General features: G+C 63.7%; 55 protein-coding genes (2 of these 55 cut by a window edge). 34 read left to right on the top strand and 21 right to left on the bottom strand.

Features of this window, described 5'->3' with window-relative positions; genetic code table 11:
- Positions 1–190: the 3' end of a copper chaperone gene (locus tag HX851_RS43080; protein WP_177061603.1), read on the top strand. 566 nt of this gene lie to the left of the window's left edge; only the last 190 of its 756 coding nucleotides appear in the window; the start codon falls outside the window, past its left edge; it ends in the stop codon at positions 188–190.
- An 89-nt stretch (positions 191–279) separates the two neighbouring features.
- On the top strand, positions 280–588 hold the full coding sequence (locus tag HX851_RS43075; protein ID WP_177064101.1) for a YdcA family protein: 309 nt from the start codon (positions 280–282) through the stop codon (positions 586–588).
- Here the strand turns inward: HX851_RS43075 and HX851_RS43070 are convergent, their stop codons facing one another.
- The 4 genes from HX851_RS43070 to HX851_RS43055 form a co-directional block, all read right to left on the bottom strand.
- Positions 589–2,607 carry a hypothetical protein gene (locus tag HX851_RS43070; RefSeq protein ID WP_177064062.1) on the bottom strand — a complete coding sequence of 673 codons (2,019 nt, stop codon included), beginning with the start codon at positions 2,605–2,607 and terminating at the stop codon, positions 589–591. It lies immediately after the preceding gene.
- A gap of 171 nt (positions 2,608–2,778) precedes the next feature.
- A complete protein-coding gene (locus HX851_RS43065; protein ID WP_177064061.1) occupies positions 2,779–4,461 on the bottom strand; it encodes an alpha-keto acid decarboxylase family protein in 1,683 nt (560 codons plus the stop codon).
- Positions 4,448–6,205, bottom strand: a complete 1,758-nt coding sequence (locus tag HX851_RS43060; protein WP_177064060.1) for a flavin monoamine oxidase family protein — start codon at positions 6,203–6,205, stop codon at positions 4,448–4,450. Before HX851_RS43060 ends, HX851_RS43065 begins: the two co-directional genes overlap by 14 nt.
- 193 nt (positions 6,206–6,398) lie before the next feature.
- Complete coding sequence (locus tag HX851_RS43055; RefSeq protein ID WP_177061610.1) at positions 6,399–7,091, bottom strand: YoaK family protein; 693 nt, start codon at positions 7,089–7,091, stop codon at positions 6,399–6,401.
- 130 nt (positions 7,092–7,221) lie between these two features.
- Between HX851_RS43055 and HX851_RS43050 the strand changes: the two genes are divergently transcribed.
- Together HX851_RS43050 and HX851_RS43045 are read left to right on the top strand one after the other, a co-directional pair.
- Entirely contained in the window at positions 7,222–7,872 is a 651-nt protein-coding gene (locus tag HX851_RS43050) for an HD domain-containing protein (RefSeq protein ID WP_177064059.1), read from the top strand.
- 66 nt (positions 7,873–7,938) lie between these two features.
- A complete protein-coding gene (locus HX851_RS43045) occupies positions 7,939–9,585 on the top strand; it encodes a phospholipase D-like domain-containing protein (protein WP_177064058.1) in 1,647 nt (548 codons plus the stop codon).
- A 203-nt stretch (positions 9,586–9,788) separates the two neighbouring features.
- On the opposite strand, the gene HX851_RS43040 is transcribed toward HX851_RS43045, so the two are convergent.
- Positions 9,789–11,027 (bottom strand): NADH:flavin oxidoreductase/NADH oxidase family protein, encoded by a 1,239-nt coding sequence (locus tag HX851_RS43040; RefSeq protein WP_177064057.1) that lies wholly within the window; start codon positions 11,025–11,027, stop codon positions 9,789–9,791.
- Between the two features lie 78 nt (positions 11,028–11,105).
- Here HX851_RS43040 and HX851_RS43035 point away from each other — a divergent pair, with 78 nt between their 5' ends.
- Positions 11,106–11,546 carry a MerR family transcriptional regulator gene (locus HX851_RS43035; protein ID WP_177061614.1) on the top strand — a complete coding sequence of 147 codons (441 nt, stop codon included), beginning with the start codon at positions 11,106–11,108 and terminating at the stop codon, positions 11,544–11,546.
- 48 nt (positions 11,547–11,594) lie between these two features.
- On the opposite strand, the gene HX851_RS43030 is transcribed toward HX851_RS43035, so the two are convergent.
- A complete protein-coding gene (locus HX851_RS43030) occupies positions 11,595–13,133 on the bottom strand; it encodes an MFS transporter (RefSeq protein WP_177064056.1) in 1,539 nt (512 codons plus the stop codon).
- A 225-nt stretch (positions 13,134–13,358) separates the two neighbouring features.
- Here HX851_RS43030 and HX851_RS43025 point away from each other — a divergent pair, with 225 nt between their 5' ends.
- The 3 genes from HX851_RS43025 to HX851_RS43015 all read left to right on the top strand — a co-directional run bounded on the left by HX851_RS43025 (position 13,359) and on the right by HX851_RS43015 (position 15,556).
- The gene (locus HX851_RS43025) at positions 13,359–14,246 is read left to right on the top strand and encodes a LysR family transcriptional regulator (RefSeq protein ID WP_177064055.1); all 888 of its coding nucleotides are present in this window, start codon (positions 13,359–13,361) and stop codon (positions 14,244–14,246) included.
- Complete coding sequence (locus HX851_RS43020) at positions 14,246–14,914, top strand: LysR substrate-binding domain-containing protein (RefSeq protein ID WP_177061710.1); 669 nt, start codon at positions 14,246–14,248, stop codon at positions 14,912–14,914. Before HX851_RS43025 ends, HX851_RS43020 begins: the two co-directional genes overlap by 1 nt.
- 252 nt (positions 14,915–15,166) lie before the next feature.
- Positions 15,167–15,556, top strand: coding sequence for a VOC family protein (locus HX851_RS43015; RefSeq protein ID WP_177061619.1), 390 nt, complete (start codon positions 15,167–15,169; stop codon positions 15,554–15,556).
- Positions 15,557–15,589: 33 nt separating this feature from the next.
- Here HX851_RS43015 and dhaL read toward each other — a convergent pair whose 3' ends face one another.
- The 3 genes from dhaL to HX851_RS43000 all read right to left on the bottom strand — a co-directional run bounded on the left by dhaL (position 15,590) and on the right by HX851_RS43000 (position 18,505).
- A complete protein-coding gene (gene dhaL, locus HX851_RS43010) occupies positions 15,590–16,234 on the bottom strand; it encodes a dihydroxyacetone kinase subunit DhaL (protein ID WP_177061621.1) in 645 nt (214 codons plus the stop codon).
- Complete coding sequence (locus HX851_RS43005) at positions 16,231–17,346, bottom strand: MDR/zinc-dependent alcohol dehydrogenase-like family protein (protein ID WP_177061623.1); 1,116 nt, start codon at positions 17,344–17,346, stop codon at positions 16,231–16,233. The genes dhaL and HX851_RS43005 overlap by 4 nt, the downstream gene beginning before the upstream one ends.
- A gap of 148 nt (positions 17,347–17,494) precedes the next feature.
- Positions 17,495–18,505, bottom strand: a complete 1,011-nt coding sequence (locus tag HX851_RS43000; RefSeq protein ID WP_177064054.1) for a substrate-binding domain-containing protein — start codon at positions 18,503–18,505, stop codon at positions 17,495–17,497.
- 336 nt (positions 18,506–18,841) lie between these two features.
- Between HX851_RS43000 and rpiB the strand changes: the two genes are divergently transcribed.
- Positions 18,842–19,303, top strand: coding sequence for a ribose 5-phosphate isomerase B (gene rpiB / locus HX851_RS42995; RefSeq protein WP_177064053.1), 462 nt, complete (start codon positions 18,842–18,844; stop codon positions 19,301–19,303).
- 147 nt (positions 19,304–19,450) lie between these two features.
- Positions 19,451–21,535 carry a putative bifunctional diguanylate cyclase/phosphodiesterase gene (locus HX851_RS42990; RefSeq protein ID WP_177064052.1) on the top strand — a complete coding sequence of 695 codons (2,085 nt, stop codon included), beginning with the start codon at positions 19,451–19,453 and terminating at the stop codon, positions 21,533–21,535.
- A gap of 170 nt (positions 21,536–21,705) precedes the next feature.
- On the opposite strand, the gene HX851_RS42985 is transcribed toward HX851_RS42990, so the two are convergent.
- The 4 genes from HX851_RS42985 to HX851_RS42970 all read right to left on the bottom strand — a co-directional run bounded on the left by HX851_RS42985 (position 21,706) and on the right by HX851_RS42970 (position 26,526).
- Positions 21,706–23,166, bottom strand: a complete 1,461-nt coding sequence (locus tag HX851_RS42985) for a DHA2 family efflux MFS transporter permease subunit (RefSeq protein WP_177061631.1) — start codon at positions 23,164–23,166, stop codon at positions 21,706–21,708.
- Positions 23,167–23,392: 226 nt separating this feature from the next.
- Positions 23,393–24,325 (bottom strand): TIGR03571 family LLM class oxidoreductase, encoded by a 933-nt coding sequence (locus HX851_RS42980; protein WP_177064051.1) that lies wholly within the window; start codon positions 24,323–24,325, stop codon positions 23,393–23,395.
- 255 nt (positions 24,326–24,580) lie between these two features.
- Entirely contained in the window at positions 24,581–25,501 is a 921-nt protein-coding gene (gene tal / locus HX851_RS42975; RefSeq protein ID WP_177061635.1) for a transaldolase, read from the bottom strand.
- Between the two features lie 131 nt (positions 25,502–25,632).
- Positions 25,633–26,526 carry a LysR family transcriptional regulator gene (locus HX851_RS42970; protein ID WP_177061637.1) on the bottom strand — a complete coding sequence of 298 codons (894 nt, stop codon included), beginning with the start codon at positions 26,524–26,526 and terminating at the stop codon, positions 25,633–25,635.
- Positions 26,527–26,655: 129 nt separating this feature from the next.
- Here HX851_RS42970 and HX851_RS42965 point away from each other — a divergent pair, with 129 nt between their 5' ends.
- The 8 genes from HX851_RS42965 (at position 26,656) to dctM (ending at position 35,411) form a co-directional block, all read left to right on the top strand.
- Entirely contained in the window at positions 26,656–27,483 is an 828-nt protein-coding gene (locus HX851_RS42965) for an HTD2 family dehydratase (RefSeq protein WP_177064050.1), read from the top strand.
- A 21-nt stretch (positions 27,484–27,504) separates the two neighbouring features.
- Positions 27,505–28,668, top strand: a complete 1,164-nt coding sequence (locus HX851_RS42960) for an acyl-CoA dehydrogenase family protein (RefSeq protein WP_177061641.1) — start codon at positions 27,505–27,507, stop codon at positions 28,666–28,668.
- A 10-nt stretch (positions 28,669–28,678) separates the two neighbouring features.
- On the top strand, positions 28,679–30,028 hold the full coding sequence (locus tag HX851_RS42955; protein WP_177064049.1) for an MmgE/PrpD family protein: 1,350 nt from the start codon (positions 28,679–28,681) through the stop codon (positions 30,026–30,028).
- Positions 30,028–31,242 carry a CaiB/BaiF CoA transferase family protein gene (locus HX851_RS42950; RefSeq protein ID WP_177061645.1) on the top strand — a complete coding sequence of 405 codons (1,215 nt, stop codon included), beginning with the start codon at positions 30,028–30,030 and terminating at the stop codon, positions 31,240–31,242. Before HX851_RS42955 ends, HX851_RS42950 begins: the two co-directional genes overlap by 1 nt.
- 180 nt (positions 31,243–31,422) lie before the next feature.
- On the top strand, positions 31,423–32,235 hold the full coding sequence (locus HX851_RS42945) for an HpcH/HpaI aldolase/citrate lyase family protein (RefSeq protein WP_177064048.1): 813 nt from the start codon (positions 31,423–31,425) through the stop codon (positions 32,233–32,235).
- Between the two features lie 90 nt (positions 32,236–32,325).
- Entirely contained in the window at positions 32,326–33,312 is a 987-nt protein-coding gene (locus HX851_RS42940) for a TRAP transporter substrate-binding protein (protein ID WP_177061648.1), read from the top strand.
- A gap of 177 nt (positions 33,313–33,489) precedes the next feature.
- Entirely contained in the window at positions 33,490–34,128 is a 639-nt protein-coding gene (locus HX851_RS42935; protein WP_177064047.1) for a TRAP transporter small permease, read from the top strand.
- Positions 34,128–35,411: a C4-dicarboxylate TRAP transporter large permease protein DctM gene (gene dctM, locus HX851_RS42930; RefSeq protein ID WP_017126026.1), complete on the top strand. Its 1,284-nt coding sequence runs from the start codon at positions 34,128–34,130 to the stop codon at positions 35,409–35,411. Before HX851_RS42935 ends, dctM begins: the two co-directional genes overlap by 1 nt.
- A gap of 78 nt (positions 35,412–35,489) precedes the next feature.
- Here dctM and HX851_RS42925 read toward each other — a convergent pair whose 3' ends face one another.
- The gene (locus HX851_RS42925; RefSeq protein ID WP_177064046.1) at positions 35,490–36,029 is read right to left on the bottom strand and encodes a winged helix-turn-helix transcriptional regulator; all 540 of its coding nucleotides are present in this window, start codon (positions 36,027–36,029) and stop codon (positions 35,490–35,492) included.
- 246 nt (positions 36,030–36,275) lie between these two features.
- Here HX851_RS42925 and HX851_RS42920 point away from each other — a divergent pair, with 246 nt between their 5' ends.
- The 3 genes from HX851_RS42920 (at position 36,276) to HX851_RS42910 (ending at position 38,961) form a co-directional block, all read left to right on the top strand.
- The gene (locus HX851_RS42920) at positions 36,276–37,370 is read left to right on the top strand and encodes an NmrA family NAD(P)-binding protein (protein ID WP_177064045.1); all 1,095 of its coding nucleotides are present in this window, start codon (positions 36,276–36,278) and stop codon (positions 37,368–37,370) included.
- A gap of 191 nt (positions 37,371–37,561) precedes the next feature.
- Entirely contained in the window at positions 37,562–37,813 is a 252-nt protein-coding gene (locus tag HX851_RS42915; protein ID WP_177064044.1) for a transmembrane sensor/regulator PpyR, read from the top strand.
- Positions 37,810–38,961 (top strand): NnrS family protein, encoded by a 1,152-nt coding sequence (locus HX851_RS42910; RefSeq protein WP_177064043.1) that lies wholly within the window; start codon positions 37,810–37,812, stop codon positions 38,959–38,961. The genes HX851_RS42915 and HX851_RS42910 overlap by 4 nt, the downstream gene beginning before the upstream one ends.
- 70 nt (positions 38,962–39,031) lie before the next feature.
- On the opposite strand, the gene HX851_RS42905 is transcribed toward HX851_RS42910, so the two are convergent.
- From HX851_RS42905 to HX851_RS42895, 3 genes are all read right to left on the bottom strand, one after another.
- On the bottom strand, positions 39,032–39,712 hold the full coding sequence (locus HX851_RS42905) for a transglycosylase SLT domain-containing protein (protein WP_218170714.1): 681 nt from the start codon (positions 39,710–39,712) through the stop codon (positions 39,032–39,034).
- 395 nt (positions 39,713–40,107) lie between these two features.
- Positions 40,108–40,527 (bottom strand): cupin domain-containing protein, encoded by a 420-nt coding sequence (locus HX851_RS42900; RefSeq protein ID WP_177061670.1) that lies wholly within the window; start codon positions 40,525–40,527, stop codon positions 40,108–40,110.
- 50 nt (positions 40,528–40,577) lie between these two features.
- On the bottom strand, positions 40,578–40,853 hold the full coding sequence (locus HX851_RS42895; RefSeq protein ID WP_177061672.1) for a putative quinol monooxygenase: 276 nt from the start codon (positions 40,851–40,853) through the stop codon (positions 40,578–40,580).
- A 257-nt stretch (positions 40,854–41,110) separates the two neighbouring features.
- Here HX851_RS42895 and HX851_RS42890 point away from each other — a divergent pair, with 257 nt between their 5' ends.
- Together HX851_RS42890 and HX851_RS42885 are read left to right on the top strand one after the other, a co-directional pair.
- Positions 41,111–41,551, top strand: a complete 441-nt coding sequence (locus tag HX851_RS42890; protein WP_177061674.1) for a carboxymuconolactone decarboxylase family protein — start codon at positions 41,111–41,113, stop codon at positions 41,549–41,551.
- A 44-nt stretch (positions 41,552–41,595) separates the two neighbouring features.
- Entirely contained in the window at positions 41,596–42,231 is a 636-nt protein-coding gene (locus HX851_RS42885; RefSeq protein ID WP_177064042.1) for an FMN-dependent NADH-azoreductase, read from the top strand.
- Positions 42,232–42,245: 14 nt separating this feature from the next.
- Here the strand turns inward: HX851_RS42885 and HX851_RS42880 are convergent, their stop codons facing one another.
- On the bottom strand, positions 42,246–42,572 hold the full coding sequence (locus HX851_RS42880) for a hypothetical protein (protein ID WP_177064041.1): 327 nt from the start codon (positions 42,570–42,572) through the stop codon (positions 42,246–42,248).
- 319 nt (positions 42,573–42,891) lie between these two features.
- Between HX851_RS42880 and HX851_RS42875 the strand changes: the two genes are divergently transcribed.
- The 4 genes from HX851_RS42875 (at position 42,892) to HX851_RS42860 (ending at position 45,776) form a co-directional block, all read left to right on the top strand.
- On the top strand, positions 42,892–43,362 hold the full coding sequence (locus HX851_RS42875) for a hypothetical protein (protein WP_177064040.1): 471 nt from the start codon (positions 42,892–42,894) through the stop codon (positions 43,360–43,362).
- Between the two features lie 173 nt (positions 43,363–43,535).
- Entirely contained in the window at positions 43,536–44,246 is a 711-nt protein-coding gene (locus HX851_RS42870) for a TonB-dependent outer membrane receptor (protein ID WP_256262749.1), read from the top strand.
- Positions 44,243–44,788, top strand: coding sequence for a sigma-70 family RNA polymerase sigma factor (locus tag HX851_RS42865; protein WP_103032684.1), 546 nt, complete (start codon positions 44,243–44,245; stop codon positions 44,786–44,788). Before HX851_RS42870 ends, HX851_RS42865 begins: the two co-directional genes overlap by 4 nt.
- A 37-nt stretch (positions 44,789–44,825) precedes the next feature.
- Positions 44,826–45,776, top strand: a complete 951-nt coding sequence (locus HX851_RS42860) for a FecR family protein (RefSeq protein ID WP_177061682.1) — start codon at positions 44,826–44,828, stop codon at positions 45,774–45,776.
- A gap of 186 nt (positions 45,777–45,962) precedes the next feature.
- Here the strand turns inward: HX851_RS42860 and HX851_RS42855 are convergent, their stop codons facing one another.
- The gene (locus HX851_RS42855; RefSeq protein ID WP_177064039.1) at positions 45,963–46,571 is read right to left on the bottom strand and encodes a type II secretion system protein GspJ; all 609 of its coding nucleotides are present in this window, start codon (positions 46,569–46,571) and stop codon (positions 45,963–45,965) included.
- The gene (gene gspH / locus HX851_RS42850) at positions 46,568–47,023 is read right to left on the bottom strand and encodes a type II secretion system minor pseudopilin GspH (RefSeq protein WP_177064038.1); all 456 of its coding nucleotides are present in this window, start codon (positions 47,021–47,023) and stop codon (positions 46,568–46,570) included. Before gspH ends, HX851_RS42855 begins: the two co-directional genes overlap by 4 nt.
- 127 nt (positions 47,024–47,150) lie before the next feature.
- Here gspH and HX851_RS42845 point away from each other — a divergent pair, with 127 nt between their 5' ends.
- Positions 47,151–47,582 (top strand): general secretion pathway protein GspC, encoded by a 432-nt coding sequence (locus HX851_RS42845; protein ID WP_177064037.1) that lies wholly within the window; start codon positions 47,151–47,153, stop codon positions 47,580–47,582.
- On the opposite strand, the gene gspI is transcribed toward HX851_RS42845, so the two are convergent.
- Complete coding sequence (gene gspI / locus HX851_RS42840; protein ID WP_177064036.1) at positions 47,542–47,967, bottom strand: type II secretion system minor pseudopilin GspI; 426 nt, start codon at positions 47,965–47,967, stop codon at positions 47,542–47,544. The two genes, HX851_RS42845 and gspI, sit on opposite strands and share 41 nt — an antisense overlap.
- Positions 47,968–48,321: 354 nt before the next feature.
- Between gspI and gspG the strand changes: the two genes are divergently transcribed.
- The 6 genes from gspG to gspE all read left to right on the top strand — a co-directional run.
- Complete coding sequence (gspG, locus tag HX851_RS42835) at positions 48,322–48,771, top strand: type II secretion system major pseudopilin GspG (RefSeq protein ID WP_177064035.1); 450 nt, start codon at positions 48,322–48,324, stop codon at positions 48,769–48,771.
- 8 nt (positions 48,772–48,779) lie between these two features.
- Entirely contained in the window at positions 48,780–49,766 is a 987-nt protein-coding gene (gspK, locus tag HX851_RS42830; protein WP_177064034.1) for a type II secretion system minor pseudopilin GspK, read from the top strand.
- On the top strand, positions 49,763–50,923 hold the full coding sequence (gene gspL / locus HX851_RS42825; protein ID WP_177064033.1) for a type II secretion system protein GspL: 1,161 nt from the start codon (positions 49,763–49,765) through the stop codon (positions 50,921–50,923). The genes gspK and gspL overlap by 4 nt, the downstream gene beginning before the upstream one ends.
- Positions 50,916–51,458: a type II secretion system protein M gene (locus tag HX851_RS42820; RefSeq protein WP_177064032.1), complete on the top strand. Its 543-nt coding sequence runs from the start codon at positions 50,916–50,918 to the stop codon at positions 51,456–51,458. The genes gspL and HX851_RS42820 overlap by 8 nt, the downstream gene beginning before the upstream one ends.
- Positions 51,455–53,863 carry a type II secretion system secretin GspD gene (gene gspD / locus HX851_RS42815; RefSeq protein WP_177064031.1) on the top strand — a complete coding sequence of 803 codons (2,409 nt, stop codon included), beginning with the start codon at positions 51,455–51,457 and terminating at the stop codon, positions 53,861–53,863. Before HX851_RS42820 ends, gspD begins: the two co-directional genes overlap by 4 nt.
- A gap of 112 nt (positions 53,864–53,975) precedes the next feature.
- Positions 53,976–55,350: the 5' portion of a type II secretion system ATPase GspE gene (gspE, locus tag HX851_RS42810; RefSeq protein ID WP_177064030.1), read on the top strand. The gene runs 32 nt beyond the window's last position; only the first 1,375 of its 1,407 coding nucleotides appear in the window; its start codon is at positions 53,976–53,978; its stop codon lies beyond the right edge, outside the window.

Below are 55,350 nucleotides of genomic sequence, written 5' to 3'. Positions count from 1 at the left end.
CTCCTGGTGTGTGGGCTCGTGCTGGGCATTGATGCTGTTGCCCATGTTGATGGAGCAAGGGCACCTGCTCTTGATGGCATTGGTCATGGTCTGGATGCTGCTGGAACGTTTCCTGAAAAACCGACCTCCACACTGGCGCTGGCCTTTTTTGGCCGAGATCGGGGCGTTGAAGGCGCGCGCCTTGATGTAGAGGTGATATCGTAAGGCCATCTATTGCAAGGATGCGTCCCTATGAATGGTGCCTCGCGCTCCCCGGTATTTTCCCGTTTGCGTCATCTCATGCTGGTCGTGCTGCTGCTGGGCAGCGGCACCTTGCTGGCCGCCAATACGCCCTGTTCCGGCAGTAAGGGAGGCATCGCCGGATGTGATGGCGAGACCTTCCTATGCAATGACGGCTCGATCAGTGGCTCGAAGAAAAACTGCTCGGCAGTGCTGGGCATCCGGGAGGACGCCCGCCCGGTGCGCCCACAGGGCTTGCTGCAAAGTGCCGAGGGTTGTCAGTGTGGCAGCGGCAGTTACTGCACCGGGCCCCGGGGCGGGGTCTATTGCCTGACGCCCGGCGGCAGTAAAAGCTACAAGCGCAAATAGTCAGTAGGGCGCGGCACTGATGGTCGCGTTGCGCCAGGCGGTCTGCAACTGTTCATTGAGCAGTGACGGAACGCTTTTCCCTGGCTGTTTCTCCAGGCTGAGTTTCAAGCCGTTGAGCGAGCGACCACTGAGGCGATTGCCCGCCAGGTCCTCGCGGAACACCCGCTCCGCGTCGGCAGACTGACCCTGGTCGAGCAGTGCATAGCCCAGGGACTCGCGCAGGGTGTAGTACCAGTCCGGCGGCTCGTTGTAGCTCAGTTTGTCCTGAATATTGACGGCCTTGCGCCACGCATCGAGCACCTGGGCCTTATTGTCCCCCTGCAGGGCCTTGAGATCGGTGAGCAGCGCCTGCGGTGAATCCTTGGCGAGCACCTGTGCGGCCGCTTCCTTGAGCGCCATCAGGTCAAGCTTGCCCTGGCTGCTGTCCTGGGCCTTGTTCAGCAGGATCAGGTTGGCGATACGGAGCAGCTCGATGGCCTTGTTGTTGCCGTAGCTCAAATCCGGCGCGTCCTTAAAGCTGGCATTGACCGCCTGCCAGTAACCTTTGAGCGCATCACGCGCGGCAGCAGTGTCCAGCCCTGGTTTCGCCACTTGCTGATACGCCTCGGCATAGGCCTTCATGGCCTGGGTGTAAGGATTGGTCAGGGGCTCCCATTTCGTCTCGCTGTCCTTGTTGGCCGCAGTGCACGTGTCGTTGATGGTCTGCAGCCCGGCCTTGATTTTCGGCTCGATACGCTTCAGTGCGTCCCAGTCCTGGAAGCGCACGGCAAAGTAATAGGGCACCGCATAGAAGTAGTCGGACTTGACGCGAATCTCCTTGGGATACTGCCGGCAAAGGAAGTCCAGCGCTGCGTAGCGGGTGGTGTTTTCCACCAGTTCCTCGGCCATGTTCATGGCTTCGTTCCGGCGACCTTCGATGGACAGGGTCCAGATCAGGAAATGGATGTTGTGCCCCAGATAATGCAGCGGGTAGGGACTCTGCGGATTGACCTGGTGAGTGTAGGCACGGTCCACCGAGACCGCGGTGTAGTTGGCGACGCTGGCCAGGGCGTTGTTGCCGGTACGCTGGTAGATATGTGAAGCCATGTGCACCAGATGGCCGATCGCCGGGTTCTGGTCACGGAAGCGATCGGCCATGGGCAGGCCGCTGCCGGGGAAGGGCGACTCTTCTATCGCATGGATATAGAAGTGATTGGCGCCAGTATGGAACTGGTCCTGGACCAGGACCCGGTTGAGCACCTGCAAGGCCTCGTAGGCATCGTGAGTGGGATCGACCTTGTCGGAGGTCGCTTCGACACCGCTCCACCATTTCCATGGAGTGATGTTGAGCAGAGCGTCGGCATACAGCGTGGCGGCGTCGAGATCGTCGAAATAGGTCTGCGACAGGACCTTCATGGCATCGGCGTAGCGTTGGTTGCCTTCCTTGCCGAGGAACACCTTGCCGTCCTTGGTGACCGTGTAGAGGGTCAGGAATGCGTCGGCGTAGTCGGCCTCGCGCTGCAACTGCCGTTCGCTGAAGTGCTCCTTGCCGGCCGGGTCCTTGAGACGGGCCTTGGCGTTTTCCCGGGCGATCTGTGCCGAACGATAGGCCAGGCGATCGCAGCCGGTGGTGGCATCGCTGTTGATATTGGAGTTGGCCGACAGGGCGATGCCCCAGTACGGCATGGCGGCGCCTTCGTCGAAACGGCTGGCCTGATAGAAGGCGCGAATGGCCTCGGAAAAGTTGAAACCGTACTGCAAGGCCATGCCCTGGCTGTAGAAGGCCTCGACCTGGTCGGGGTCCTTGAAGCTGACCAACGGATAGCGGGTGCCGCCCAGGCCCGAGAGCAGATGGTCCTTGTCGGTGTCCTGTTCACTGACACACTCGTGCAGCACATCGAGGTAGGGTTCGTCCGGCGTGGCCGGAGTGAAGCTTTTCGGTTCTGCGGGGGCATCATGGTTCATGTTATGGGCCTGGGCTGTGCCGGCCAGCAGGAGCAGCGCCATCAGTGGCGGACGGATCAGGTTGCGGACTTCCATGCAGCGGTTACTCCGAACGGGGTGTCATCGGTTGTTTTTGTGGTGAATGTGCCGGCCTTTCGCGGGCAAGCACACTCCCACAGTGATTTGAGTGATACACACATGTTGTGCACGGCACAAAACCTGTGGGAGTGGGCTTGCCCGCGAAAGGACCCTCAAGGTGAACGCTATCTAACCGGCCAGACGGGCAATCTGCGGCGCCAGGTCCTTCTGTGGAATGACCACCTGCACCAGCACGGTCTTGCGACTGTCGAGCAACTTCGGCAACAGCTCGTCCAGCTCGTCCTGGGTCGAGACCCGATAACCCTCGGCGCCGAAACCCTTGGCCAGCGCCAGGTAGTCCCAGGTCGGCAGGATATCGAAGGGGGCGAACTCGCCGTCTTCGGTGAACGCCTTGATGTCCACGAACGCCTGTTCGATGGCATAGACCTCATTGCTCATGACGAACACCACGGCATTCACCTGATTGCGCACCAGGGTCGAGAGCGACTGGCACATCATCATGAAGCCGCCGTCACCGGCCACCACGAACGGCCGGCGGCCGCTGCCCATGGCTACCCCCAGCGCACAACCGGTCTCATGGCCAAGCGAGCCCCAGATCGCATCGGCGACAAAGCTGTTCCGGGGCATGTCCATCAGATTGCTCGCGGCATACAGCGACGAACTTTCGCCGAGGATCAGGCTGCCGGTCTCCCACCAGCCATGGGTGCGGGCGAAACTGTCCAGGGTTTCGAGAAAACGCGTGTAGCCCAGCAGCGGGTCGGCTTCACGGGTGGTTCTCAACAACGCCGGCACGGGCTCGCGGGCCACCCGTGGTTGCGGGAACTCGTCGTCCAGGCCCAGTTCCCGGGTCAGCTTCGTCAGGTACTGGGGCAGCGGTACATGGGGGTAGTACTGCAAACCGGTGCGGGCCAGTTGGGTGTTGACCAGGGTGATCTTGTCGAACTGGTTGTCCAGCAGTTGCAGGTAATCGTCGGTGAAAATCACCCCCAGGGCGAGGATGCAGTCGGTTTGCTCCATCAGGGCTTCGGTCTGTGGCAGCGATGCCGTGCCGGCATAGGTGCCGATAAACTGCGGATGGCTTTCGTCGAGAACGGTCTTGGCTTCCAGCGACGTGGTGAACGGCAGGCCGCTGGCTTCGATCAGGTGCAGGGCCTGTTGCTGCAGGCCGAAGCGGGCGATCTCGATACCGAGCATGATGATCGGCTTGCTGGCTGCCCGCAGGCGTTCCACCGAGGTCTCGACCGCGGCTTTCAGGGACGTCTCGTTGCACCGCGTCGGTATCGGCAGCAGGCTGCCGACCGGACGCTCGCAGCACCCGCCCCAGACATTCTGCCAGGCTTCCAGATAGATCGGCCGCCGCTCGCTGATGGCGGCGACCAGGGCCTTGTCGATCAGGGCTGGGGCGGTCTTGCGGTCACTGAGCAACTCGCAGGCGACGGTGACGTTTTCGAAGACCTTGCGGCCCACCTCCAGGTCGCCGGTGGAGTGATGGAACAGGACATCTTCGGACCAGATCCGCTGGCGGTTCTTCGCATTGGGGCTGGCGCTGATCACCACCACCGGGTTGCGTTCCACATAGGAGCCGGCAATGGCATTCAGCGCACTGAACGTACCGACGCCATATTGCAGCGAGACCGCGCCAATCCCCGTGTAGCGGGCGTAGCCGTCGGCGGCATAGGCGGCGCTCATTTCATTGATTTCACCCACGGGACGGATATCCGGATCGCGCTCCAGGGCATCCATGAACTTCGAGACATAGTCGCCGGGCACCTGGAAGACCTTGTCCACCCCCAGTTCCTTGAGGCGCGCCAGCAAATAGTCGGCGACGCTGAAATCATCAGTCTTTTCCATGATCGATCCCCTTGTACGCGAACTCGGTCACTTCGTTGAGGGTCTTCGCGCAATCCTTGCAGGGCGGGGGATGGTCCGGGTCGAGGTTGCAACCGTCGGGTGTCGGTACCGGCAGCAGGGCATAGTCCTTGGGCAGCCAGGCCGGGCGCTTGAGGCCGAAGAAGTCCTGCAGCGTCGATTCGGCCACGGTGACCGCGCCTTCGACCCAACCCTGGCCGATGGAATAGGCTTCGCCGACGATATAGATCTGTTGTTGCTCCACCGGGTGGCGCATGCGACAGATGATCCGATCGATCCGGTAGTTGGCCTTCCACTCGTGCCAGCCACCGCCATACGGGTCGCTGTCCCAGGCGTGGTAGACCGCCGAATAGGGCCGTGGCAGTTCGACCTGGTCGTGGACCTGGGTCACCTGCATCTGCGCGACCCGGACCATTTCGTCACTGACCGGGAACTGGGTCCTGGGCACCACCGGCTCGGCCTTGAGCTTGCCGGTCAGGCTGGCCGGAGTGAAGCCGACAAAGGGTGCGCCATCCTCCAGGCCTTTCCAGAACGGCACGGTGCCGATGTCGTTATAGGAGGCCATCAGCAGTGAGTTGAGCGTGTGTTCACCGCCTTTCTGCTCGCATTCGGTGCCCATGTAGTAGATCTGCCGTACCGGCAGGTCGGTGACCGAACGCCCGGCCACCAGGCCGAGGGCACGCCACCAGGGTTGCTCGTAGGCCAGGAACAGCTTGAACGCCGACTGCACCAGCACCGAGCCGAGGTTTTCCTTGAGCCACGGGTCACTGAAGAATGGCGAGTCGATCAGTTCCAGTGCGCGGCGCGGCATGGCGAGGATGATTTTCTTCGCCTTGACCACCTGGCCGCCGCTACTGTCGCGGGTGTTGCCGTCGACGCTGACGGTGTTCTGGAAATGCAGGCGATAGGGGAAGTCGGCGTCCTTGGCGTAGCTGATGCTGGCCAGGCGCTGGTTCATCTGCACCCGCTGCTGGCCTGACAGCTTGCCCGGCAGCTTGGCGAACTTGGCGGCGAGGGTCAGCGGCAGGCTCTGGAACCCCTTGGTCAGGGTCAGGAACTCGGTGGTATCGCTGTATTCGGTCGCCGGCAACTGGGTCACCGCACTGGCATTGGCGACGTTGGCGTCATATCCGCCGGCGTCCTTCATGAACTGGTAGCCTTCGTTACTCATCACTCGGTACAGCAGGTCCCAGAAACCGTACTTCCAGATTTCCTTGCCGAACACCTTGACCTGCATCTGCTGGCACAGGCTGAGCTTGTCGAAGCCGGGGTAGACGTAGTTCATCACCTTGACCTGCAGGTCCTCGGGGCAGAAACCACGCTCCGACCAGGCCAGGTCATAGGGGATCTTTTCCGGTGCCTCGACGAAGTCGCGGTAACGGAAGCGCTTGCCGCGCAGGTAGAACAGGTTGTTCTTCGAATACACCGGCTTGGGCGCGCCCATGGGAAAGTCCTGGCTCGGCAGCTTGAGATGCTTGACCAGGTTATCCACCAGCACATGGCCGTCCTTGCCGGGGATATAGCGCATGCCCCCGACCTCGGCGACCACATTCGGCAGGCCCGGGAGATTGATGCTGAAGAGCCGGCCGCCGATGCGGTCGCTGTATTCGAAAAGGGCAATATTCTGCGTATCGCCATGGGTCTGTTGCAGGCGCCAGGCGCTATAGGTGCCCGACACTCCGCCGCCGACTACGGCAACGTCCAGTTCCAGTTCTTGCGACTTCATGACGAACTCCATTTCGGAAAGGAGGGGGACCGCGTTTTCCGGTCGCGACCAAGTATCGTCGAGTTTTGCTGGAATGCCAGTTTGCCATCATGGTGGTTTCGAGACGGCCAGGAACCTGGCCGTCGATGGGTGCAAAAGGAGGGCGCGCGCGGGATCAGGTCCTTGCGATGCAGTGCAAGAACCTGCGCGGGTGTTACGCCTGAGGCTGGCCGCTGCGGTAGACCCGCAGGCAGACTCCGAAGGCGACCAGTACCGGCAGGATCAGTGCCCACAAGCCGCAGGCCAGGTAGAGCAGGGCCGCGCCGACACAGCCGAGGGCAAAGCCCAGCATGATGGTGCAGATCGGCTTCAGGCGTTGCTTGATGATCAGCCGTTGGGCGTCGTCGCGCTCGCTCCACAGGGCAAATACATCGACGGCGAACTGGGTGACGTTGCCGGTCATCAACGTGGTGGGCGGCGTGCCTTTCATATGCTGGCGGGAAATCGCGTTCTGGATCGCCATGGCGGTGACTCCGGTCAGGCCGGTGATCAACGCCGTGGCGCTGTCGCCATCGGTAAACGGCCCCCAGACAATCGCCAGCAGGGCAAAGGCCGCCAGCATCAGGGTATGGGCGATCAGTAACAGGCGCAGCGGCACCCATCCGCGCCGATGGATCGCCACGGCGGCCAGGTGCGTCAGTCCCACCACCAGCACGAATACCGGCAGGGCGATCAGCTTGGGCAAGGCGCCGGAAGTGCCATGGACGATACTCACCCCCAGGGTCACGAAGTTGCCGGTGACATGGGCGGTAAACAGGCCCTGCAGGGCGAGAAAGCCCAGGGTGTCGACAAAGCCGCCATTGAAACTGAGGGCCGGGCCCACGCTGGGGTGCAAGGGTGATTCCATGGCCTGTCCTCGGGTTCGGGTATCGTAGGGAGAATGGTCGGGGTGGTCGGGCAGCAGACGGTAACTCGCCGCTGATTGTCGATCAAGGTAGAGTCCCGCTCTTGTGACGATGCCAGTTCGAGGCCTGTGAATGACTGCCCTGTGTTTTGCTCCCCGACAATCCCTGGCCGAGCGCCTGCTGGATCTGCTGCCCGTGGTTCAGGGTGATGGCTCCCATGACTTGTCGCATATCCATCGGGTGTGGAAAAACGCCTGTGCCATCCAGCGCGAGGAGGGCGGCGACCTGGACATCCTGATCGCCGCGACGCTGTTGCATGATTGCGTGGCGGTGGAGAAGGATTCACCGCTGCGGTCCCGGGCATCGCGCCTGTCCGCGGAGAAAGCCTCGGCGTTGCTGGTGCAACTGGGCTGGCCGGAGCAGAAGATATTCGCCACCGCCCATGCCATCGAAGCCCACAGCTTTTCGGCGGCGATCATCCCGACCACCCTCGAAGCCCGGATTCTGCAGGATGCCGATCGGTTGGACGCACTTGGCATGGTCGGTGTGGCGCGCTGCTTTTATGTCGGCGGGCGCCTGGGGCATAGCCTGTACGACCCGGTCGATCCGCTGGCGCAGCACCGTGAGCATGACGATCAACGCTTCAGCCTCGATCATTTCCAGACCAAACTGCTGCACCTGGCCTCGGGTTTCCAGACCGCCACGGGGACACGGTTGGCGGCGATCAGGCATGAGCGTCTGCAGCGTTTCATGGAAGATTTCATGGAAGAAATCGGCGTGTGAACTGCCTGGCGTCATGAAAATTCGCTACGCTCGATGGCCACAGCAAACGGCTCAAGGATGTGATTAATGCGCGTACTGCAAACCAACGCCCAGGATGATTTCCGGGTCAAGGCGTATGCCGGCACCAGCGGGGTGCTGCTGGCAATGGACCTGGCGGAGTCGAAGCGGGCTGGCCTGCTGGGTTTTGCCATCGAGCGCCAGGTGGGGACCAAGCCCTGGCTGTTTCTCTTCAACAGCCTGACCTTTCCCGGCAAGGAGCACACCTTTCCCCAGTACCACGCCACCCCCAGCGATCTGGCGCCGTTGCAGAAATTCCGCTGGGCCGACTACAACGTCGAGCCCGGCACCACCTGCAATTACCGCGTGCACCTGGCCTACGGCACGCCCGATGCGCCACAACTGGGCGAGTCGCTGGCGGTCACGGTAACCACCGACAACGGCCTGCCGAAAAACCAGCGGGTGATCTTCAATCGCGCGGTGGCGGCGAGCCAGGGTTTCGAACGCAAGTTTCCCGACCTTGACAAGCAGCTCACCACCCAGAAAGACCTGCCCATCGAGGCCTGGCCCGACGCCGCGCGCCTGTGGCTGGAGAATGGCCTGCTGGAAGAACTGCTCGGTTTTATCGCCCGTGCCACGGATGCACAGTGGGGGCTGGATATCGCCATCTACGAGTACCAGTTGAAGGCGATTGTCGATGCCGTCAATGCCGCCCAGCAGCGTGGTGCGCGGATCCGCGTGCTGTACCACGCCAAGGTCGGTGACGACGACACCACCCTCAATGAGCAGAACCTGGCGGCGATTCCCGCCGAGGGCAAGCGCGGGCGGGTGACCAGTAATATCTTCCACGACAAGTTCATCGTCCTCAGCCAGCGCGACGCCAGTGGCGAATATCGGCCCGAAGCGGTGCTGTGCGGCAGCACCAACTTCACCGCCAATGGCGTCTATCGCCAGGCCAACGTGGTGCATGTGCTCGACGACAGCCGCCTGGCCGGCGAGTACACCCAGGTTTTCGAGCAGATCTGGGCAGCCCCGGCGAATGTGGCGGCGACCCGTAAGTGGATTACCCAGAACAATCCGATGAACCCGGCCCAACCCTTGTTCGCCGGGTTTTCCCCGCGCACCGGCCAGGGCGACCTGAAGGAGTTCGAGCAGATCATCACCGCGGCGCGCAAGGACCTGCTATTCGCCACGGCCTTCGCCTTGCCCCAGCAGATTCTCGATGCCTTGCTCGGCCAGCCCCATGACGATGTCTTGCGTTATGGCCTGCAGAACACTGCCAGCAGTATTTCCGGCATCCACGCCGACCGCACCGACGACTTTGTCGCCACGGCGCTGCTCAATACCGGCCTGGAAGGCTGGATCAAGGAAGGGCTCAACGGTCAGAAGGGCCGGCTGCTGGTGCACACCAAGGCCATCGTCAGCGACTTCACCACCGACTCGCCGACCATCATCAGCGGCAGCCACAACCTCAGCGTCGGCGCCAGTGACGGCAATGACGAGAATTTCCTGGTGATACGTGGCGATGTCGACCTGGCGGACCGTTATGGCCTGGAGATCCTGCGCTTCTACGAGCATTACCGGTTCCGCTATTACGCGAAAAAGCTGGCGCTCAAGCAGGTCCAGCCGCTGTCGCCGGACAATAGCTGGAGCGATGGGTATTATCAGGACGGGGACCTGAAGATGCTGTCGCGGTTGCGGTTTGCGGGGCGTTGACAGCGCACGACATTCACGGCGGAGGTGGCTGTCCTGCCGCCATCGCCAGCAAGCCGGCTCCTACAGGGGACGGCGTGCGCCGATTGATCGTTCCCACGCTCCAGCGTGGGAATGCCTCTCTGGACGCTCTGCGTCCGCTCTTGTAATGCAGAGCGTCATGGGCTGCATTACCACGCGGAGCGTGGGAACGATCGATTTGTCGGCTAGACACTGGTCGGCAGTCGACTCATCTCGCGGCGATACTGTTTCGTCCGCCGCCCGATAAACAACCGATCCAGCACCAGTGCCCACAGCGCTGACACCTCGGGCCGTGGGCGGCGGCCCTTGCTCAGGCGTTTCAACTGGAACTTGACCACCGCCATGCTCGCCAGCGATGCCAGCGCTTTTTGCTTCCAGCGGATCGGCTGCAACTGCGGATGCGTATCGCGGCCTTCGCGCCAGTGCCGGGGCAGGTGCGGTTCCAGTGCCAACGCGGTACCGATACCGACCATGGCGATGCCGCTGTCCAGCACCCGCTCGACAACGGGCAGGCGGCGGATGCCGCCAGTGACCATCACCGGCATGGTCGCTACCTTCGCCAGTGCACCGGCCATTTCCATGAAGTAGGCCTCCCGTGCCAGGGTCCGCCCGTCACGGGCTTCGCCCTGCATGGCCGGGGCCTCGTAGCTGCCGCCCGAGAGTTCCACCAGGTCCACCGGCAAGTCATTCAGCCATTCGATCACCTGGCGCGCATCATCAGCGTCGAAGCCGCCGCGCTGAAAGTCCGCCGAGTTGAGCTTGACTGCCACGCAGAAGGTCGGTGACACCACCGCCCGAACCGCCTTGACCACCGACAACAGCAACCGGGCGCGGTTTTCCAGGGGGCCGCCCCAGCGATCGGTCCGTTGATTGCTCAGCGGCGAGAGGAACTGGCTCAGCAGATAACCGTGGGCGGCATGAATCTGCACGCCGGTAAAACCCGCCTGTTCGGCAAGTCGGGCGCTGCGGGCAAAGCGGCTGATGACGTCCTCGATATCGGCTTCGCTCATGGGCCGGGGCTCGGCGAACATCTTCGAGAATCCACCCAGCTCCAGCGGGACCGCTGAAGGTGCCCTGGCGATCTGGCCGAGATTGGCCATGGTCTGGCGTCCGGGATGGTTGATCTGCATCCAGAACTGCGCACCCTTGGCCCGGCCGATTTCAGCCCATTGGCGGAATCTGGGCAGGTGCCGCTCATCTTCCAGCACCACGCCGCCGGGACCGGTCATGGCGCGCCGGTCGATCATCACGTTGCCGGTCAGCAACAGGCCAGGTTCGCCATCGGCCCAGGCGCGATAGAGTTCCATCAACTGAGCGGAAGGCGCGTTATCCAGGTCAGCCATGTTCTCTTCCATGGCAGCCTTGGCAATGCGATTCGGGATCTGTACGCCGTTGGGTAGCGGCAATGCTTGGAAGGGTGACATGCTTGACTCCGGGGTGGTGGGGAGTTCAGGCTAAGCTTAAAGTTAACTTTAATGTCAAGCCCTGACATGAGGATTTCCATGAAAATCGGTGAACTGGCTCAACGCAGCGGCTTGGCGGCCTCGAAGATCAGGTTTTATGAAGCCCAGGGCCTGATTCGCAAGGTGCATCGCCAGGCCAATGGCTATCGGGAGTATCCGTCCGAGGTGCTGCAGACGTTGTCGATCATCCAGTGCGCGCAGCAGGCGGGCTTCAGTCTGGAGGAACTGCGGGCGCTGGTGCCGGCTTCCGAACCGGGTGTCTGGGACCACGCGGAAATGATCGAGAGCCTGGAGCGCAAGATCGCTCAGATCGAGGCCATGCAGGCACGCCTGGCCCAGAGCAAGCTGCAACTGCTCGGGGTGGTGAACAGTATCAGGAGCAAACCGGCGGACATGCCGTGCGCGGAAAATGCCGAGCGCTTGATGGCATCGCTGAATGCGCCTCTGGCGGGTGCCAGGACGCGCGGTGCCGACCAGTAGCTCGTCGGACCGCGCTTCCCCATCAGTTCCCCAGCCGCTCCGCCGGGCCTACTCCCTGGCCAGGGAAAAGGCTGGTGTGCCGGGGAGTGGATTGCGCATCAGCGTGCCCACCACCAGGGCGCCGAACAGCGCCAGCAGGCCCGCGACCCAGAGCACCGTGCCAAAGCCACCGACAAAGGCCTGGCGAGCCAGTGGTTGCACCACGACGCGTGCGGATTCCGGCAGCACGGCCATGGCCGCCGGCATATCGCCCGCCACTACCCGTGACGCAATGACCTGGGCCTGATCGAGCCACGCTGCGGCCTGTGTGCCGAGACTGGTCTGGAGCAGGTCCTGGGTATGGCCGGCGAGCAACGCGCCGAACACGCCGATGGCCAACATGATCGCGCTGAAGCGCATGGTGGTGCTCATGCCCGAAGCCATGCCGGCGCGTTCCCGGGGGACGCAGGCCATGATGTTTTTCTGGGTATCGCCATTGAGCAACCCGGCACCGGCGCCGGTCACGGCAATTGCCAGGCCGAAGCCCAGGTAGCCGCCGCTGCTGACCGCCCAGGCACTGAGCAGGTTGCCGCAGCCCACCAGGGTCAGTCCGCTGGCCATCAGGGTCGCGGGCTCCAGGCGCGAGGCCAGTCGCACGCCGATACGCGGGCAGATCAGCATGGTCAGGGCAAAGGGCAGCATGCCCAGGCCCGAGGCGATGGCCGACAGTCCCAGGCCGTTCTGCAGGTAGAACGGCAGCAGCGTCATCATCACCTGGGCGCAGCCGGCGTAGGCGAACATCCCCAGCAGGGCGCCGATAAAGCGTGGATGACGGAACAACTGCAGGTCGACCATGGGCCGTTTCTGCACCCGCTCGACCACCACGAACAGACCCAGCAACACGGCGCCACCCAGCAGCCGGGCGTAGGTCAGCGGGTTGCTCCAGCCGATCTGGTTCGCCTCGATCAGGCCCCAGATCAGGCACAGCAGCGCACCGCTGAAGGCCAGGCTGCCCCAGGGATCGAGACGGGCCGACTGGCTGTCGCGGGACTCCGGTACCGCATGCCGGACCAGCGCCATCAGCAACAGGCCGATGGGCAGGTTGATAAAGAAGATCCAGCGCCAGCCCAGGTACTGAGTGATCAGGCCGCCGACCGTTGGTGCGGCGGTCATCGCCACGCCCATGCAGGCGCCCCAGAAGGCCCAGGCCTTGGCCCGCTCGACTTCATCGTGAAAGGTATGGCCGATGGAGGCGAGGGCGGAAGTCAGCAGCAGCGCGGCCCCGACGCCCTTGATCGCCCGGGCGATATCGAGGAGCAGGCTGCTCGGCGCGGCGCCGCAACCGAGGGAGGCGAGAATGAACAGACTCAGGCCCCAGAGCAGGGTCTTCTTGCGCCCGAAGCGGTCGGCGATGCTGCCGGCGGGCAGCAGCAGGGCGGCGAAGGCCAGCATATAGGCGCTGACCACCCATTCGATATCGGCGAAATTCGCCCCCAGGTCGCGGGCGATGCTCGGCAGGGTGACGGCGACGATATTGGTGTCAAGGACAATCAGCGAACAGACGCCGGACGCTGTCAGCAGCGTCAGGCGCGGGCTGACCCGGCTCATGGGCGGGCCCATTCGAAATCAAGGATTGCCCGTCGGGCAATGACAGCTGTCGAATCAGCCGCCGCGACCGGCGGCATGCCCGGGCAGGCACAAGACAACGGGGCAAGGAATTTGACGGACATGCTCAAGGCTCTCTACTGTGGCGGTAAGATCAGCTTAACGCGGGCCCGCCCCGGCTTTGTTAGGCCAGCCTCGACACTTCATTACCTTTGAGCTAATGCCTGTATGGAAATTCGTCATTTCCGTTATTTCCTGGCCGTTGCCCGGCAGCGCAATTTCACTCGCGCGGCGGAACAGCTGGATATCGCCCCGCCAACTCTGAGCCGGCAGATCCAGGATATGGAAAACGCCCTGGGCACCCGGTTGTTCCTGCGCGGGCAACGCGAGGTCAGCCTGACCGAGGCGGGCGCCGCGCTGCTGCCGGAAGCCGAGGCGACGGTGCGCCAGTTCGAGTCTGCGCAACGCAATGCGCAGCGGGCCGGACGTGGCGAGATCGGCCATATCGAACTGGGCTATGTCGCCGGGGCGGTGTATTCCGGGGTGTTGCAGCACCAGGTCAAGGCCTTTGTCAGGGCTTTTGCCGATGTCAGCCTCAACGTGCGGGAAACGCCCATGGCGACATTGCCGGGGTTGATCGCCGAGGGTCGTTTCGATATCGGTTATGTGCGCTCGCCCATGTCCCTGCCCGAAGGTGTTGACGCCGTGCGCCTGAATACCGAAGGGTTTGTGCTGGCGATGGCCGACGACAGCTGGTTGTGTCGCCTGAAAAACATCGGCGCCGAGCATCTGCAGAACGAAACCTTCGTGCTGCCGGAGCAGATCAGCGGTACCTTGCAGGTCGCCACCCAGGGCGGTTACGCGCCGAAACTGGGGCCGCAACCCGGCGGGCTGGTGGCGGTGATCGCCGCGATATCCCTGGGCCAGGGCGTGGCGGTGGTGCCCGAATCGGTCATCGGCCATATCAACCTGCCGAATGTGGTCTATCGGTCGATCGAGGGCTGTCAGGCCACGTCCTGGCTGTCGCTGATCCATCGCCGCTTCGAGAAGGCTCCGGCAGTGGCCCGCTATATCGAGCGGATCAAACGTGAATTCCCGGAGAGGCAGCATGATTAATCCCGCGCATTTCGACCTGCAATCCCTGCGGCTGTTTCTGCTGGCCGCCGAGCACCAAGGTCTGGGCCAATACCTCCGCGGTGGTGCAATTCCTGCCCCGGGACCTGGCACAGTTCCTGTCCCACAACCGGCAGGTGCGTATCAGCCTGGAGGAGGCGCTGAGCGAGGCGACCATCGACGCAGTGGAAACCGGACGGGCCGATATCGGCGTGTTTGCCGACAATGTCCCGGCGCCGGGACTGGAGACCTTTGCCTACCGCACTGACCAGTTGGTGTTGCTGGTACCGCCGGATCATCCGCTGGCCGGCCTGGATACCATCGCCTTCGTCGATACCCTGGACTTTGACTATGTGGCGCTGAACCAGGGCAGTTCGTTGCTGCGCCGGCTTACCGACGCGGCCCATCGGGCCAGCAAGGTGCTCAACGTACGCATCCAGGTCAGCAGCTTCGACGGCATCTGCCGGATGATCGAGGCCGGATTGGGCATCGGCGTCCTGCCCCGGGCGGCGGTGCGTCCCGAACTGCTGGGTGCGGGTTTGCGGGCGATCGAGCTGAGCGATGCCTGGGCGCGACGCACCTTGTACCTGGGGGTGAAGTCCCGGGGCGGACTGGCACCGGAGGCCCTGCGACTGTTCGAGTTCCTGAGTGGTCAGCCGCCAGTCGGGTAGGTTTTCGCAGGCGGCGAGATCCGGCCCGGCCAGGAGATTTCTTGCGACCATGAAGGCCTCTTCGCGGGCAAGCACCGCTCCCACAGAGTTTGTGAGCCTTTCCTGAATGGAAAGGGTCATGGATCATTCACGGATTTTCAGGTTGCCTGTCCCCGCTGACAATCCCTCACTTCTTCAGGAACCGATGATTCCGGCCCACGTTGCCAACCTCGACAAGCAAGTGCCTTCCAACCGCCTTCAGGAACTGAACCCATGATCGACCATCTCGACCACCTGGTACTGACCACCATCGATCCCGTTGCCGCCGAGGATTTCTATGTGCGCGTGCTGGGCATGCAACTGGAAACCTTTGCCGGCGGACGCAAGGCCTTCCGTTTCGGTAACCAGAAGATCAACCTGCATGTGCGGGGGCATGAGTTCGAGCCCAAGGCCCACCTGCCGGTGCCGGGGGCGCTGGACCTGTGTTTTATCGCCGCGATTCCCCTGGAGGCGGTGATCGAGCGGCTGCGCCAGGTCGACTGGCCGATCATCGAGGGTCCGGTGATGCGCACCGGAGCCACCGCGCCGATCCGTTCGGTGTATGTGCGTGATCCGGACCTGAACCTGATCGAGATTTCAGAACTGGCCGGGAACGACGTCTGATAACGCGTACCTTTTGACGGGGCAGGTCACGGCTCAGAGCAGGCGATCCTGCACCGAATCCGCCAGTCGTGTGAGAATCAGGCAGCACGATACGGCGCCGGCATCCAGTGCTCCCAGCGAGCGCTTGCCGAGGCGACTGGCGTGACCGACCCTGGCCATCAGATCCCTGGTCGAGTCTCGTCCCTGGGAGGCGGCACTCTTCATGTCGTTCAAGCCTTCGCTGAACGGACGTTCGTCGAGAAAGGCCCGCTCGAAGGCCGCGACCGAGGGAATCAGGGTGTCCATCAGGCACTTGTCGCCTACCCTGGCGTCGGTGATGTCCCGCAACGAGGTCAGGCCGCCGCGCAACAGCCGGGCGAAATGTGCGGCATCGATCGAGTCTACGCCGCGCACTTCATCGGCCATCCCGATAAACAGGCTGCCGTACAGTGGTCCCATGGAGCCACCTATACCCTCCATCAGGCTCAGGGTCAGTTCGTCGAGGGCATCGGCCAGCGACAGTTGTCGACCCTCGAGGCTCTTGCCGCAGCGGGAAAAGCCCTTGGCCATGTTGACACCGTGGTCGCCGTCACCAATGGCCCCGTCGATTTCGCCGAGGTACTCGCGGTTGGCGACGATCACGCTCACCAGTTCGCTGACGATCGCCGTGCCTTCATTGCCGGGAAAGCGCTGGCTCATGGTTCCAGCACGACTTTCAGGGAGCGATCGCCACGCTCCATCACTGCGAAGGCATCCTTGAAGTCCGCCAGGGCGAACTTATGGGTCACCACGTCGCGCATGTCGATCTTGCGTTGGCCGATAAAGTCGATGGCCCGCGGATACATGTAAGGCCCCAGGTGCGAGCCGAGCACATCCAGTTCCTTGCGGTCGCCGATGATCGACCAATCCACCGTGGCCTCGTCATTGAACACGCTGAACTCGACAAAGCGCCCGAGCTTGCGCAGCATCGCAAGGCCCTGGTTGACCGCCTTGTGGTGGCCGGTGGCTTCGATGTAGATATCGCAGCCGTAGCCGTCGGTGATGGCGCGGATCTTTTCCAGGACGTTTTCCCGGGCCGGGTTCCAGACTTCATCGGCGCCCATGCGCAAGGCCAGTTCGGCACGTTCGGGTTTCATGTCGAGGACGATCAGACGCTTGGGATTGCGCAGGCGTACCGCGCCGATAATGCCCAGGCCCAAGGTCCCGGCACCGGCCACGACGACGATGTCGTCGAGACCGACATCTGCCCGGTCGGCCGCGTGCAGCGAACAGGCGAGGGGTTCGATCAGGATCGCCTCGTCGGGCGGGATGCTGTCCGGTACCTTGTGCACGATGCCCTCCTTGGTGAAGATCATGTACTGGGCCATGGCACCCTGGACATTGTTCTGAAAGCCATACAGGTCGTGTTTCTGGCACATCCAGTATTGGCCGTGGTTGCAGAAGCGGCAGCCCCAGCAGGGCACGATCTGCTCGGAAATCACCCGCTCGCCGACTTTCACGCCACGTTTTTCAGCGCCCGGGCCGAGGGCGACCACGCGGCAGACGAACTCGTGGCCGGGAATCATCGGCGGCTTGACGTAGCGCGGTTGCTCGTCATCGCCCCAGAACGAAGGCGCGCCTCGATAGGTCTTGATGTCGCCCATGCAGATGCCGCACAGCTCGACCTTGGTGAGGATTTCATCGGGGCCGGGTGTCGGCACCGCGACTTCTTCCAGGCGGTAGTCCTCGGGGCCGTAGCAGACCACGGCCTGCATGGTGGCGGGGATGACCGGCTGGTCGTTTCGGTAAGGTTGTTCGATAACACTGGTCATGGCAACGGACCTCGAAAGACGGGGAGTGACGGTGTGCGCCAGCGGTCGATCGACAGGTTTTCACTGGCGACCATCGGCGCCGCGATGCCGGGTGAGAGGGCACCAGCCCGTTGACTGCCTGGGGCTGGTGCCTCCCGGCGGGTCGGGGCTACTTGGCGGTCCCGGAAACCTGCAGGTACAGCGCATCGGCGTTGGCATTGGTGACCGGCACCCACGGCAGGATGTAGGTCTTGTCGGTGCCGTCACCCCACTTCAGGTCCTTGGCGTAGCGTTGCCAGATCACCGATTGCGGCTTGTAGTCCTTGCCGGCCAGGGTGCGCAGGGCCATGTCGAGGGCGCCCTGGGACTGCGCCTGGGCGTCCTGCAGGAAGGTGGTGACTTCGTCTTTCTTCGCCGCCTGGATGGCGTCGGGCATGCCGTCGATCGCGGTGATGGGGACGTCATTTGGCGACAGGCCACGGGATTTCACCGCTTGCAGGGCGCCCAGGGCCATGTCGTCGTTCTGCGCAATGATGCCGGAGATGCCGCCGTTGGGGTGGGCGTTGAGCCAGTCTTCGGTCAACGAAAGAGCTTCGGCGCGCGACCAGTTGGCGGTCTTCATCTCGATGACCTTGATGCCCGGGTTCTTCAGCAGCACTTCGATTTCACCCTTTTGCCGATCGATCTGCGCCGACTGGCCGATCGGACCCTGGATGATGGCCACGTTGCCCTTGCCCTTGAGCTTGTCGACCATGGCCTGGGCCTGGAGGCGCCCGCCCTCGACATCGTCGTTGCCGATGTAGGGCACATTGGCGCTGGCGACCCTGGTGTTGGAGGCGATCACCGGCACATCGTTTTCCTGGGCGCGGGCGACGGTGGCAACCCCGGCCTTGGTGTCGATCGGTACGAAGATGATTGCATCGTAGTGCTGGGTGACCATGGTCTCGATCTGGTTGTTCTGGGTCAGGGCGTCGTAGTTGCCGTCGAACACCGTGAGCTGCACCGTGCCGTCCTTGACCGCGGGGTGCTCCTTCAATTCGCGGACCCAGTTCTGCATGAACTGGCCCTTGAGGCCATAGACGGCGGCACCGATCTTGTAGGTCTTGCCCTGGGCGAAGCTGACGCTGCTGGCCAGCAGGGAGACGGCCAGCAGCGCGAGTACTGTTTTACCTGACTTCATGGAGAACACCTTTATTGTTGTTGTCGTTCGTTTTGTTGAAGGCAAATGGCGAGTCAGCGCTTTTTTTGCTGTGAAATCCTTGTGAGGTCGCAGCGTCATGTTTCGCTGTGAATCTATGTGTATCAAATGAAATTCTGATCAGTCAATGGATTTCTGTTCAAAACAATATGGCGATCCGTTGGTGGGATTTGGGGGGGTTTTCCGATGTGTTATGTGTTTTGTGGCAAATCAGGCTTGACAGTTGAGGTGTAATGCCTGAGAAATGCTTGATCAGATTCTCATATATAGATCATATGATCAGTGTTATGCCTCATCACGGCAGTGGAGTGAAACGCCATGAACACAGCATTCTCGGTGGCCATCGGGTGTGACGAAGCGGGTTACGAGCTCAAGGAGGTGCTCAAGCGGTACATCGAGACCCTGGGGCATCCGGTTGAAGACTTCGGTACCCATTCGCTTGAGCCGGTGCTTTATCCGGATATCGCCCTGGCGGTGGCCAATGCGATCAAGGGCGGCGCCCATCGGCTGGGCGTGCTGGTCTGTGGCACGGGGATAGGCATGGCCATTTCCGCCAACAAGGTGTTCGGGATTCGCGCGGCCCAGGCCCATGACACCTATTCCGCCGAACGCGCGCGCAAGAGCAACGATGCGCAGATCCTGTCCATCGGCGCGCGGGTGGTGGGCGCCGAGCTGGCCAAGAGCGTGGTCAAGTCATTCCTGGAGTCGGAGTTCGAGGTCGCGCGCTCCGGAGCCAAGGTCGAGCGCATCAACGCCATCGAACGGGACGGGCATCAATAGTTGGTGTTCCCGGCCAGCCGGCTCGCGCTGGGTGGTGCGGCGCGTGGCAGTGAATTTCTAAACCCGTGCGTTCGTAAATGAAGCAGGTACAATCCGGGGTTTTAACGGGCTGAAATGCCGTTCGGCCCGCTGCTCCAGAGAATATCGATGCTCATTGGTAGTTACTCCCCCGCGCTGGTCTTCATTTCGCTCTGTGTGGCGATCCTGGCCTCCTACACCGCCCTGGACCTGACCGGGCGCATTGCCACGGCCCGTGGTCGCGCCGTCTACCTGTGGATGGCCGGCGGCGCCCTGGCGATGGGTGTCGGGGTCTGGTCGATGCATTTTATCGGCATGCTCGCATTCCGCCTGCCGATCGAGCTCGGCTACGACGGGCCGCTCACCGCGCTGTCGCTGCTGATCGCGATCCTGTCCTGCGGTTTTGCCCTGTGGCTGGTCAGCCAGCCGCGCCTGCCGCTGTGGCAGTTGGCGTTTGGCGCGCTGATCATGGGCGCCGGTATCAGTGCGATGCACTACTGCGGCATGGCGGCGCTGAAAATGCAGCCCGGTATCGACTACGACCCGACCCTGTTCAGTGCCTCGCTGGTGATTGCGGTGGTCGCTTCGGCTGCGGCGTTGTGGATCGCCTTCCACCTGCGGCGAAACACCCCCCATGTACGCCTGGCCCGCTGCGGCGCGGCGGTGGTCATGGGTCTGGCGATCGTAGGTATGCACTACACCGGCATGGCGGCGGCGAGTTTCGCCGACGGCAGCTTCTGTGGCGCGGCCAACAGTGTCCTGGCGGTGAAGGGCCTGGACCTGCTGGTGCTGGTGACCAGCCTGGCGGTGCTGTCGATCGCCTTGCTGACTTCGGTCCTCGATGCCCGGTTGGAGGCGCGTACCGCCGACCTGGCCGATTCGCTGACCCTGGCCAACCAGGAACTGACCCAGTTGGCGCTGCATGACACCCTGACCAGCCTGCCGAACAGGGTCCTGCTGGCGGACCGCATCGACCAGGCGATGCACAAGGTGACCGCCGAAGGGGGGTGCTTTGCCCTGATGTTCATCGACCTGGACGGTTTCAAACCGGTGAACGATGCCTTCGGCCACCATATGGGCGATCAGTTGCTACGCGAGGTCGCGCTGCGCCTGCGTGAGGATCTGCGCACCCAGGACACCCTGGCGCGGATCGGTGGCGATGAGTTCGTCCTGCTGGCGCAACTGACGGATCCGGACGATGCCCTGCAAGTGGCGTCACGTCAGGTCAGCCTGTTGTCCCATGTGTTCCGGGTGGCCGGTCATGACCTGCAGATATCCGCCAGCATCGGCATCGTGATGTACCCCGGCAACGGCCAGACCGCCGAGGAACTGCTGATGAATGCCGACGCGGCGATGTATCACGCCAAGGGCGCGGGCAAGAACGGCCACAGTTTTTTCGACGCCTCGATGAACGGCAATGCGCGCAAGCAACTGCAGTTGCTGCAGGATCTGCGTCAGGCGCTGGAGCACAACCAGTTCCGTCTCTACTACCAGCCCAAGTTCGATGCACTCAACGGCTTGCCCATCGGTGCCGAGGCGTTGTTGCGCTGGGAGCATCCCGAGCAGGGGCTGTTGCCGCCGGATACCTTTATCACCCTGGCGGAAAAGACCGGCCTGATCATCCCCATCGGCGAATGGGTGCTGAACGAGGCCTGTCGGCAGATGCGCCTGTGGTACGAGCAGGGCTACCAGCACTGGCGCATCGCGGTGAACCTCTCGGCCTTGCAGTTCTGTCATGGCGGCCTGGTCGCCAGTGTTGCCGGGGCCCTGGAGCGGCACCAACTGCCGGCCAACAGCCTGACCCTGGAAATCACCGAAACCACCGCCATGAGCGATGCCGATGCGAGCATGACGGTATTGCAGCAGCTGTCGGACATGGGTGTGGACCTGTCCATCGACGACTTCGGCACCGGCTATTCGAGCCTGATGTACCTCAAGCGGCTGCCGGCCAACGAACTGAAGATCGATCGCGGTTTTGTCCGCGACCTGGAGCACGACACCGACGATGCGGCGATTGTCTCGGCGATTGTCGCCCTGGGCCAGGCGCTGGGGTTGCGGATCGTCGCCGAAGGCGTCGAGACCGATATGCAGCAGGACTTCCTGACCCGGCTGGGCTGCGACTCCCTGCAGGGTTACCTGCTCGGGCACCCGCTGCCGGCCGATCGCTTCATGGCGGATATCAGCCGGGCCGAGCAACAGAAAGAGGTGGGTTGACGTCCGGCTACACACGGACACCTGTAGGAGCCGGGCTTGCCCGCGAAGAGGTCCTTGAGGTCGCCAGAAGCTTCGCGGGCAAGCCCGCTCCTACACAAGCTCGCACACAAAAGCCCGCATTCACAGTGCATGAGCGGTTTTCAGATACTGCTCCTCCGACCCGGCAAGGGTCAGTGGCCGCTGACCAGCGGCGCCTCGCCGCCGATGTCGCTGCCGGCTTTCGTGCGCATCAGGGTCGCCGCGATACCGGCACCCAGCGCGGCAAACAATGCACCCACCAGGAACGCCGCCTGGTAGCCATCATGGAGGGCATCCAATGCCGGCAATCCGGCGCTCAGGTGCAGGTGGGTGCGCGCCGCCGCGAGACTGGCGAGTGCGGCCAGGCCCAGTGCGCCGCCCATCATGAAAGCGGTATTGACCACGCCGGACGCCAGGCCTGATTCGGACGGTGCGACGTCATTCATCGCCGCCAGCAGCAGCGGGTTGAAGGCAATGCCCGCACCCAGCCCCAGCAGTACCATGCCCGGCAGGATATCGCGCATGAAGGTGCCGTGCACCGGTGCCTGGGCGAACAGCAGCAGGCCGATGGTTGCCAGTGCCAGCCCGGCCGCGAGAGGCAGGCGGATGCCGAAGCGCATCACCAGCCTGGCGGAGAGGCCCAGGGAAAAGACCGCCATGATCAGGTTCGCGGGCAGGAAGGCCAGGCCGACTTCCAGCGGCGAGTAGCCCAGCACCAGTTGCATGTACAGCGCCGACAGGAAGAACCAGGCAAACATCGCCGCGGCCCAGAGCACGCCGACGATATTGGCGATGGCCAGGTTGCGCAGACGAAACAGGCGCAACGGCATCAGCGGCACCTTGACCCGGGTTTCGATCACCAGGAAGGCCACCAGCAGGCCGGCCGCCAGGATCAGTTGCCCGACGGTACGGGTGGAGCCCCAGCCCATCTCGTTGCCATTGACGATGGCGTACACCGCCAGCATCAGCGAGGCGGTCACCGTCAGCGCTCCGGCCACATCGAGATCGCGGGAAGGATGCTCGTTGAGGGTCTTCGACAGCAAACGCAGGGACAACAGGATCACCGCCACGCCGATCGGCAGGTTGACCAGGAAGATCCAGTGCCAGCTCAAGGTGCTGGTCAAGACTCCGCCGAGCATTGCCCCCAGGCTACCGCCACCGGCACAGACAAAACCGTAGACGCCCATGGCCTTGGCCCGGTCGGCCGGTTCGCTGAACAGGTCCATGATCAGCGATAACGCGACCGCGGTGACCACTGCGGCGGCCAGGCCCTGGAAGGCGCGGGCCCAGACCAGCACGGCCTGGGTCTGGGCAATGCCGCAGGCCAGGGAAGCCAGGGTGAAGAAGCCGATGCCCAGCAGGAACAGCCGTCGATGTCCGTACAGGTCGCCCAGGCGCCCGCCGAGCAGCAGGAAGCCGCCAAAGGTCAGCATATAAGCGTTCACCACCCAGGCCAGGGAGGTTTCGGAGAACTGCAGGTCGGTCTTGATCGACGGTAGGGCGACGTTGACGATGGTGGTGTCGAGCACAATCATCAGGACCCCTAGGCACAGCACGATCAGGGCGAGCCAGCGTTGTCGGGCGTCGTGGGCAGGGGTATCGGGGGCAGTCATGATGATCTCTCACTGGGGCAGGCGCGAGAGTGTAGGCACCCACGGGTGCCGGGCTCAATGGTGAGATTGTAGTGGGGTTGTGAAGGGTTGTTGCAAGGATGTAAGCGCATCACCCGAGGCGTCAGTGCAAGGAGCTGCCGATAACGCCGGTGGGGGGCTTCATCGGCGTTGCCCTACGCTTGTTCCGCGCCTGCGCGACGCGACGGAATTGATCGGGACGGAGGACTCAACGCGGATCGTGAAACATCGGCAGCACGTGTTCCGCCAGCTCCTCGATCACCTCGTCCAGGGGGCGTTCGCTGTAGCGCAGATGCAGTCCGACATGCTGCACGCCGACCTCGCGCAGAGCCTGCAATTCATCGATCAGGGCCAGTCGTCCGGCTCGCCCGCCAAACCGCAGGCGCTGCATCGGTGCATGGGGATTGGCCGCCAGGTCGAGGTGGAAGAAGGTGACATAGGGTTTGTCGTCGCCGACTTCCCGCCACAGGCCGACGCGCCGACGATGGTCTTCCGGGGTGCCCGGGTAGCTCAGCCAGCCGTCCATATGCTCGCCGATCCAGGCCGGCGATTGCTGGCCGAGACCCGCCACCAGCAGCGGCAGGGCTTGCTCGGGTCGTGGCAGCAATTGTGCGCCCTCGGGCAGGCGTTCCCGGCCCTGGCTGCGGAGCAGTTCGACGGTGTCGCGGAACGATTCGCCACGCTGCTGGTAATCGACACCGAACAGCGGGTATTCCATCGGCCGGTCGCCGCTGGCGACACCCAGCAACAAGCGGCCGTCGCTCAGGTGGTCGATGCTGTTGGCGGCCTTGAGGGTCAGCCAGGGCTGGCGCAGCGGCAGGACCACGGCGGCGGTGCCGAGCATGATCTGGTCGGTGATGCCGGCCAGGTAGCCGAGATAGGAGAAAGTTTCGAAAACCTGGGCCGCGTCGCCGAAATTCGGGTCGTAGATCGGCACGTCGCGCACCCACAGGGCGCGGAAGCCGGCCTGGTCCGCCGCACGGGCGAGCTGGGCATGGAGGGCCAGGTCGGGAACGCCGAATGGGCGTTGCTGTTCGTTGCGCGAGCGCTGGCCGTGACTGGACCAGTCATTGTCCAGGGGCAGTTCGAGACCGATGGAGAATTGCTGGCTGCCGAGCAGCCGTTGAAAGCGAGGGTGCATGACACGGGCCTGTAGGTGACTGGAGATGACAGCCAGTATCACAGGGCTCGTTTGTGAGAAAAATGCAGGAACAGGAACAACGCTTTTGCGCTCAGGGCAAAGCACCATCGATCGTTCCCAGGCGGGGCGTGATCGATCGTTCCCACGCTCCGCGTGGTAACGCAGTCCGTGATGCTCTGCGTCACAAGGGCGGGCGCAAAGCGTGCACAGAAGTATTCCCACGCGGAGCGTGGGAACGATCATCAGTGGCAGAGGTTACCTGGAGAGCAGGGCTTCCAGTTTTTCCTGGTCGCGGGCGAACTGGCGAATGCCTTCGGCCAGTTTCTCGGTGGCCATGGCGTCTTCGTTGGAGGCCCAGCGGAATTGCGCCTCGCTCAGGTTCAGGCGCGCTTCGCCGGCGTTGCCCGGCGCCAACTTGCGAGCCAGCGTGCCTTGGTCCTCAGCCAGTTTCTCCAGCAGATCCGGGCTGATGGTCAGGCGGTCGCAGCCGGCCAGTTGCTCGATCTGGTTGATATTGCGGAAGCTGGCGCCCATGACCACGGTCTTGTAGTCATTGGACTTGTAGTAGTTGTAGATGCGGGTCACCGACTGCACGCCCGGATCGTCGGCACCGGTGTATTCGTTGCCGCTGGACTTCTTGTACCAGTCGTAGATGCGGCCCACGAACGGCGAGATCAGGAACACCCCGGCGTCGGCACAGGCGGCGGCCTGGGCGAAGGAGAACAGCAGGGTCAGGTTGGTCTGGATACCGGCCTTTTCCAGCTTCTCGGCGGCACGGATGCCCTCCCAGGTGGACGCCAGCTTGATCAGCACGCGGTCACGACCTACACCGGCCTTGTCATACAGTTCGATCAACTGGTTGGCCTTGCCCAGCAGCGCGGCTTCGTCGAACGACAGGCGGGCATCGACCTCGGTGGAGATGCGCCCCGGAATGGCCTTGAGGATGCCGCTGCCGACCGACACGGCAAAGTGGTCGCAGGCCAGGCCGACATCGCCCTTGGCGTGGGCCACGGCGCTTTTCAGCAGCTCGGCGTAGCCCGGCAGCGCGGCGGCCTTGAGCAGCAGGGACGGGTTGGTGGTGGCGTCGACCGGCTTGAGGCGGGTGATGGCGTCGAGGTCGCCGGTGTCCGCGACCACGGTGGTGAACTGCTTGAGTTGTTCCAGCTTCGAAGTCATGAGCGTCTCTGTCGGGAAGGGCGTGGATCAATGCACTGATTGAGTGCCTGTGGCGTAAAAAGTTCTGTCGGGGGAATATCCCAAGAATGCCGCTGAACGCGGGTGTTGTGCAACCCAAAACGTCGGACAATTCATGCTTCGGGCGTCGGCATCAAGGTCGCGATCAGGGCCCGGATGGTGCCGGGCAGGGCCTCCAGTTCACGCACCAGAATGCTGCGTTCGCGAATGGCCCAGGGTTCGTCGAGGGCCACAGTCACCAGTTGCATGGTCCGGCTGTGCCGCAGCGCGGCGGATTCGGGAATGATGCCGATGCCCACGCCGGCCTCGACCATCCGGCAGATCGCTTCGAAGCTGGACACCTGGATCCGCAGCGACAGGGTCTTGCCCAACCGCTCGACATGTTCGCGCAGGAAACTCAGCAGGGTGCTGCCTTCATGCAGGCCGATATGCTGGTAGGCCAGGGTCTTGCCCAGTGTCACCGATTGCTGGGTCGCCAGCGGATGGTCCACGGGCACGATCAGCACCAGGCGGTCGGTGCTGAAGTGCATCACCTGCAAGCCGCTGGCCTCCACGGGGCCGGCGATGATGCCCATGTCGCTGGTGCCGTCGAGCACGCCACGGACGATATCCCGCGACAGGCGTTCCTGCAGGTCCACGGTCACCCCGGGACGTTTCGAGAGGAACCCGGCGAGTACTTCCGGGAGGAATTCGGTGACCGCCGTGGTATTGGCGAAGATGCGGATATGCCCGGCGGAATCGCCGCCATAGCTGGTGAACTCGCTTTTCAGGTAGTCGACCTGGCGCATGATCAGCCGTGCATGTTGCAGCAGCCGCTGGCCGGCCGGGGTGACCTCGACGCCGCGACTGTCGCGGTACAGCAGGCGTGTGTCGAGTTGCGCCTCCAGGGCCTTGATCCGTGCGCTGGCGGCGGCCGGCGAGAGAAAGGCGCGCCTGGCGCCCTGGGTCAGGCTCGGCGATTCGGCGATATGAATGAAGAGACGCAAATCCGCCAGGTCGAAATGCATGGACGACTCCAGTCAACGGCTAGGCGTTCAGCATAACTGAACGCCGGTTTATTGAAATGCAAATTCTCGGAACGGCGCTCAGCTTGCATCATCGGCACACAACGACAATCGGCAAGGGGAAACCTTCCAATGAGTGTGACGGATCTGAGTGCCTGGCTGGGACGGACCGAAGAGGCCCACGACCAACTGAGTCGCAACCTGCTCAAGCGCATTGCCGCGACCTTTGGTGAAAACGCTCCCTCCCATGGCGAGGCACTGCCGCCGCTCTGGCAATGGTGTTTTTTCCAGGACCCGCTGGCCGAGAGCCAATTGGGCAGTGACGGCCACCCGGCCCGTGGCGGCTTCCTGCCGCCGGCGGACAATCGCAATCGCATGTGGGCCGGCGGGCGCCTGGAGTTCTTCCACGCCCTGCGCGCCGGCCACGATGCCGCCCGACTCTCGACCATCACCCATATCGAGGAAAAACAGGGGCGCACCGGTTCGCTGCTGTTCGTCACCGTGCGGCATGAGTATTCCCAGGATGGCCGGCTGGCGATCCGCGAGGAACAGGATATCGTCTATCGCGAACCCACGCCGCCCAAGCAGGGCAGTGGCGAGGCTCTGGTCGAGGGCGAGTGGCGCGAAGCCGTCGAGCCGACACCGACCCTGCTGTTCCGCTACAGCGCCGTGACCTTCAACGGCCATCGCATCCACTACGACTACCCCTACGTCACCGCCACCGAAGGCTATCCGGGCCTGGTGGTACACGGGCCGATGATCGCCACCCTGAACCTGCGCGCTTTCTGTCGAGTCCATCCCGACGTGAACCTGCGGCGCTTTACCTATCGCGGCCTGTGCCCTCTGATCGCCCCGCAACCTTTCGAAGTCGGCGGACGGATCGTCAGCCCCGGCGTCGCTGAACTCTGGGCGGGCAATGCCGGCGGTATCGCCCAGCGCGCCGAAGTGCACTTCGACTAACAATAACAAGGCCATCCACCGATGAATCCGAATCACAACGAAGAACTCAATGCCATCCGCGAGGGCGTGCGCGCCCTGTGCGCCGAATTCGATGCCGCCTACTGGCGCAGGATTGATGAAGAGAAGGGTTTTCCCGAAGCCTTCGTCAAGGCCCTGACCGACGCCGGCTGGCTGTCGGCAATGATCCCGGAAGAGTACGGCGGTTCGGGCCTGGGCCTGGCCGAAGCCTCGGTGATCCTCGAGGAAGTCAACCGCTGCGGCGGCAACTCCGGCACCGTACACGGCCAGATGTACAACATGTTCACCCTGTTGCGCCACGGCAGCGAAGCGCAGAAAAGCTTCTACCTGCCGAAGCTGGCCAGCGGCGAGTTGCGCCTGCAATCGATGGGCGTGACCGAGCCGACCACCGGCACCGATACCACCAAGATCAAGACCACCGCGATCAAGCGCGGTGACAAGTATGTGATCAACGGCCAGAAGGTATGGATCTCGCGGATCCAGCACTCCGACCTGATGATCCTGCTGGCCCGCACCACGCCCCTGGCCGAGGTCAAGAAGAAGTCCGAAGGCATGTCGATCTTCCTCGTCGACCTGCGCGAAGCCATCGGCAAAGGCCTGACCGTGCAGCCGATCGCCAACATGGTCAACCACGAAACCAACGAGCTGTTCTTCGACAACCTCGAACTGCCGGCCGACAGCCTGATCGGCGAGGAAGGCAAGGGCTTCAAGTACATCCTCGACGGCCTCAATGCCGAGCGCACGCTGATTGCCGCCGAATGCATCGGCGACGGTCGCTGGTTTATCGAGAAGGCCAGCGCCTATGCCCGCGACCGCGTGGTGTTCGGCCGACCCATCGGCCAGAACCAGGGCGTGCAGTTCCCGATTGCCGAAGCGCATATCGAGATCGAGGCCGCCGACCTGATGCGCTGGCGCGCCTGCGAGGAGTACGACTCGGGCCAGAACGCCGGGGCCAGCGCCAACATGGCCAAGTACCTGGCGGCCAAGGCCTCCTGGGAAGCGGCCAATGCCTGCCTGCAGACCCACGGCGGTTTCGGCTTTGCCTGCGAGTACGACGTCGAGCGCAAGTTCCGCGAGACCCGCCTGTACCAGGTGGCGCCGATCTCCACCAACCTGATCCTGTCCTACGTGGCCGAGCACCTGCTCGAACTGCCACGCAGCTTCTGAGGAACGTCCCATGAGCCATACCCAAGTCCTGGCCGCCTTCCTCGCCGAGCTGCGTTACGAGCAGGTGCCCGAGGCCGTGTTCGAGCGCACCGAAGACCTGTTCCTCGACTGGCTGGCCTCGGCCCTGGCCAGCCAGGGCGCCCATCCGATCCCGCTGTTCGAGGCCTATGCGCGCAAGATGGGCCCGGTCTGCGGTCCGGCGCGGATCCTGGTCAACGGCCAGAGCAGTTCGGCGTACTTCGCCGCCCTGGTCAATGCCGCCTCGTCCCATCTGGTGGAGCAGGACGACCTGCACAACAGCTCCGTGCTGCACCCGGCCACCGTGGTCTTCCCGGCCGCCCTGGCGGCAGCCCAGGACCTTGGCAAGTCCGGTCGCGAACTGCTGTTGGCATCGGTTGCCGGCTACGAGGCGGGGATTCGCATCGGCGAGTTCCTGGGGCGTTCCCACTACCGGATCTTCCACACCACGGCCACCGTCGGCACCCTGGCGGCGGCCGTGGCCGTGGGCAAGCTGATGGACTTCGACCAGGAACAATTCATCAATCTGCTCGGCAGTGCCGGGACCCAGGCCGCCGGGCTCTGGGAGTTCCTGCGCGATGCCGCCGACTCCAAGCAATTGCACACCGCCAAGGCCGCCGCCGATGGCCTGTTGGCCGCGTACCTGACGGCGGATGGCCTGACCGGCGCACGCAATATCCTCGAAGGCGACCAGGGCCTGGCTGCCGGGATGTCCAGCGATGCCGATCCGGCGAAGCTGTCCGACCGCCTGGGCAGTCGCTGGGCGCTGGTGGAAACCTCGTTCAAGTTCCACGCCTCCTGTCGTCATACCCACCCAGCTGCCGATGCGCTGCTGGACCTGATGTGGCAGCAAGGCCTGGAGCACCAGCAGATCCGGCACGTGGAAACCCGTGTGCACCAGGGCGCCATCGACGTCCTGGGACGGGTCAAGGTGCCGCAGACCGTGCACCAGGCCAAGTTCTCCATGGGCACCGTGCTCGGCCTGATCGCCGTGCATGGCAAGGCCGGCTTGCCGGAATTCCACCAGTTGTCCCTGACCGACCCGGCTGTCTCGGCCTTTCGCGACAAGGTCAGCATGACCCTCGATCCCGAGGTCGACGGCGCCTACCCGCAACGCTGGCTGGGCCGGGTGCGGGTCACCACACTCGACGGCCGTACGCTGCACGGGGCGATCGACGAACCCAAGGGCGATCCGGGCAACAGCCTGTCGCGGGCCGAACTGGAAGACAAGTTCCGCCGCCTGTTGCAGTTCTCTGGCGCCCGCACACCCGAGCAGGGCGAAGCCCTGATCCGCCAGGTCTGGGACCTGCGCAACACCACTGATCTGAAGGAGCTGCGCTGATGAACACGGCAGCAGGCAACACCCCGGCACCCCGTCCGCTGGACGGCATCACGGTCATCAGTCTGGAACACGCCATCGCCGCGCCGTTCTGCACCCGGCAACTGGCGGATCTCGGTGCGCGGGTGGTGAAGATCGAGCGCCCCGGCAGCGGTGACTTCGCCCGTGGCTACGATCAGCGGGTGCGCGGCCTGGCCTCGCACTTCGTCTGGACCAACCGTTCGAAGGAAAGCCTGACCCTGGACCTCAAGCAGGATCAGGCCGGAGACATTCTCGAAGACTTGCTGGGCCAGGCCGACGTACTGGTGCAAAACCTCGCGCCGGGGGCGGCCGCGCGCATGGGCTTGTCCTTCGACGCGCTGCACGAGCGTTTTCCGCGGCTGATCGTCTGCGATATCTCCGGCTATGGCGAAGGCGGCCCCTATGAAAAGAAGAAGGCTTACGACCTGCTGATCCAGAGCGAAGGCGGCTTCCTGTCGGTGACCGGCGGCGCCGGTGATGACCAGTTGGCCAAGGCCGGCTGCTCTATCGCCGATATCGCCGCCGGCATGTACGCCTACAGCGGCATCCTCTCGGCGCTGTTGCTGCGGGGCAAGACCGGCGAGGGCAGTCGGGTCGACGTCAGCATGCTGGAAAGCCTGGTGGAGTGGATGGGCTACCCGATGTACTACGCCTTCGACGGTGCCCCGCAACCGCCACGGGCCGGTGCGGCGCATTCGACGATCTACCCCTATGGCCCGTTCCCGGCGGGCGATGGCGGCACGGTGATGCTCGGCCTGCAGAACGAGCGCGAATGGGCGGCGTTCTGCGACAAGGTCTTGCTGATGCCGGAACTGGCGGTGGACGAGCGCTTCTCGGCCAACTTCAAGCGCTCGGCCAATCGAGAGGTGCTGCGCCAAATCATCGTCGACAGCTTTGCCCGGCTCACGGTCGAACAACTGATTGCCCGGCTGGAAGAGGCGCAGATCGCCAATGCCCGGGTCAACGACATGCAAGGCGTATGGGATCACCCGCAGCTCAAGGCGCGCGATGGCTGGCGTGAAGTCGACAGCCCTTCGGGGAAACTGCCGTCGTTGTTGCCGCCGGCGCGCAACGCCGCCTTCGAGCCGCGGATGGATGCGGTGCCGGGGCTGGGCCAGCACACCGAGGCGATTCTCGGCGAGCTGGGCTTCTCGACCGAGGCGGTGGCGCAGTTGCGGGTGGCTGGGGTGGTCTGAGAGGTGTGAGTGGTGTGATGTTCTTGCTGGCCTATTCGCGGGCAAGCCCGGCTCCTACCGATTTTATGCCGTTCGCAGGATTTGAGTTCGATTCGAACCTTGTAGGAGCCGGGCTTGCCCGCGAAGAACGATAACGCGGTCTCCCGGATACCCGCACAACCGAACAACAAGGAATACAACATGTCTTCATCCATTGCCCGTTCCGCGCTCTTTGTGCCCGGTAGCCGTCCCGAGCGTTTTGCCAAGGCCCTGGCCAGTGGCGCCGATGCGGTGATCATCGATTTCGAGGATGCCGTCGAAGAGCCGCTCAAACGCATTGCCCGCGACAACCTCGGGCAGTTCCTCGGCGTCAATCCCCTGGCCCGGGTCCTGGTCCGGATCAATGCCCCGGACCACGCCGAGCACGGCGCCGACCTGGCCTTCTGCAAACAATATCCCGGCGTCGCCGGTGTACTGCTGCCCAAGGTAGAAAACGCCGCCCAGGTCCAGGCCGTGGCGGACACCGGCAAGGCGGTCTGGCCGATCATCGAAAGCGCCCGCGGACTGCTGGCCCTGGCGCAGATCGCCGCGGCGCCCGGCGTCGAGCGCCTGTCCTTCGGTGGCCTCGACCTGGCCCTGGACCTCAATCTGAGCAGCGGTTCGGACGCCGCGCAATTCGCCCTCGATCAGGCGCGCATGGCCTTGATCGTCCATTCCCGGGTCGCCGGCCTGGTGGCACCGCTGGATGGCGTGCACCCGGCCATCGACGATCCCGAGGGGTTGCGCCAGTCGATTCGCCACGCCTACGAAATGGGTTTTGCCGGAGCATTGTGCATTCACCCCCGGCAAATCCCGGTGATTCACGCCGCCCTGGCCCCCAGCGCCGAGGACCTGGCCTGGGCGCAACGGGTGGTGGATGCCGGCAGTCACGGCGCCGGCGCCTATCAGGTCGACGGGCAGATGGTCGACGCGCCGGTATTGCTGCGGGCGCGTCGTTTACTGGCGTTCGTCTAAGCTGAACGCAGGTACTCAAAATTCGAAATTCACTACATGCACTGCTTTAGGCAACCTGCCTGACAACACAACAATAAGAAGGTGATTTCCATGCTCAAGCTGACCCGGGCGCTGTTCTGCGCCGCCACCTTGATCACCGCCAGCCTCGCGCAGGCGGCCGATCCCATCGTTATCAAGTTCGCCCATGTGGTTGCGGACAATACCCCGAAGGGGCAGGGCGCGCTGCTGTTCAAGAAACTCGTCGAAGAACGCCTGCCAGGCCGGGTCAAGGTCGAGGTCTACCCGAACTCCTCGCTGTTCGGTGACGGCAAGGAAATGGAGGCGCTGCTGCTGGGCGACGTGCAGATGCTGGCGCCGTCCCTGGCCAAGTTCGAGCAATACACCAAGCAGGTGCAGATCTATGACCTGCCGTTCCTGTTCAACGACCTGGCCGCCGTCGACCGCTTCCAGGCCGCCCAGGGCAAGGCGCTGCTGACCTCGATGACGGACAAGGGGATTCTCGGCCTGGCCTACTGGCACAACGGTCTCAAGCAGCTGTCGGCGAACAAGGCGCTGCGGGTGCCGGCCGATGCCCGCGGCCTGAAGTTCCGCGTGCAGGCTTCCAGTGTGCTGGAAGAGCAGTTCAAGGCGATCCGCGCCAATCCGCGCAAGATGAGCTTCGCCGAGGTCTACCAGGGCCTGCAGACCGGTACCGTCAACGGCACCGAGAACACTTGGTCGAACTATGAGAGCCAGAAGGTCAACGAGGTACAGAAGTACTTCACCGAGTCCAACCACGGCCTGATCGACTACATGGTCATCACCAACAGCAAGTTCTGGGACGGCCTGCCACCGGATGTCCGCGGCGTGCTGGAAAAGACCATGGCCGAAGTCACCGTTGAGGTGAACAAGCAGGCTGAAGCGCTGAACCAGACCGCCAAGCAGAAAATCATCGACTCCAAGACCAGCGAAATCATCGAGCTGACCCCGCAAGAGCGCGGGCAATGGCGCGAAGCGATGAAACCGGTGTGGAAGAAGTTCGAGGATGAAATCGGCGCCGACCTGATCAATGCGGCGGACAAGTCCAACCAGCCTTGACCGACGCCTGTCTGACGACACCTCTGTGGGAGCCGGCTTGCCGGCGATGAGGCCCTTGAGCCTTGCACCGCCTGACCGGTCGTCATCGCCGGCAAGCCGGCTCCTACAAGGGATCGCACCCTGTCCTGATTGATCGGTGCCCGGTCCATCCTTTTCCCCTCTCGCGGAGTCCTGCCCATGCAAGCGCAATCGTTGCGGCGCATCTGGGAACATTTCGAGGAAGGCTTTATCGCCTTCCTCCTGGCCGCCATGACGTTGGTGACGTTCGTCTACGTAATGGCCAACAACGTCTATACGCTGTTCTTCAATCTGGCCGACCGCTGGGCCTGGAGCAGCAGCTTCTTCAACACTCTGGGCGACGCGACCATGACCGTGGCCCAGGACATGACCTGGAGCGTGGCGCTGACCAAGGCCATGTTCGGCTGGCTGATCTTCTTCGGTATTTCCTATGGCGTGCGCACCGCCGGCCACCTCGGCGTGGACGCGCTGGTCAAGCTCACCCCGCGCCCGGTGCAACGCTACCTGGCGCTGCTGGCCTGTACCTGCTGCCTGGCCTATGCCGGGCTGTTCATGGTCGCCAGCTACAAGTGGCTGAGCGCGGTGCTCACCGCCGGTATCGGCGCCGAGGATCTCGATCAGTTCGGGGTCAAGGTCGGCTACATCGTGGTGATCGTGCCCATCGGCTTTGCCCTGGTGCTGATCCGCTATCTGGAAATTTTCTATCGCATCTTTACCCGTCGCCAGAGCGGTCTCGGCCTGGCCGATGAAGCGGGCGAAGCCAGCAAGCTCGCCGGCGAGCACAAGGAGCAGCACTGATGGCCGTACTCTGTCTGTTCCTGCTGTTGTTCACCTTCATGTTTCTCGGGGTGCCCATCGCGATTTCCCTGGGCCTGTCCGGGGCGGTGTCGATCCTGATCTTCAGCCAGGACTCCCTCAGTTCCCTGGCGATCAAGTTGTTCGAGACCTCCGACGCCTACACTTTCCTGGCGATCCCGTTTTTCCTGCTGTCCGGGGCCTTCATGACCACCGGCGGCGTGGCCAAGCGCCTGATCGATTTTGCCAACGCCTGCGTCGGCCACATCCGCGGCGGCCTGGCGATTGCCGCGGTGCTGGCGTGCATGCTGTTCGCGGCCTTGTCCGGCTCGTCGCCGGCCACCGTGGCGGCAGTGGGTTCGATTGCCGTGGCGGGCATGGTGCGTTCCGGTTACCCGAAGGAATTCGGTGCCGGGATCATTTGCAACGCCGGCACCCTGGGTATCTTGATTCCGCCGTCGATCGTGATGGTGGTGTACTCGGCGGCGACCGAAACCTCGGTGGGCAAGCTGTTTATGGCCGGGGTGATTCCCGGGCTGCTGCTGGGCCTGATGCTGATGGTCGCGATCTATATCGTCGCGCGCATCAAGAAGCTGCCGGCGCAACCGCGGGCGACCTTCCGTGAATGGCTGTCGGCGGCGCGCCGGGCGTTCTGGGGCCTGCTGTTGCTGGTGATCATCCTGGGCGGGATCTACAGCGGCCTGTTCACCCCGACCGAAGCGGCGGCAGTGGCGGCGGTGTATTCGGCCTTTGTCGCGCTGTTCATCTACAAGGACATGAAGATCCGCGATTGCCCGAAGGTGCTGATGGAATCCGGTCGCCTGGCGATCATGTTGATGTTCATCATTGCCAACGCGATCCTCTTCGCCCACGTGCTGACCACCGAGCAGATCCCGCAACAGATCACCAACTGGGTGATCTCCGAAGGCCTGACGCCCATCGGCTTCCTGCTGATGGTCAACGTCGTGCTGCTGGTGGCGGGCAGCTTCATGGAACCGTCGGCCATCGTGCTGATCCTTGCGCCGATCTTCTTCCCGATCGCCATGAAGCTTGGCATCGACCCGATCCACCTGGGCATCGTCATGGTGGTCAACATGGAGATCGGCCTGGTGCATCCACCGGTGGGCCTGAACCTGTTCGTGACCTCGGCGGTGACCGGCCTGACCCTCGGCCAGACCATTCGCGCGGCGCTGCCGTGGCTGATGATCCTGCTGGCGTTCCTGATCCTGGTGACCTACGTGCCGATCATCTCGCTGGCCCTGCCGCACTGGCTGGGGATGCCGTAAGCGGGGTCGGATCACGGCCTCTGCGCTGAAAGGCCACCGTACTGAAGGCCGTTGCGAACTCGTTCGCAGCGGCCTTTGTCATTGCGCCGGATCGCTTGGCGAGAGCGGCGTGTCGTCGACCTTGTGGCGGCGTTCGGCATGGGACAGTCTCCAGCGGATCAGTTCGTCCGCTCCCGGGCCTGCCTCGATGGCCAGGTCCCTGGGGCTGATGGGCTCGCCGGTATCCTGGTCGATGAAACTCCACCCCACATCGCCCCCGGTCTTTCGATTCACGACCTTCAGCGGCGGTGTCGAAGCGCCCGAGACTCCCAGGCGATCGCCGATCTGCGCGAGTATCGGCAGGATCACGGCGATCTGCCGGCCCTTTGCGGTCAGCAGATACTCGAAGCGCTCGGGATTTGTCTGGTAACGCTGCCGCTCGATCAGGTCGTGGGCCTCAAGGTGCTTGAGGCGGTCGCTGAGCGTCGCATTGGTCACGCCGGATGACTGGCGAAAGTCGTCATAGCGGCTGAGACCGAGAACCAGATCGCGCAGGATGAGCAGGCCCCAGCGATCACCGATGGCGGCCATCACGCCGGCGATCGGACATACCATTCCGTCGAAACCTTTCGAACGCATAAGTCATTTCCTCGGGTGGGTCAGGGGAGGTTCGGCGCATCACTCTCTTCATAAGAGTCTAACTGATTCGCGGTGCCGACACAGGCATGCCGGCCCAGGACGTGGATCGTGTTCGGGTTTCTTCAAGCAAGAAGGGTGCTTGTTCACTTTGTAACTCTTATTATAAGATCTATTAGGGCCATTGGCGATGAAACCCTTGCCGCTAATGCCCGGATGCCCCTTTTCGTCATGTTCAAGGAGATATCGATGCCTTCCCAAACCCCTTCCAGGATCTTTGTTGTCGGCGGTACCGGTGCCCAGGGCTTGCCCGTCATCCGTGCCCTGGTCGCCGACGGTAAATACACCGTCCGGGCCCTCAGTCGCGATGCCAACTCGCGTCGGGCCAAGGCCTTGCTCGCGCTGGGTAATGTTTCGATCCTCGAGGGGACGTTTGCCGATGAGGCCACCCTGCGGGAAGGCTTTCGCGGGTGCGACGGCGCCTATATCAACATCGACGGGTTCAACACCGGCGAGAAGACCGAGATCTACTGGGCCATCCGCAGCTATGAGATCGCCATCGAAGAAGGCGTCCGCTTCTTCGTCTACGGCAATCTCGACTACGCGCTCAAGAAGGCCGGTTATGACTCCAGGTTCCGGACCGGTCACTACGACGGCAAGGGGCGAATCGGTGAGTGGATCCTGTTCCAGAACCAGCTCAACAGGGACCGAATGGGGGCGGCCGTGTTCACCACGGGGCCCTACATGGAAATGGCGATCTCGGCGATGACACCCATGACGCCTTCGGTGGAAGACGGTGTGGTGACCTGGCGGGTGCCGCTCGGCACCGGTGCCGTACCCCATGTAGCACTCGAGGACTGCGGGTATTACGCCCGCTGGTTGTTCGACAATCAGCAGCGGGCGAACGGCATGAACCTGGAGGTTGCCATCGAACATGTCGACTATCACGCCCTGGCCGCGGCGTTCGAGAAGGTCACCGGGCATCCGGCGCGCTACATCGACACGGAGCTGGAAACCTACTGGAACGGTCCGCTGAAGATGGCCGCCCAGTTGCCCGCCGGTTACAACGCCGATCCCAACGACAAAAGCACCATGAGTTTTCGCGACAACTTCACCGGCTTCTGGAATATCTGGAAGCATGGAATCGTCGAGCGCGACTACGCGCTGCTGGATGAAATCCATCCCAATCGCATCAAAAGCGTCGAGCAATGGCTCCAGCGTGAAGATCAGGCGGGCAGGGCTTTGGGCAAGGGCGGCCTCTGGGAACGGCTCCAGCCGGAAAACCTGTACACCGCGCCACCGCTGCTCAAGCTGGCCGAGGACAAGCGGCAGGGTCGCTTGTAATCGCCGGATTCGGTCGCGGCGGCTGAACGGGTAGAGTCATAGTGACCTCTTTTCGTGTCTTTATGACTACAATTTGGTTGTGGTCAAATTGACTTGTATGTCTCCAACTATTTGATTTCAATTGATTATATGACTGGCACGATTCGTGATGCAGTTCAGGTGTCACTGAACTGCACCGGGAGTGCCATGTCATGTTCGCCTTTCTCGAATCCCCGCTGAATGTCCTGCACCTGTCCAGTCGTATCCTTGTCCTCGGGCTGCTCCTGTCAAGCCTGGGCATCTACGGTGCCTACCTCTACGACGGTCATCTCGGCCTGCCGGTGCTGGTGTCGATGCACGCTATGGTGATTCTCGGCCCGACCCTGTTGAAGATCGGCTATGTAATGCGCCTGCTCGCCCAGCGCCAGCTGGGTCTTGCCGACCAGCGGCTGCAAATGGCATGAAGTCGCTACCGCTCTGGAGCCTGGGCTTTCGACCATTCTTTCTCGGTGGTGCGCTGTTCGCCTGTATTGCCCTGGCGGGCTGGGGTGTCTGGCTGTACGGCGGTTTCGGCAACTGGCAGCCGTTCGCCGGCGGTCTGGCCTGGCACCGGCACGAGATGCCGTTCGGCTTCGCCGGCGCGCTGATTGCGGGCTTTCTGCTGACCGCCGTGCCCAACTGGACCGGAGGCCCCGGTACCCGTGGCTGGCCGTTGATCGGCTTGTTCGCGCTCTGGTCATTGGCGCGTATCGCCTGGTGGCTGCCGCTGCCCGGTACCTGGGTGATTGCCCCGCAACTGCCGTTCCTGCCCATGCTGGCCTGGTTGCTCGGACAGCAGTTGCTGGCGGCGAAGAAGCGCAACAACTATCCCATTGTCGCGGTGCTGGGCTTGTTGGCTGTCTGTCAGGGACTGACGCTGTGGGGCATCGTGCAGCAGGACGACGGCTTGCAGCGTCGTGGGGTACTGGCCGGAATATGGTTGGTTGCCGCCCTGATGAGCGTGATCGGCGGGCGGGTCATACCGTTCTTCATCCAGCGCGGGCTCGGTAGCAGCGTGCCGTTCGTGGCCCTGGCCCATGAGGACAAGGTGCTGTTGCTCGGCACTTTGCTGGTGGCCTTGCTGACGGCCTGTGGTCTCGGCGAGTCTGCCCATCCATGGTTGGCGGCGCTCTACCTGCCGTTGGCCGGGTTGCATGGCCTGCGCCTGTGGCGCTGGCATGACCGCGGACTCTGGCGGGTGCCGCTGCTCTGGTCGCTGTACCTGGCCTATGGCTGGCTGTTGATGGCCACGCTGGGCATGGCCGCCTGGCATTTGGGCTTGCTGGTGCAACAGAGCCTGGTCAGTCATGGCCTGGCGGTTGGCGGTATCGGTGGGATGATCCTGGCGATGATCGCCCGGGTCAGCCTGGGGCATACCGGACGTGCCCTGCAGCCGTCCAGGGCGCTGGGCTGGGCATTTGCCGCGTTGCAACTGGGGGCGCTGTGCCGCATTGTCCTGGTGCCGTTCCTCGATCTCGGCCTGGGGATCGCCGCAGCGCTCTGGAGCCTGTCGTTCGCGCTGTTCCTGATCCATTACACGGGCATGCTGCTGCAGCCACGGATCGCGTCCTGAGCGTAGCGCTCCGCCGACACTTCAACAGGCTCGAAATGCCGGCAGGGGCTCTACAGGGTGGCAGGCATCCTCAAGCGACGTTGCTGCGCAACTGCTGGGCAATCTTTTCGACGCTGGCGGCGTACTCGTCGGCCTTGATCACTCGGCCATAGGAGTCCGTCGCGCCAGGCTTCCAATTATCACCGCCGTTGTACTTCTGCAGTTGAGAAGTCGTGTCGCCACCTTTGCTGCCCATGATCAGGGCGGCCATTGCCACCTGATCCGACTGGCTGCCATGGTTGTAGGCGTGTCCGGTCTTCTCCTGGAACTGGCTGGCGTAGGCGGCCCGTGTGCTCGGTTCCACCTGCATGACGCCGTCGCCGCCGCTGGGGCCGGAAAGATCCTTGCCGAAGTTGCTTTCCTGCTTGGACTGCGCCGCCAGTACGTAGGGATCGACGCCGAATTTCTTGCCGGACTCCACGCAATCTTTCCAGAGGCTCTGGGGCATGCCCTTGGGGGCGTTGCCGACATCGGCCGTACTGGCGGCGCCGTCGGCACCTTGCGCTTTCTGCGGACCGTTGCCGGGTTGCGCCGCGAGGTTCTGCGGCGCGGGCGAGCCGCCACTGCCCGATGGACGGCTGTTGCCAGCCCCGGCAGGGCCCGCGGTTTTGTCCGAGCCGCCGTCGCTATCGCCATCGTCCGCGTTACTACCGCCCATCATTTTCATCAAGGCTTGCAACAGCGACTGCAACAGCTTGATGACTTCGTCCATGCCACCGGCCTCGGACTCATTGCCGGGAGATTGTACCGAGCGGTTATGGGCTGCCGATGCGTGTGAGGCGTCATGTGTGCCCTCGATTCGTGACGAGGGCGGGGCAAAGTTCACCGCACCACCGTTGCCACCTCCGAACAGCAAGGAGGCAGCAAGGTTGTTCTGTCCGTTGTGGCCAGCCGTTGGAGAATGTTCGTGTGGCGTGAGGTTCTGTGGAATGAACCCAGAACCTCCGTTTACGGATAACGACATGTGTGTGCTCCCTTGTTCTCGCAGTGGTGAGATGCCCGTCGCGCAAGCGAGTCCGGAATACTCCTCGAAACGACGCTGAGGTCAGCGTCCGGAGAAAGACTGCTTGCGTATCGGTGAGTGGTCGGGAGCGTGAATCGGGTTCCTTACTGATTCAGCGGAATCAGCACGGCGTCTTTCTCGTCCATGAACATGAACACCAGCAGTTTGGCCGGCTTGCTGTTGCTGGCGTTCTTCGACACCAGGTGTTCGGAGCCGGCCGGTTCGTACCAGGACTGCCCGGGTTTGTAGGTGATCGCCGGTCCGCCCTTGACCTGGGAGATGATCTCGCCTTCGAGCACATAGGCCATGGCCGTGCCCTGGTGCCTGTGGGCAATCGAGGCCTGGCCCGGCAGGTAGTCGACCGTCAGCATCATGGCCTTCTTGCCCGGTGCATTGAGCAATGGATGTTCCTCGAGCACGGTGATCTTTTCCTGGCTGGAGCCGGCTTCGTGGGCAAAGGCGCCGGTGCTGGCGACAAGGACTGCTGCGGTGAGGGTCGAGGTGATGAGTTTCAGGGTTTTCATGGTCGGTGCTCTCGAGTAAGAGATTGCGAGTAAGAGATTGCGAGTAGGGATCAGTGCTGGAAATCGATGCCGCAAGCCAGGCTGCCCAGCAGGTCGATAAAGCCCTGCAAGGCCGGCAGCTGGAAATGCGCTTGCAGCGCGTCGGGGGATTGCCAGTGTCCGGTCACGGTCCAGTCGCCGGACTCACCGCCACACACCACTGAATAGTCCAGGCAGCCGGGGGCCGGGCGCAGTGTTTCGACCAGTGCGTTCAAATGCTGTCCCAGGGCTTCGCTACGCCCCGGTACCGCCTTGAACCGAACGATGTTGATCACGTGAGCGGACATTCTGGACTCTCCTGTGTGACGGCCGACCCGACAGCAGGGCGGTGTCAACAAAGAGTAGGGCGGGGGGCTCGTCGGACCTATAGCCAATTCCCGGCAAATCCCACGGGCCAATCCCGAAGTGCCGTTGGCCTCTGCAAAAAGTGGCCTCTGCAAAAAAGCCGGGATTGGCTATCCGTCATTCGGCACCGGGCCCTTAGGCTGGGCAGCACTGAATCACGTCAACGAACCCCCTCAACGAATCACGATGGAGTCGCACCTTGGAGCCACGCCTGGATTTCTATACCGCGTCACCCCAGGCTCTCAAGGGGTTGCTGTTGCTGGAAGAGGCCACCTTCGGCCTGTCCATCGAAAAACCGCTGCTGGACCTGGTGAAGCTGCGGGTCTCGCAACTCAACCATTGCGCGTTCTGCGCCGACCTGCACAGCCAGGAGGCCCGCGGCGGGGGCGAGAGCGAACGGCGCCTGTACGGCATCCCGGCCTGGCGCGACTCGCCGCTGTACAGCGCCCGCGAGCAGGCCGCGCTGGCCTGGAGCGAGGCCCTGACCCTGCTGGCCCACGATCCGGTCAGTGACGAGTTGTATGCCCAGGCCCGCCTGCAGTTCAGCGAGCGCGAACTGGTGGACCTGAGCATGGCGATTGCCGCGATCAATTGCTGGAACCGCCTGGCCGTGGCGTTTCGCCAACCGCTGGCGGTCTGAAGCCACCTTCTTCTCTTACATCCGTACCAAAGAGGTTATCTGCAATGAAACTGATGCACGTCGACGCCAGCGCGAAAGGTGAATGGTCCAACTCCCGGGCGTTGTCCCGGCACTTTATCGAGCAGTTGCGCGAGCTGGGGGTCGAGCTGGAAGTCGATTACCTGGACCTGAGCGTCGAAACCCCGCCCCATGTCACCGAGGCATTCGCGGTGGCGACCTATACCCATCCGCAGGCTCGCACGGAGGCGATGAAGCAGACGCTGGCGTCCTCCGATGCCCTGTGCAAGCGGGTAATGGCGGCCGATGCCTGTCTGTTCGCGATGCCGATGTACAACTGGTCGATGCCTTCGACTTTCAAGGCCTTTATCGACAGCATCACCCGTACCGAACTGACCTACCTGAATACCCCGGAAGGCATCGTCGGCCAGTTGACCCGGCAGAAGGTGCTGTTCCTGACCAGTCGCGGCGCCGACCTGCGGCCGGGCAATCCCATGGCCTGGATGGATGCGCTGACCCCGGCGCTGAAAGCGGCGTTTGCCTTTATCGGCGTGCGGGACCCGCAGTTCGTTGACGCGCAGCCATTGCAGTTTTCCGATGCCGAGGCTCGTCTTGAGGCCTTGGAGCGGGCCAAGGCGGAGCTGGCGGTCGTGGCCCGGCAGTGGGTGCTGCAGGCCGCCTGATCAGGCCGCCGGGCCTACTGCCCCGATGGCGGCCGTTGTGGCTTTACCGAGGTACCGAAGGTATTGCCCATGCGGATACTGGTCGCCGCCGGGGTGGCCAGGCCGACCTGGTGCGGCGCTTTTTTGCTGATGCCGGCCTTCAGGGCTTCCTGGTTTTTCTGATTGGCTTCGGCACTCTCCGGGCTGCTCATCTGCTGACTCAGGCAGTTGTAGTCGGGCGCCTTGTAGCCACCGACACTGACTTCGACGCAGCCGACCGGCGTGGCCTCCGCGGCCTGGCCCGGGCCGGACACACCGGCGGCGAGCAGAAGGATGCAGGCACAACTCGACAGGTACTTCATAAGGCCCTCCTGGCCGACCCCGCAAGTGGGGTCCTGGAGCCCTGAGTCTAGTGTAAAGGCCGCACCGGTTGGGTGATGGTTTTTTTGCAGTAGCCGAATGCCAGATAGCCTGTCCAGACCCTGCCGATGACACCGGCTCCACGGCCGGTTTCCGATCAAAGGTCCTTCGAACTGTCATTTCTGACAGTAGGCATCACTCTCCAGGTAGGTAGAGACTGATTTATCGGTCCGACGTGCAAAGTCGTGGGCTGTTTCCCCTGCACATCAGCCAGGACTGAAAATCCGCATTTTCACGATTTAAACGCAAGGGTGAACCCACATGGCAGATATCGAGGATTTTGAAACGGGAGAAAGCACGGCGAATACACCGCAGGCAACCACCGGGGAACTGGTCGGTATGCTCACCCCCTTGGGCATCGGCCTGGATTCCTATTTTGAGGCCACGTCAATTTATCGGGGCACCGTCGTATCGGGCGGCACTCGCGTACTGGCGGATATCGGTGACGTGGGTAGGGGTAGGCGTAAAGTGGAATTCGCCCTGTCTGAAGCGGACCTGCCGTCAGGCACCTACCCCCTTCCCAGCGAAAAAATAAAAAACGTCCTCTACGCAACGCAACCGAATAATGAAGGTGCAATCAAGACCTACCCCGTCAAGAGTGGTGAGTTCGTACTGGTCAATCGCGCGCCAGAATTGTACCTGGCGGGCCACTTCAGATTTGAAACCCATCCAGTCGAAAACCTGGCCTATCGGGTTGCGGTTCATCGATTTGAAATCAAGGGACAACATTGACGATACATCCACCAGGCATCGGCAGGGGCAGTAACCTCGGCACTTTGCCGTGCTTCAGATATCGGTAAACCGCAACGGCCAGCCGAGACGCCGTAACAACAGGTTCATAAACAGCCCTCAGGATAGCGGTTTTGAGGGACACGTCAGCAGTGCAGGGACTTCGATCCGTGGCCATGCGTCTGTCGTTTTTTCGCTTGAGCCTGGTGACCGTCGTCCTGGCCTGGCTGGTCGGTGGCGGGTTGTCCGCCTGCCTGGCCGCCGAGCCGCTCACGGTCGATCCCCAGGCCCGCGTCGAACTGGATATTGCCGCCCAGGACCTGGCTGGCGCACTGGATTCCTTCAGTCGCCAGACCGGGATGGCAGTGCTGGTGGATCGCGACCTGACCCGCGCACGGCGTTCGCTGGCGGTTCACGGGCGTTATCGCGCCAGCGAGGCCTTGAGCCTGTTGCTCACCGGCAGTGGGCTGATGGCGCGTTATGCCCGGGCCGATGCCTTTACCTTGCAGGTGGCGCAGGTCAGCGATGTACCGTCGACCCGGGATCCTGGCGGCAGCAAGGGAGCGGCACTGGCCAGCAGTTATGCCCGGGCGATCCAGCTGGCGATCGAGCAGGCGCTGTGTGCCTTGCCTTTGACCCGGCCGGGGACCTACCGGGCGGTGTTGCAGGTGTGGATCGGCCAGGGCGGCGAGTTGCAGCACAGCCGCCTGGTCAGTTCGACCGGAGATGTCCAGCGCGACGGGGCGCTGGTGGAGCGTTTGCGCACGGTGCGGGTAGAGCGTCCGGCACCGTCGTCGCTGCGTCAGCCCGTGACCCTACTTTTAATGCCGGATTCAGCAGGAACGAGCATGGATTGCACAGAACGCAAAGGAGCCGCCGGAGTATGAAAAATATCGGGCACAGTCCGATGGTCCGGTTGTTCCTGACCTCCTACGACGACTTCAAGGTGCGCCTGCGGCGGCGCCTGGGCTCGGAGGATCTGGCCAATGACGTCCTGCATGAAACCTACCTGCGGGTTGACCGCATGGAAGCACCGCTGAACCTGACCCAGCCCAACGCCTACCTGTACCGCATGGCCCTGAATATCGCCGCGGACCGGCGCCAGGCCGATGCCCGCTTGCTGACCGGCGAGGAAGTGGAGGAACTGTTGCAACTCAGCGACGAAGCCCTCGATCCGGAGCGGGTGGTGGGCGGCCAGAAGGAAATCCAGTCGCTGCTCAAGGCCTTGTATGAATTGCCGCCACGACGCCGGCGGATCTTTATCGCCGCCCGCCTGGAAGAGGCACCGCACCTGGAAATTTCCCAGCGTTTCGGTATTTCCACGCGCATGGTCGAGAAGGAGTTGAAGGCCGCGCTGGGCCATTGCGCGGCCCGTCTGGAAAGAAAAGTGATTCAGCGGTTCGGTCCCGGGGCGGGAAAACCGTCTTAGTAATACATCAGCGAAATCTTCGTGAGTACCTGTGCGCTTGAACACGACTTCCATCACCGAATTGCCGGGCGGCGAGACTGCCCGATTGCAGAGCGAAGCCCAGGATTGGCTGATTCTTCTGACCTCGGGCCAGGCCACCGGCGCCGATGCGCGGGCCCTGCGCCAATGGTGCGAACAAAGCCCCGAGCACGCCCGTGCCTTTGAGCACGCCAAGGTGCTGTGGCAGTCCCTCAAGCCGGCCCTCGAACAATTGCAGCATCCGCCCCGGGCTCGACATTTCGGGCGCCGGGCGTTTCTCGGCGGGGCGATTGCCGCGTCGGCGGCTTTTTTTCTGGTGCGCGCCACCGTCCCGGGCGGTTTCTCCGGGTTGGGCGCCGACTACACCACCGAGGTCGGCGAGCAACGGCGGATCGACCTGGCCGATGGCATCAGCCTGGAGCTCAATACCCAGACGCGGATCAATCGCCTGCCTTCGGTCAACGGTGACCAGCAGATCGAACTGGTCAGCGGTGAAGTGGAAGTGCTGGCGCGCACCCAGGCGCCGGTCAAGGTCCAGGCCGGCAGCGGCTTGCTGACGGCGGAACGGGCGCGGTTCAACCTGCGCAACCTCGACCAGAGCGTCTGCGTCACCTGTATCGAAGGCATACTGACGGTGGACGTGCAGGGGCGTCGGTTCCGTCTGGAGAGCGGTCGACAACTGATGTATGACGCCCGCCAGGTCGGCGAGCTGCAGAATGCCGATCCGTCGGCGGTGATCGCCTGGCGCAACAAGATGCTGGTATTCAACGACGCTACCCTGGCCAGCGTAATCAGCGAGATCAACCGCTACCGGCCGGGCATGCTGGTGTTGCTCAACAGCGAGCTGGGCAAGCGCAAGGTGCAGGCGCGTTTCAGTCTCGATCAACTGGCGGGCGTGGCCTTGCTGATCCGCGATGCCTACGGTGCCAAGTGCACCGAATTGCCGGGCGGGGTGGTGTTGCTCAGCTAGTGTTGTTGTGGTGCCCGTTGGGGCCTTTTCGCGGGCAAGCCCGCTCCCACAGTTAAAACTCCCAATGCGGGGGCTCGCCTGCGAAGAGGTCTTCAGCCCCCCTGAAAATCCCTGATTCACCCGTGTTCCCTTGTGTGCGGGCTTGCCCGCGAAAGGGCCCTCAAGGTTTGCCACCCATTCCCGAGTTCACTCCAGCGGCCCCAGCACCTGCCGATAGCGCTCCAGCCCTTGCGGTGTATTGCGCACCAGGCTGATCTCCAGTCCCGTCGGGTTGTCCTGCTGAGTGCCAGTCAGTCGCCGCCAGCCCTTGCCGGGCTGCCATACCCGCAGTTCCATCGACGTCACCTGTTCCAGTACCGCCACGCCGTCCTTGGGCGCCGGCAACGGGAACCTCGTACGGGCAGGCGCCACCGCGCGATACAGCGTGCCGCCCTGCAACCACCAGCGCACCCGCTGCAAGCTGCCGTCCTGTTCCGCGGCCGTGCGAATCAGGTCGAGGCGAAAGCCCTTGCCCTCCGGGCTGCGCACCGTCAGGGCAGCGGGTGACTGCGACGGTAGCGGCTCCTTGTCGGCAATCGGCGGTTCCACCAGTTCGATACCGGCGCGCAAGGCCACGTCACGTTCCAGTTGACCCAGCGCCGCCAGCAGTTGACGGGTCTGTCCGGCGCTGGCCTTGAGGTGTTCGTCGGCGCGATTGACGCTGTCCAGGCCGCGCCAGGCAATGAGGCTGACCACCGCCATGAGCATGATCGCGATCATCACTTCGATCAGGGTAAAGCCGACCTGGCGCTTCATTGCACGCGAATCTCGCCGTTGGCAGCGCGCACCACGCCGATGCTGTGCTGGCCATCGGAAAGCGAGACGCGTAGCGGTGGTGCGATCCATTCGGCGTCCAGCACCAGGCTCTTGCCACGGTCGAGTTGCACCTGCATCGGTGTGCTTTGCCAGCGGGTCGAGCGCAGTTGGGGGTCGCCGTTGAATGGTTCGAGGCCGCCCTGGATATCCGCGCGACTGAAGCGATAGCCCTTGGCGTCGCTCAGCCAGCGGATCGGCCGGCCATCGGCGCGGGCTTCGGCCTGGGCCACCTGCAGGGCCTGGGCCAGGCGCTCGGCGTCCTTGCGCAGCAATTGCAGCGGATCGGGCTTGATGCTCAGGCTGATGGCGGCGCTGGCGATGCCGATGATCACCAGCACGACCATCAGTTCGATCAGGGTAAAACCCGCCTGGGCAGGGTATGGGGCATCCATTCGACAAGGCTCCTTGAGTCTCCTTGCATGCTGCGCGGCAAAGATGATGGGCGTGTGAAATAAAAACGTGAGAATTGCCTGTTAGGCTGAAAAGGTTTCGGATCACCCACGAAAAGGAGCCTCGACGATGCAATGGACCCCGCGTTTTTCCCATCCCCGGATTGTCCAGTCCGTGGGCTTGCTTGCAGCCCTGGCGGGCACGGTGGTCTGGTCGACGCTGCTGCTGACCCCGGCGGTGTCGCAGATGCCCGAGGGCCAGTCGCCGGGCGCGGTCGCGCGCAGTGACAATCCGGCGCTGCAGTGGTTTTCCAATCAGCCGGCGCAGCTCGATATCAAGGTTTCCGGGGTGATGGCTGGCGTGCGCGGCGCGGTGGCCATTCTCAGCCTGAACGACGGTCCGCCCCGCAGCTTTCTGGCCGGCGAGCGCCTGGGGCAGGGGGTGAAGCTGCTGGCAATCGAGGGCGACGGCATCCTGGTCGAGCGTGGCACGGAAAAACTGCACCTGACCGTGACCCGTCTCAGCGAGGCGCCGTTCCTGCCGAAACTGACCCGACCCTGAGGTCCGACACCGCCGACGGCGGACTCAACAGGGTCTCCAGCCGCGCCAGCGGCGGCGCCTCGTGGCGTCGATCGAGCACCAGGATCTCGACCCTGAACAGCCGCGGACCGCTTCCCGGTCCGATGGTCTGGTCGCAGCGCAGGGCCATGCGGCCCTGATCGCACTCAAAGGATTTGCGCCCAAGGGGCAGGCGACCTTCCAGGCGCAATTCGACCAGGCGGCTCTGGGCCGCCAGCAGGGCCATGGAACGGTCGCGCAACAGGCCGTTGCTCTGGGTCATCAAGCCGGCCACGCGGATCGCCGCGGCCATCGCCACGGCAATGATTGCCAGGGCCACCAGCACTTCGATCAGGGTGAAGCCGCGTTGGCGGGGAGGGCGCTGCATGGGCGTCTCGGAACGGGGAACCGAGGCAGGAGCCTAGCGCGGTTGTTTGACCGCTTGCTGACCAAAGCTCCCGAGCTTTTCAGGTCGCCGAGGACTTCGTCAGATCGTACACCTTGTGGCGAGCGGGCTTGCCCGCGCTCGGCTGCGAAGCAGTCGTAAAACCTGCCGCCTCGATCTACCTGATGCACCGCGTTTTCCGGTTTCAGGGCCGCTTCGCGCCCCAGCGCGGGCAAGCCCGCTCGCCACGGTTTCAGGGTGTTTTCAGGGCAATGCACACCCGAGGATTTTCAATACCAGTGACATATCTTCTTGCAACAATCCGCCGCGAATCGAATCAAGCCAAGGACTGTCGAGATGGATATCGCGCGCATCAATTCCCGTTCCAGAGGTCGTCGGGCACAGCAGGGATTCACGCTGATCGAGATCATGGTGGTGGTGGTCATCCTCGGGATTCTCGCCGCCATGGTGGTGCCCAAGGTCCTCGACCGCCCCGACCAGGCCCGGGCCACCGCGGCCAGGCAGGACATCGGCGGCCTGATGCAGGCGCTCAAGCTCTATCGCCTCGACCACGGTGGCTACCCGAGCCAGAACCAGGGCCTGAAGATCCTCGCCGAGCGCCCGGCGAATGCCAAGGACAGCAACTGGCGCTCGTACCTGGAACGCCTGCCCAACGATCCCTGGGGCCGTCCTTATCAATACCTCAACCCCGGCGCCAATGGCGAAGTCGATGTGTTTTCCCTGGGCGCCGACGGCAAGCCGGACGGTGACGGGGTCAATGCCGATATCGGTTCCTGGCAACTGTAGCGCCAACCATGAACGCCTATTCGCTGACAGCGGCGAAGCAACAAGGCATGGCGATCATCAGTGCACTGCTGATCGCCGCCGTGGTGGCGGTGATCGCCGGCGGCATGCTCACCCGCGAGACGGTCTTTACCCGTGGCCTGGAGGCCGAGCAGTTACGGGTCCAGGGTTCCTGGCAGTTGCGCGGCGGCCTTGAACTCAGTCGCCAACTGTTGTGGGAGGCACGCCAGCGCGATCCGCTGACCCACCTGGCACAAGCTTGGGCGCAACCCTTCGTCGCCGCGCCACCGGGCGAGCCAGGCAACCGGTTCGACGGACGCCTGGAAGACGAGCAGGGCAAGTTCAACCTGCGCAACCTGGTGCAGGACGACCGTGTCGATGCCGAACAGGTGGAGGGTTTTGCCCGCCTGTGCGAGTTGCTCGGCGTCAAGGCGGCGGTCGGCCAGCGCATTGCCCAGCGGGTGATCGCCTCCTATCCACGGGTGCTGGACCCCGACCGTGCGTCGGCGACGACGGTACGCGGCAGTTTCGACAGCGGTCGGCTGACTTCGCCCGGTGCCGCCCTCAAGCCACTGCCGGCGACCCGGCCGATGTTGCGCAGCCTGCAGGATTTGCGCAGCGTCGAGGGCGTGGATGAGCAGACCCTGGTCCTGCTGGCGCCCCATGTGACCATCCTGCCGGCCAATACCTGGGTCAACGGCAATACCGCCACCGCCGAAGTGCTGGCGTCCCAGGTGCCGGGGCTGTCACCCCAGCGTGCCCGTGGCCTGATCAGCGAACGTGATTCGGGGCAGTGGTTCATCAACCGGGGCGATTTCGTCAACCGCCTGCGCATGCCGCAACTGATCGTCACCGATATCAAGGTCGGGATCACCAGCGACTGGTTCCTGCTCACCGGGCAATCGCGTGGCGAGCGGCGTCGCGTCAGCCTGGCGGCGCTGTTGCACCGCAGCCAGGAGCAGATGCCCCAGGTGATCTGGTCGCGGGTGGGCGTATGACATTGTTACGTGTGGCGCTGTCGCCCCTGGACAGCCTGGACCTCGACAGCCCGCTGGCCTTTGCCCGGCTGGATCGCCAGGGCCAGATCGCAGAAGCCGGCGAGGCCAGTCTGGCGCACCTGGGCCAGGCCCATAAAGGCCTGGTCGTGGAATGCTACCTGCACCCACAGGACAGCCTGCTGGCCAGTCTCGAACTACCGGCCTTGTCGCCGGCGAAGGTTCGTGCCGCGGTCGATTGCGCCGCCCAGGCGTTGATCCTTGGCGGCTGCGAGTCGATGCATATCGTCCATGGCCCACGGGACACCGAGGGCCAGGTCCAGATCGCCTGGTTGCAACGCGCTGCGCTGGAACGCTTCGGCGCGCTGTTGCGACAGGCCGGGATCAAGCTGCGCGGTCTGTATCCGGCCGCCGGTTGCCTGCCGGTGATTGCCGGCGAGCCGGTGGTGGAGGCCCTGGATGAACACCTGCTGATCCGCCTGGGCACCGACCGGGCCGAGGTGCATCCGGATATCGATCAGGCGCTGGCGCAACTGCTCGGACGGGGCGAGGTGCTGCACTGGCTGGGCGAGCCGCCGGTGGGCCATGCCCTGGTCCAGGCATTGCCCGCCAATCGGCGCTGGAGCGGCCCGGCACCGACCTGGGGCTTGCACGGCGCGTTGCGTCAGCCGGGAGCCGAAGGCGGTCACTGGGGCCGGGCGCTGGCCTGCTGTGCGCTGGCCGTGGTGGTCTGGGCGGTGGGCCTGAACCTCTATGCGGCGCGGCAGGTCGAGCAGGGCCAGCAGCTCAAGTCGTGGATGGTGCAGCGGGTCAAGCAGGCCTTTCCGGCGCTACCGATGGTGCTCAATCCCCTGCAGCAGGCCCGTCAGCAACTGACTCAGCGGCAGACGGCCGGTGACGGCGACAGCGATTTCTCCCGACTGGTCCAGCAGTCCGGCCTGGCCATGCCGTTCATGGTCGGTGGCGTGCAAAGCCTGGTGTTTGACAACGCTGAACTGCACCTCAATACCCTGCCGGACATCCGCAAGCCGGGCAACGGCGGTACCTGGCAGGCCACGCTGGTCCAGGCTGGCGTGCTGGCCACGCCGGCGCCCGAAGGCTGGACCCTCAGGGTCCAGGCCGAACCGATACAACCGGTGGCGGAGGCGGAAAATGAATAACCCCTGGTTGAACCGGTACCGGGCCCGCTGGCAGGTCCTGGCAAGTCAGGCGCAGGCGTACTGGAGCGGCCTGGCGTTGCGGGAAAAACGCCTGGTCGGCGGCATGGCCCTCGGTGTCTCGGCGCTGTTCGTCTGGCTGGTACTGATCCAGCCGCCGCTGAAGAAAATCGATTTCTGGGCGCTGGAAACTCCCAGGCTGCGCACCCAGGCCCAGACCCTCGACAGCTTGCTGCAAGGCCTGGCGATGCCGGGCGTCGACGGCGTCGAGCCGGGGCTGCGCGCCAGCCTCGAAGCCAGCGGGCTGGCCGGGCATTACCAATTGCAGGGCAGTGCCGAAGGCTGGCTGCTGACCTTCGACGACGCCCCGGCCGATGCGCTGGTGGGCTGGCTGCTGGGCAACCCCCGTTCTTTCACCCTGGAAGTGGTCGAGGCTCGTCTGCAACGCACGGGTACGACCGAACCCGATGGCTCGGCCGGCCGATTGTCCGGAACCGTTCGCATGGATCAGGCGCGTGGCGCTAAGGAAGCTTCATGAAGTGGTCAGGTTCTTTGTATGGGTTGCGTTGTCGGCAAGCGGCGGCACCGTGGTTGCTGCTGGCATTGACCGCGTGCAGCAGCGGCACGACACCGCAGGCGCCGTTGCTGGTGGAAAGCGAGCTGGGCCGGCCACTGGGTTCGACGGTCAAGAGCGGCGACGCCGTGGCCGACCGCCAGCGGGTCCAGGCCCAGGTCGAACAGCAGCGGAGCGTACAGCACTCGGTGAGCAGCGCCGGGAAAGGCAAGGACGTTGCCGGCAAAAGCCTGCCGGCGAGCAATCCCCTGGGTGATCAGCCGGTGCAGTTGAACTTTGTCGACGCCGATATCCAGGCGGTGGTCCGCGCCCTGTCGCGCTCCACCGGCCGGCAGTTCCTGGTCGATCCGCGGGTCAAGGGCAACCTGACCCTGGTTTCCGAAGGCGAGGTCCCGGCACATCGGGCCTACGACATGCTGCTGGCGGCCCTGCGCATGCAGGGCTTCAGCGTGGTCGATGTCGGCGGTGTCAGCCAGGTGGTGCCCGAAGCGGACGCCAAGTTGCTGGGCGGGCCGATCTACAGCGCTGATCGCCCAGCGGAAAACGGCATGCTGACCCGCACCTTCCGCCTGCAATACGAGAATGCGGTCAACCTGATCCCGGTGCTGCGGCCGATCGTTTCGCCGAACAACCCGATCAATGCCTATCCGGGCAACAACACCGTGGTCATCACCGACTATGCGGAAAACCTGCAACGGGTGGCGAGCCTGATCGCCAGCATCGATACACCGAGCGCCATCGACACCGACGTGGTGACCCTCCAGAACGGCATCGCCAGCGATATCGCCAGCATGGTCGCCGAGTTGCTGGAGAACCAGGGCAACGACCCGACCCAGAAGATCAGCGTGCTGGGCGATCCGCGCTCCAACTCGATCATCATCCGTGCCAGCAGCCCGGAGCGCACGCAGCTGGCGCGGGAACTGATCTACAAGCTCGACAATGCCCAGAGCAACCCGAGCAACCTGCATGTGGTGTACCTGCGCAATGCCCAGGCCGGCAAGCTGGCCCAGGCCCTGCGCGGCCTGCTCACCGGCGAAAGCGACAGCGGCGAAGGGCAGGGCGATCCGACCCGGGCCCTGCTCAGCAGCGGTGGCAGCAACAGCAGCAGCCAGAACAACCAGAACGCCAGTCAGGCCAATGGCAGTACCCAGGGCAGTACCAGCAGCAGCGGTAGCAGCACCGGCTCGGTCTACGGCCAGGGCGCTCGCGCCGGCGGCAGCCAGGCCGGTGGCGCGACCGCGTCCGGCGAGCAGAACGTGGCCTTTTCCGCCGGTGGCGTGACCATCCAGGCCGATGCCACCACCAACACCTTGCTGATCTCCGCGCCGGAGCCGCTGTACCGCAACCTGCGCGAGGTCATCGACCTGCTCGACCAGCGCCGCGCCCAGGTGGTGATCGAGAGCCTGATCGTCGAAGTCAGCGAAGACGATGCCAATGAGTTCGGCGTGCAATGGCAGAGCGGCAACCTCGGTGGCAATGGCGTGATCGGCGGGGTCAACCTCGGCGGCACCGGCCTGGTCACTAGCGCCAAGAACAGCATCGATGCCTTGCCCCAGGGCCTGAGTGTCGGCGTGGTCCGCGGCGCCGTGGATATTCCCGGGATCGGCCGGGTGATGGACCTCAAGGTGCTGGCCAAGGCGCTGAAGAGCAAGGGCGGCTCCAATGTGCTGTCGACGCCGAACCTGCTGACCCTGGACAACGAAGTGGCGAGCATCTTCGTTGGCCAGACCATTCCCTTCGTCAGCGGCCAGTACGTGACCAACGGCAGCAACTCGAGCAACAACCCGTTCCAGACCATCCAGCGCGAGGAAGTCGGTCTCAAGCTCAATGTCCGGCCGCAGATCTCCGAGGGCGGCACGGTCAAGCTGGACATCTACCAGGAAGTCAGCAGCGTCGATGACCGCGCCACCGCGACGGCGGCCGGCACAGTGACCAACAAGCGTGCGATCGACACCAGCATCCTGCTCGACGATGGCCAGATCATGGTTCTCGGCGGGCTGCTGCAGGACGGCTACACCCAGAGCAACGACGGCGTGCCGTTCCTGTCCGACATCCCCGGGATCGGCGCGCTGTTTCGTCACGAACGGCGTACCACCAACAAGACCAACCTGATGGTGTTCCTGCGGCCTTACATCATTCGCGATGGCGCAGCGGGAAGGGCGATCACCCTGAACCGCTACGACTTTATCCGCCGCGCCCAGGGCAGCCTGCAACCGGATCGCAACTGGGCCATGCCGGACATGCAGGCGCCGCAACTGCCGAATGCCGCCGAAGCGATTCCCGGTTCGCAGCCGATGCCCGTGCCGCAGGCACCACGGGCGCCGATCCGCGCGGTACCTGTCTCGCTGAATGAGAGAGCACGGCCATGAAACGCTGTGGGAGCGGGCTTGCCCGCGAAGCTTTTGGCGCCCTCAAGGTCCTGTTCGCGGGCAAGCCCGCTCCCACAGGTAGGGCGCACGCCGCGCAAAAGGAGCGGTCATTATGAGTGCGCTGCCCTATGCCTGGGCCAAGGCGCAGCGGGTGGTGTTGTGCGACGGCGTGCTGAGCGCCTGTCCCTCGACACCGGGCTGGGCCATCAGCGAGGTGCGCCGGCAGTTCGGTCCGGCGCGCCTGGAGCGGGTGCGCGACGAGGAGCTCGACGGCCTGCTCGCCAGCGCCTATGCCGATACCGGCAGCGCGGCGGCGGTGGTCGGCGCGGCGGAAAATGAGGTTGACCTCGACCGGTTGATGCAGGATATCCCGGAAATCACCGACCTGCTGGACACCCAGGACGGCGCGCCGGTGATCCGCATGATCAATGCCTTGCTGACCCAGGCGGCACGGGACGAGGCCAGCGATATCCATATCGAGCCGTTCGAGACCCATTCGGTGGTGCGTTATCGGGTCGACGGCACCCTGCGCGACGTGGTGTCGCCACGCAAGGCGCTGCACGGTGCGTTGGTGTCGCGGATCAAGATCATGGCGCAGTTGGACATCGCCGAAAAACGCCTGCCCCAGGATGGCCGGATTGCCCTGCGGGTGGCCGGGCGACCGATCGATATCCGCGTGTCCACCGTGCCCACCGGCCATGGCGAGCGGGTGGTGATGCGTCTGCTGGACAAACAGGCCGGGCGCCTGCAACTGGAAACCCTGGGCATGGACCCCGACGTGCTGGCGCGGCTCGATCACCTGATCCGCCAGCCCCATGGCATCGTCCTGGTCACCGGCCCCACCGGCAGCGGCAAGACCACCAGCCTCTATGCGGCCCTCGCCCGGCTCGACGCCAGCACCAGCAATATCCTCACCGTCGAGGACCCGGTGGAATACGATCTGCCGGGTATCAGCCAGATCCAGGTCAATGCCAAGATCGACATGACCTTCGCCCTGGCCCTGCGGGCGATCCTGCGCCAGGACCCGGACATCATCATGATCGGCGAGATCCGCGACCTGGAAACCGCGCAGATCGCCGTGCAGGCCTCGCTCACCGGTCACCTGGTGCTGGCGACCCTGCACACCAACGACGCGGTGTCGGCGGTCAACCGCCTGATCGACATGGGGGTGGAACCGTTCCTGCTGGCCTCATCGATACTCGGCGTGCTGGCCCAGCGTCTGGTGCGACGGCTGTGCCAGCACTGTCGCGAGGCCGACCCTGCCACGCCCGGTACCTGGCGTCCGGTAGGGTGCAGCGCCTGCAATCACACCGGCTACAGCGGTCGTACCGGCATTCACGAACTGTTCTACATCGACGATGACGTGCGCACCCTGATCCACCAGGGTGCCGGTGAACAGGCCCTGCGCCTGGCCGCCCGCGAGGCCGGCATGCTGAGCATGCGCGAGGACGGCGAACGCTGGGTACGCAGCGGTGCCACGGCACCGG

The organism is Pseudomonas gingeri, from assembly GCF_013385635.1.
Lineage (GTDB): Bacteria > Pseudomonadota > Gammaproteobacteria > Pseudomonadales > Pseudomonadaceae > Aquipseudomonas > Aquipseudomonas gingeri_A.
Note: the sequence above shows the minus strand (reverse complement) of the source record. Positions and strands in the feature narration are given on the sequence as shown.

Excerpts from the sequence above, each read along its gene's own strand:
- HX851_RS43075 (WP_177064101.1), top strand. The coding sequence starts at position 280 with ATGCTGGTCGTGCTGCTGCTGGGCAGCGGCACCTTGCTGGCCGCCAAT.
- HX851_RS43070 (WP_177064062.1), bottom strand. The coding sequence starts at position 2,607 with ATGGAAGTCCGCAACCTGATCCGTCCGCCACTGATGGCGCTGCTCCTG.
- HX851_RS43065 (WP_177064061.1), bottom strand. The coding sequence starts at position 4,461 with ATGGAAAAGACTGATGATTTCAGCGTCGCCGACTATTTGCTGGCGCGC.
- HX851_RS43060 (WP_177064060.1), bottom strand. The coding sequence starts at position 6,205 with ATGAAGTCGCAAGAACTGGAACTGGACGTTGCCGTAGTCGGCGGCGGA.
- HX851_RS43055 (WP_177061610.1), bottom strand. The coding sequence starts at position 7,091 with ATGGAATCACCCTTGCACCCCAGCGTGGGCCCGGCCCTCAGTTTCAAT.
- HX851_RS43050 (WP_177064059.1), top strand. The coding sequence starts at position 7,222 with ATGACTGCCCTGTGTTTTGCTCCCCGACAATCCCTGGCCGAGCGCCTG.
- HX851_RS43045 (WP_177064058.1), top strand. The coding sequence starts at position 7,939 with ATGCGCGTACTGCAAACCAACGCCCAGGATGATTTCCGGGTCAAGGCG.
- HX851_RS43040 (WP_177064057.1), bottom strand. The coding sequence starts at position 11,027 with ATGTCACCCTTCCAAGCATTGCCGCTACCCAACGGCGTACAGATCCCG.
- HX851_RS43035 (WP_177061614.1), top strand. The coding sequence starts at position 11,106 with ATGAAAATCGGTGAACTGGCTCAACGCAGCGGCTTGGCGGCCTCGAAG.
- HX851_RS43030 (WP_177064056.1), bottom strand. The coding sequence starts at position 13,133 with ATGAGCCGGGTCAGCCCGCGCCTGACGCTGCTGACAGCGTCCGGCGTC.
- HX851_RS43025 (WP_177064055.1), top strand. The coding sequence starts at position 13,359 with ATGGAAATTCGTCATTTCCGTTATTTCCTGGCCGTTGCCCGGCAGCGC.
- HX851_RS43015 (WP_177061619.1), top strand. The coding sequence starts at position 15,167 with ATGATCGACCATCTCGACCACCTGGTACTGACCACCATCGATCCCGTT.
- dhaL (WP_177061621.1), bottom strand. The coding sequence starts at position 16,234 with ATGAGCCAGCGCTTTCCCGGCAATGAAGGCACGGCGATCGTCAGCGAA.
- HX851_RS43005 (WP_177061623.1), bottom strand. The coding sequence starts at position 17,346 with ATGACCAGTGTTATCGAACAACCTTACCGAAACGACCAGCCGGTCATC.
- HX851_RS43000 (WP_177064054.1), bottom strand. The coding sequence starts at position 18,505 with ATGAAGTCAGGTAAAACAGTACTCGCGCTGCTGGCCGTCTCCCTGCTG.
- rpiB (WP_177064053.1), top strand. The coding sequence starts at position 18,842 with ATGAACACAGCATTCTCGGTGGCCATCGGGTGTGACGAAGCGGGTTAC.
- HX851_RS42990 (WP_177064052.1), top strand. The coding sequence starts at position 19,451 with ATGCTCATTGGTAGTTACTCCCCCGCGCTGGTCTTCATTTCGCTCTGT.
- HX851_RS42985 (WP_177061631.1), bottom strand. The coding sequence starts at position 23,166 with ATGACTGCCCCCGATACCCCTGCCCACGACGCCCGACAACGCTGGCTC.
- HX851_RS42980 (WP_177064051.1), bottom strand. The coding sequence starts at position 24,325 with ATGCACCCTCGCTTTCAACGGCTGCTCGGCAGCCAGCAATTCTCCATC.
- tal (WP_177061635.1), bottom strand. The coding sequence starts at position 25,501 with ATGACTTCGAAGCTGGAACAACTCAAGCAGTTCACCACCGTGGTCGCG.
- HX851_RS42970 (WP_177061637.1), bottom strand. The coding sequence starts at position 26,526 with ATGCATTTCGACCTGGCGGATTTGCGTCTCTTCATTCATATCGCCGAA.
- HX851_RS42965 (WP_177064050.1), top strand. The coding sequence starts at position 26,656 with ATGAGTGTGACGGATCTGAGTGCCTGGCTGGGACGGACCGAAGAGGCC.
- HX851_RS42960 (WP_177061641.1), top strand. The coding sequence starts at position 27,505 with ATGAATCCGAATCACAACGAAGAACTCAATGCCATCCGCGAGGGCGTG.
- HX851_RS42955 (WP_177064049.1), top strand. The coding sequence starts at position 28,679 with ATGAGCCATACCCAAGTCCTGGCCGCCTTCCTCGCCGAGCTGCGTTAC.
- HX851_RS42950 (WP_177061645.1), top strand. The coding sequence starts at position 30,028 with ATGAACACGGCAGCAGGCAACACCCCGGCACCCCGTCCGCTGGACGGC.
- HX851_RS42945 (WP_177064048.1), top strand. The coding sequence starts at position 31,423 with ATGTCTTCATCCATTGCCCGTTCCGCGCTCTTTGTGCCCGGTAGCCGT.
- HX851_RS42940 (WP_177061648.1), top strand. The coding sequence starts at position 32,326 with ATGCTCAAGCTGACCCGGGCGCTGTTCTGCGCCGCCACCTTGATCACC.
- HX851_RS42935 (WP_177064047.1), top strand. The coding sequence starts at position 33,490 with ATGCAAGCGCAATCGTTGCGGCGCATCTGGGAACATTTCGAGGAAGGC.
- dctM (WP_017126026.1), top strand. The coding sequence starts at position 34,128 with ATGGCCGTACTCTGTCTGTTCCTGCTGTTGTTCACCTTCATGTTTCTC.
- HX851_RS42925 (WP_177064046.1), bottom strand. The coding sequence starts at position 36,029 with ATGCGTTCGAAAGGTTTCGACGGAATGGTATGTCCGATCGCCGGCGTG.
- HX851_RS42920 (WP_177064045.1), top strand. The coding sequence starts at position 36,276 with ATGCCTTCCCAAACCCCTTCCAGGATCTTTGTTGTCGGCGGTACCGGT.
- HX851_RS42915 (WP_177064044.1), top strand. The coding sequence starts at position 37,562 with ATGTTCGCCTTTCTCGAATCCCCGCTGAATGTCCTGCACCTGTCCAGT.
- HX851_RS42910 (WP_177064043.1), top strand. The coding sequence starts at position 37,810 with ATGAAGTCGCTACCGCTCTGGAGCCTGGGCTTTCGACCATTCTTTCTC.
- HX851_RS42905 (WP_218170714.1), bottom strand. The coding sequence starts at position 39,712 with ATGGACGAAGTCATCAAGCTGTTGCAGTCGCTGTTGCAAGCCTTGATG.
- HX851_RS42900 (WP_177061670.1), bottom strand. The coding sequence starts at position 40,527 with ATGAAAACCCTGAAACTCATCACCTCGACCCTCACCGCAGCAGTCCTT.
- HX851_RS42895 (WP_177061672.1), bottom strand. The coding sequence starts at position 40,853 with ATGTCCGCTCACGTGATCAACATCGTTCGGTTCAAGGCGGTACCGGGG.
- HX851_RS42885 (WP_177064042.1), top strand. The coding sequence starts at position 41,596 with ATGAAACTGATGCACGTCGACGCCAGCGCGAAAGGTGAATGGTCCAAC.
- HX851_RS42880 (WP_177064041.1), bottom strand. The coding sequence starts at position 42,572 with ATGAAGTACCTGTCGAGTTGTGCCTGCATCCTTCTGCTCGCCGCCGGT.
- HX851_RS42875 (WP_177064040.1), top strand. The coding sequence starts at position 42,892 with ATGGCAGATATCGAGGATTTTGAAACGGGAGAAAGCACGGCGAATACA.
- HX851_RS42870 (WP_256262749.1), top strand. The coding sequence starts at position 43,536 with ATGCGTCTGTCGTTTTTTCGCTTGAGCCTGGTGACCGTCGTCCTGGCC.
- HX851_RS42865 (WP_103032684.1), top strand. The coding sequence starts at position 44,243 with ATGAAAAATATCGGGCACAGTCCGATGGTCCGGTTGTTCCTGACCTCC.
- HX851_RS42855 (WP_177064039.1), bottom strand. The coding sequence starts at position 46,571 with ATGAAGCGCCAGGTCGGCTTTACCCTGATCGAAGTGATGATCGCGATC.
- gspH (WP_177064038.1), bottom strand. The coding sequence starts at position 47,023 with ATGGATGCCCCATACCCTGCCCAGGCGGGTTTTACCCTGATCGAACTG.
- HX851_RS42845 (WP_177064037.1), top strand. The coding sequence starts at position 47,151 with ATGCAATGGACCCCGCGTTTTTCCCATCCCCGGATTGTCCAGTCCGTG.
- gspI (WP_177064036.1), bottom strand. The coding sequence starts at position 47,967 with ATGCAGCGCCCTCCCCGCCAACGCGGCTTCACCCTGATCGAAGTGCTG.
- gspG (WP_177064035.1), top strand. The coding sequence starts at position 48,322 with ATGGATATCGCGCGCATCAATTCCCGTTCCAGAGGTCGTCGGGCACAG.
- gspK (WP_177064034.1), top strand. The coding sequence starts at position 48,780 with ATGAACGCCTATTCGCTGACAGCGGCGAAGCAACAAGGCATGGCGATC.
- gspL (WP_177064033.1), top strand. The coding sequence starts at position 49,763 with ATGACATTGTTACGTGTGGCGCTGTCGCCCCTGGACAGCCTGGACCTC.
- HX851_RS42820 (WP_177064032.1), top strand. The coding sequence starts at position 50,916 with ATGAATAACCCCTGGTTGAACCGGTACCGGGCCCGCTGGCAGGTCCTG.
- gspD (WP_177064031.1), top strand. The coding sequence starts at position 51,455 with ATGAAGTGGTCAGGTTCTTTGTATGGGTTGCGTTGTCGGCAAGCGGCG.